This is a genomic window from Caulobacter sp. SSI4214, from assembly GCF_012184455.1.
Lineage (GTDB): Bacteria > Pseudomonadota > Alphaproteobacteria > Caulobacterales > Caulobacteraceae > Caulobacter > Caulobacter vibrioides_E.
This window is the reverse complement of sequence record NZ_SZWJ01000024.1, coordinates 1-55,692: the sequence shown is the minus strand read 5'-3', so window position 1 is coordinate 55,692 and position 55,692 is coordinate 1. Positions and strand designations below refer to the sequence as shown.

Annotated in this window: 54 protein-coding genes and 1 other RNA gene (1 of these 55 only partly in view); 31 read left to right on the top strand and 24 right to left on the bottom strand. The window is 67.7% G+C overall.

Annotated elements, in window-relative coordinates; all coding sequences use genetic code 11:
* Positions 1–20, top strand: the end of a protein-coding gene (locus FCU40_RS23290; protein WP_035017693.1) for a cold-shock protein. The gene continues 175 nt to the left of window position 1, outside the view; only the last 20 of its 195 coding nucleotides appear in the window; its start codon lies beyond the left edge, outside the window; its stop codon occupies positions 18–20.
* 112 nt (positions 21–132) lie between these two features.
* Here FCU40_RS23290 and FCU40_RS09605 read toward each other — a convergent pair whose 3' ends face one another.
* On the bottom strand, positions 133–2,415 hold the full coding sequence (locus tag FCU40_RS09605) for an NADP-dependent malic enzyme (protein WP_168074596.1): 2,283 nt from the start codon (positions 2,413–2,415) through the stop codon (positions 133–135).
* A gap of 346 nt (positions 2,416–2,761) precedes the next feature.
* On the opposite strand from FCU40_RS09605, the gene uraH reads away from it, so the two are divergent.
* From uraH to guaD, 5 genes are all read left to right on the top strand, one after another.
* Positions 2,762–3,109 carry a hydroxyisourate hydrolase gene (gene uraH, locus FCU40_RS09600; RefSeq protein WP_168074594.1) on the top strand — a complete coding sequence of 116 codons (348 nt, stop codon included), beginning with the start codon at positions 2,762–2,764 and terminating at the stop codon, positions 3,107–3,109.
* Positions 3,109–4,551 (top strand): xanthine dehydrogenase small subunit, encoded by a 1,443-nt coding sequence (gene xdhA, locus FCU40_RS09595; protein ID WP_168074593.1) that lies wholly within the window; start codon positions 3,109–3,111, stop codon positions 4,549–4,551. Before uraH ends, xdhA begins: the two co-directional genes overlap by 1 nt.
* A gap of 19 nt (positions 4,552–4,570) precedes the next feature.
* On the top strand, positions 4,571–6,889 hold the full coding sequence (gene xdhB, locus FCU40_RS09590) for a xanthine dehydrogenase molybdopterin binding subunit (protein ID WP_168074602.1): 2,319 nt from the start codon (positions 4,571–4,573) through the stop codon (positions 6,887–6,889).
* A 161-nt stretch (positions 6,890–7,050) separates the two neighbouring features.
* Positions 7,051–8,064 carry a xanthine dehydrogenase accessory protein XdhC gene (gene xdhC / locus FCU40_RS09585; RefSeq protein WP_168074592.1) on the top strand — a complete coding sequence of 338 codons (1,014 nt, stop codon included), beginning with the start codon at positions 7,051–7,053 and terminating at the stop codon, positions 8,062–8,064.
* Positions 8,051–9,355: a guanine deaminase gene (gene guaD / locus FCU40_RS09580; RefSeq protein ID WP_168074591.1), complete on the top strand. Its 1,305-nt coding sequence runs from the start codon at positions 8,051–8,053 to the stop codon at positions 9,353–9,355. The genes xdhC and guaD overlap by 14 nt, the downstream gene beginning before the upstream one ends.
* A 97-nt stretch (positions 9,356–9,452) precedes the next feature.
* On the opposite strand, the gene FCU40_RS09575 is transcribed toward guaD, so the two are convergent.
* The 4 genes from FCU40_RS09575 to FCU40_RS09560 are packed head-to-tail and all read right to left on the bottom strand — an operon-like array spanning position 9,453 to position 12,456.
* Positions 9,453–10,424 (bottom strand): nucleoside hydrolase, encoded by a 972-nt coding sequence (locus FCU40_RS09575; RefSeq protein WP_168074590.1) that lies wholly within the window; start codon positions 10,422–10,424, stop codon positions 9,453–9,455.
* 21 nt (positions 10,425–10,445) lie between these two features.
* A complete protein-coding gene (gene hpxZ / locus FCU40_RS09570; protein ID WP_168074589.1) occupies positions 10,446–10,850 on the bottom strand; it encodes an oxalurate catabolism protein HpxZ in 405 nt (134 codons plus the stop codon).
* On the bottom strand, positions 10,847–12,241 hold the full coding sequence (locus FCU40_RS09565) for an AtzE family amidohydrolase (RefSeq protein ID WP_168074588.1): 1,395 nt from the start codon (positions 12,239–12,241) through the stop codon (positions 10,847–10,849). Before FCU40_RS09565 ends, hpxZ begins: the two co-directional genes overlap by 4 nt.
* Positions 12,238–12,456, bottom strand: a complete 219-nt coding sequence (locus tag FCU40_RS09560) for a hypothetical protein (protein ID WP_168074587.1) — start codon at positions 12,454–12,456, stop codon at positions 12,238–12,240. The genes FCU40_RS09565 and FCU40_RS09560 overlap by 4 nt, the downstream gene beginning before the upstream one ends.
* 220 nt (positions 12,457–12,676) lie before the next feature.
* Here FCU40_RS09560 and FCU40_RS09555 point away from each other — a divergent pair, with 220 nt between their 5' ends.
* Positions 12,677–13,621 (top strand): acetamidase/formamidase family protein, encoded by a 945-nt coding sequence (locus FCU40_RS09555; protein WP_168074586.1) that lies wholly within the window; start codon positions 12,677–12,679, stop codon positions 13,619–13,621.
* 266 nt (positions 13,622–13,887) lie between these two features.
* A complete protein-coding gene (locus FCU40_RS23530; protein WP_168074585.1) occupies positions 13,888–17,148 on the top strand; it encodes a cytochrome D1 domain-containing protein in 3,261 nt (1,086 codons plus the stop codon).
* A 176-nt stretch (positions 17,149–17,324) separates the two neighbouring features.
* Here the strand turns inward: FCU40_RS23530 and FCU40_RS09545 are convergent, their stop codons facing one another.
* From FCU40_RS09545 to FCU40_RS09500, 10 genes are all read right to left on the bottom strand, one after another.
* Positions 17,325–18,002 (bottom strand): TetR family transcriptional regulator, encoded by a 678-nt coding sequence (locus FCU40_RS09545; protein ID WP_004623178.1) that lies wholly within the window; start codon positions 18,000–18,002, stop codon positions 17,325–17,327.
* A complete protein-coding gene (locus FCU40_RS09540) occupies positions 17,999–19,186 on the bottom strand; it encodes a urate hydroxylase PuuD (RefSeq protein WP_168074584.1) in 1,188 nt (395 codons plus the stop codon). Before FCU40_RS09540 ends, FCU40_RS09545 begins: the two co-directional genes overlap by 4 nt.
* Before the next feature lies 1 nt (position 19,187).
* Positions 19,188–19,712 carry a 2-oxo-4-hydroxy-4-carboxy-5-ureidoimidazoline decarboxylase gene (gene uraD / locus FCU40_RS09535; RefSeq protein WP_168074583.1) on the bottom strand — a complete coding sequence of 175 codons (525 nt, stop codon included), beginning with the start codon at positions 19,710–19,712 and terminating at the stop codon, positions 19,188–19,190.
* A 151-nt stretch (positions 19,713–19,863) separates the two neighbouring features.
* On the bottom strand, positions 19,864–20,784 hold the full coding sequence (gene puuE / locus FCU40_RS09530; RefSeq protein WP_168074581.1) for an allantoinase PuuE: 921 nt from the start codon (positions 20,782–20,784) through the stop codon (positions 19,864–19,866).
* Complete coding sequence (locus FCU40_RS09525; protein ID WP_168074579.1) at positions 20,781–22,004, bottom strand: alanine--glyoxylate aminotransferase family protein; 1,224 nt, start codon at positions 22,002–22,004, stop codon at positions 20,781–20,783. The genes puuE and FCU40_RS09525 overlap by 4 nt, the downstream gene beginning before the upstream one ends.
* The gene (locus tag FCU40_RS09520) at positions 22,001–23,269 is read right to left on the bottom strand and encodes an allantoate amidohydrolase (protein WP_168074577.1); all 1,269 of its coding nucleotides are present in this window, start codon (positions 23,267–23,269) and stop codon (positions 22,001–22,003) included. Before FCU40_RS09520 ends, FCU40_RS09525 begins: the two co-directional genes overlap by 4 nt.
* 162 nt (positions 23,270–23,431) lie before the next feature.
* Entirely contained in the window at positions 23,432–24,517 is a 1,086-nt protein-coding gene (locus tag FCU40_RS09515) for a mechanosensitive ion channel family protein (RefSeq protein WP_168074575.1), read from the bottom strand.
* 34 nt (positions 24,518–24,551) lie between these two features.
* A complete protein-coding gene (locus FCU40_RS09510) occupies positions 24,552–25,274 on the bottom strand; it encodes an anti-sigma factor (RefSeq protein WP_168074573.1) in 723 nt (240 codons plus the stop codon).
* The gene (locus FCU40_RS09505) at positions 25,271–25,825 is read right to left on the bottom strand and encodes a sigma-70 family RNA polymerase sigma factor (RefSeq protein ID WP_168074571.1); all 555 of its coding nucleotides are present in this window, start codon (positions 25,823–25,825) and stop codon (positions 25,271–25,273) included. The genes FCU40_RS09510 and FCU40_RS09505 overlap by 4 nt, the downstream gene beginning before the upstream one ends.
* Before the next feature lie 35 nt (positions 25,826–25,860).
* The gene (locus FCU40_RS09500; protein WP_168074569.1) at positions 25,861–26,268 is read right to left on the bottom strand and encodes a DUF2177 family protein; all 408 of its coding nucleotides are present in this window, start codon (positions 26,266–26,268) and stop codon (positions 25,861–25,863) included.
* 112 nt (positions 26,269–26,380) lie between these two features.
* Here FCU40_RS09500 and FCU40_RS09495 point away from each other — a divergent pair, with 112 nt between their 5' ends.
* From FCU40_RS09495 to FCU40_RS09485, 3 genes are all read left to right on the top strand, one after another.
* Complete coding sequence (locus tag FCU40_RS09495) at positions 26,381–27,703, top strand: NAD(P)/FAD-dependent oxidoreductase (RefSeq protein WP_168074567.1); 1,323 nt, start codon at positions 26,381–26,383, stop codon at positions 27,701–27,703.
* The gene (locus FCU40_RS09490) at positions 27,700–28,488 is read left to right on the top strand and encodes a DUF1365 domain-containing protein (RefSeq protein WP_168074565.1); all 789 of its coding nucleotides are present in this window, start codon (positions 27,700–27,702) and stop codon (positions 28,486–28,488) included. Before FCU40_RS09495 ends, FCU40_RS09490 begins: the two co-directional genes overlap by 4 nt.
* 68 nt (positions 28,489–28,556) lie before the next feature.
* Positions 28,557–29,335 (top strand): IS5 family transposase gene (locus FCU40_RS09485; protein ID WP_206677323.1). Its coding sequence is split into 2 segments (ribosomal slippage): positions 28,557–28,902 and positions 28,902–29,335, totalling 780 coding nucleotides; the frame shifts between segments, so codons are not numbered across the junction.
* On the opposite strand, the gene trmFO is transcribed toward FCU40_RS09485, so the two are convergent.
* Positions 29,332–30,732 carry a methylenetetrahydrofolate--tRNA-(uracil(54)-C(5))-methyltransferase (FADH(2)-oxidizing) TrmFO gene (trmFO, locus tag FCU40_RS09480; protein WP_168074561.1) on the bottom strand — a complete coding sequence of 467 codons (1,401 nt, stop codon included), beginning with the start codon at positions 30,730–30,732 and terminating at the stop codon, positions 29,332–29,334. The two genes, FCU40_RS09485 and trmFO, sit on opposite strands and share 4 nt — an antisense overlap.
* 97 nt (positions 30,733–30,829) lie before the next feature.
* Between trmFO and FCU40_RS09475 the strand changes: the two genes are divergently transcribed.
* The 3 genes from FCU40_RS09475 (at position 30,830) to FCU40_RS09465 (ending at position 33,547) form a co-directional block, all read left to right on the top strand.
* A complete protein-coding gene (locus FCU40_RS09475) occupies positions 30,830–31,783 on the top strand; it encodes a hypothetical protein (protein WP_168074559.1) in 954 nt (317 codons plus the stop codon).
* Between the two features lie 123 nt (positions 31,784–31,906).
* Complete coding sequence (locus FCU40_RS09470) at positions 31,907–32,671, top strand: hypothetical protein (protein ID WP_168074558.1); 765 nt, start codon at positions 31,907–31,909, stop codon at positions 32,669–32,671.
* Positions 32,672–33,547: a hypothetical protein gene (locus FCU40_RS09465; RefSeq protein ID WP_168074557.1), complete on the top strand. Its 876-nt coding sequence runs from the start codon at positions 32,672–32,674 to the stop codon at positions 33,545–33,547.
* A gap of 8 nt (positions 33,548–33,555) precedes the next feature.
* Here FCU40_RS09465 and FCU40_RS09460 read toward each other — a convergent pair whose 3' ends face one another.
* Positions 33,556–34,170 carry a glutathione S-transferase gene (locus tag FCU40_RS09460; RefSeq protein WP_168074556.1) on the bottom strand — a complete coding sequence of 205 codons (615 nt, stop codon included), beginning with the start codon at positions 34,168–34,170 and terminating at the stop codon, positions 33,556–33,558.
* A gap of 142 nt (positions 34,171–34,312) precedes the next feature.
* On the opposite strand from FCU40_RS09460, the gene FCU40_RS09455 reads away from it, so the two are divergent.
* The gene (locus tag FCU40_RS09455) at positions 34,313–35,221 is read left to right on the top strand and encodes a hypothetical protein (protein ID WP_168074555.1); all 909 of its coding nucleotides are present in this window, start codon (positions 34,313–34,315) and stop codon (positions 35,219–35,221) included.
* A 73-nt stretch (positions 35,222–35,294) separates the two neighbouring features.
* Here FCU40_RS09455 and uvrA read toward each other — a convergent pair whose 3' ends face one another.
* Complete coding sequence (uvrA, locus tag FCU40_RS09450) at positions 35,295–38,204, bottom strand: excinuclease ABC subunit UvrA (protein ID WP_168074554.1); 2,910 nt, start codon at positions 38,202–38,204, stop codon at positions 35,295–35,297.
* A gap of 280 nt (positions 38,205–38,484) precedes the next feature.
* Between uvrA and FCU40_RS09445 the strand changes: the two genes are divergently transcribed.
* The 4 genes from FCU40_RS09445 to FCU40_RS09430 all read left to right on the top strand — a co-directional run bounded on the left by FCU40_RS09445 (position 38,485) and on the right by FCU40_RS09430 (position 41,025).
* The gene (locus FCU40_RS09445) at positions 38,485–38,646 is read left to right on the top strand and encodes a hypothetical protein (protein WP_168074553.1); all 162 of its coding nucleotides are present in this window, start codon (positions 38,485–38,487) and stop codon (positions 38,644–38,646) included.
* A 62-nt stretch (positions 38,647–38,708) separates the two neighbouring features.
* Positions 38,709–38,822: a hypothetical protein gene (locus tag FCU40_RS09440; protein WP_106404409.1), complete on the top strand. Its 114-nt coding sequence runs from the start codon at positions 38,709–38,711 to the stop codon at positions 38,820–38,822.
* Complete coding sequence (locus tag FCU40_RS09435; RefSeq protein WP_168074552.1) at positions 38,779–40,359, top strand: ABC-F family ATP-binding cassette domain-containing protein; 1,581 nt, start codon at positions 38,779–38,781, stop codon at positions 40,357–40,359. The genes FCU40_RS09440 and FCU40_RS09435 overlap by 44 nt, the downstream gene beginning before the upstream one ends.
* A gap of 99 nt (positions 40,360–40,458) precedes the next feature.
* Positions 40,459–41,025, top strand: a complete 567-nt coding sequence (locus FCU40_RS09430) for a 50S ribosomal protein L11 methyltransferase (RefSeq protein ID WP_241693582.1) — start codon at positions 40,459–40,461, stop codon at positions 41,023–41,025.
* Between the two features lie 3 nt (positions 41,026–41,028).
* On the opposite strand, the gene FCU40_RS09425 is transcribed toward FCU40_RS09430, so the two are convergent.
* From FCU40_RS09425 to FCU40_RS09415, 3 genes are read right to left on the bottom strand one after another with little or no spacing between them, the layout of a single operon-like run.
* Positions 41,029–41,478 (bottom strand): hypothetical protein, encoded by a 450-nt coding sequence (locus FCU40_RS09425; RefSeq protein WP_004623215.1) that lies wholly within the window; start codon positions 41,476–41,478, stop codon positions 41,029–41,031.
* Positions 41,479–41,481: 3 nt separating this feature from the next.
* Positions 41,482–41,844, bottom strand: coding sequence for a rod-binding protein (locus FCU40_RS09420; RefSeq protein WP_168074551.1), 363 nt, complete (start codon positions 41,842–41,844; stop codon positions 41,482–41,484).
* The gene (locus tag FCU40_RS09415; protein ID WP_035017698.1) at positions 41,844–42,956 is read right to left on the bottom strand and encodes a flagellar basal body P-ring protein FlgI; all 1,113 of its coding nucleotides are present in this window, start codon (positions 42,954–42,956) and stop codon (positions 41,844–41,846) included. The genes FCU40_RS09420 and FCU40_RS09415 overlap by 1 nt, the downstream gene beginning before the upstream one ends.
* 246 nt (positions 42,957–43,202) lie before the next feature.
* Here FCU40_RS09415 and FCU40_RS09410 point away from each other — a divergent pair, with 246 nt between their 5' ends.
* Positions 43,203–43,637 (top strand): flagellar assembly protein FliX, encoded by a 435-nt coding sequence (locus FCU40_RS09410; RefSeq protein WP_004623220.1) that lies wholly within the window; start codon positions 43,203–43,205, stop codon positions 43,635–43,637.
* Between the two features lie 212 nt (positions 43,638–43,849).
* Positions 43,850–44,278 (top strand): RNA polymerase-binding protein DksA, encoded by a 429-nt coding sequence (dksA, locus tag FCU40_RS09405; protein WP_004623221.1) that lies wholly within the window; start codon positions 43,850–43,852, stop codon positions 44,276–44,278.
* A gap of 744 nt (positions 44,279–45,022) precedes the next feature.
* On the opposite strand, the gene FCU40_RS09400 is transcribed toward dksA, so the two are convergent.
* Positions 45,023–45,637: a pyridoxamine 5'-phosphate oxidase family protein gene (locus FCU40_RS09400; protein ID WP_168074550.1), complete on the bottom strand. Its 615-nt coding sequence runs from the start codon at positions 45,635–45,637 to the stop codon at positions 45,023–45,025.
* Between the two features lie 50 nt (positions 45,638–45,687).
* Entirely contained in the window at positions 45,688–46,050 is a 363-nt protein-coding gene (locus FCU40_RS09395; protein WP_004623225.1) for a response regulator, read from the bottom strand.
* 177 nt (positions 46,051–46,227) lie between these two features.
* Between FCU40_RS09395 and FCU40_RS09390 the strand changes: the two genes are divergently transcribed.
* From FCU40_RS09390 to FCU40_RS09380, 3 genes are all read left to right on the top strand, one after another.
* Complete coding sequence (locus FCU40_RS09390; protein ID WP_004623228.1) at positions 46,228–47,025, top strand: crotonase/enoyl-CoA hydratase family protein; 798 nt, start codon at positions 46,228–46,230, stop codon at positions 47,023–47,025.
* Between the two features lie 4 nt (positions 47,026–47,029).
* Entirely contained in the window at positions 47,030–47,626 is a 597-nt protein-coding gene (locus tag FCU40_RS09385) for a DUF3052 family protein (RefSeq protein ID WP_168074548.1), read from the top strand.
* 202 nt (positions 47,627–47,828) lie between these two features.
* Positions 47,829–49,136, top strand: coding sequence for a cytochrome P450 (locus FCU40_RS09380; protein WP_168074546.1), 1,308 nt, complete (start codon positions 47,829–47,831; stop codon positions 49,134–49,136).
* 96 nt (positions 49,137–49,232) lie between these two features.
* Here the strand turns inward: FCU40_RS09380 and FCU40_RS09375 are convergent, their stop codons facing one another.
* Positions 49,233–50,714, bottom strand: a complete 1,482-nt coding sequence (locus FCU40_RS09375; protein ID WP_168074544.1) for an NAD(P)/FAD-dependent oxidoreductase — start codon at positions 50,712–50,714, stop codon at positions 49,233–49,235.
* A 175-nt stretch (positions 50,715–50,889) separates the two neighbouring features.
* Here FCU40_RS09375 and FCU40_RS09370 point away from each other — a divergent pair, with 175 nt between their 5' ends.
* The 7 genes from FCU40_RS09370 to FCU40_RS09340 all read left to right on the top strand — a co-directional run.
* Positions 50,890–51,783, top strand: a complete 894-nt coding sequence (locus FCU40_RS09370; protein WP_004623236.1) for a DMT family transporter — start codon at positions 50,890–50,892, stop codon at positions 51,781–51,783.
* Positions 51,780–52,508: an N-acetylmuramoyl-L-alanine amidase gene (locus FCU40_RS09365; RefSeq protein ID WP_004623238.1), complete on the top strand. Its 729-nt coding sequence runs from the start codon at positions 51,780–51,782 to the stop codon at positions 52,506–52,508. The genes FCU40_RS09370 and FCU40_RS09365 overlap by 4 nt, the downstream gene beginning before the upstream one ends.
* Positions 52,508–53,110, top strand: coding sequence for an FMN-binding negative transcriptional regulator (locus FCU40_RS09360; RefSeq protein ID WP_168074542.1), 603 nt, complete (start codon positions 52,508–52,510; stop codon positions 53,108–53,110). The genes FCU40_RS09365 and FCU40_RS09360 overlap by 1 nt, the downstream gene beginning before the upstream one ends.
* 199 nt (positions 53,111–53,309) lie before the next feature.
* An RNA gene (rnpB, locus tag FCU40_RS09355) (RNase P RNA component class A) lies at positions 53,310–53,692 on the top strand.
* A 274-nt stretch (positions 53,693–53,966) separates the two neighbouring features.
* Positions 53,967–54,434: a division/cell wall cluster transcriptional repressor MraZ gene (locus tag FCU40_RS09350; protein WP_168074541.1), complete on the top strand. Its 468-nt coding sequence runs from the start codon at positions 53,967–53,969 to the stop codon at positions 54,432–54,434.
* Positions 54,431–55,366, top strand: a complete 936-nt coding sequence (gene rsmH / locus FCU40_RS09345) for a 16S rRNA (cytosine(1402)-N(4))-methyltransferase RsmH (protein ID WP_168074540.1) — start codon at positions 54,431–54,433, stop codon at positions 55,364–55,366. Before FCU40_RS09350 ends, rsmH begins: the two co-directional genes overlap by 4 nt.
* Positions 55,363–55,692: cell division protein (locus FCU40_RS09340; RefSeq protein WP_168074539.1), on the top strand; the 330-nt coding region annotated here is incomplete at its 3' end. The genes rsmH and FCU40_RS09340, both read left to right, overlap by 4 nt.

Below are 55,692 nucleotides of genomic sequence, written 5' to 3'. Positions count from 1 at the left end.
GCAACCTGCGCATCCTCTAAGATCGCGTCCCAAGGAAAAGGCCGCCCGAACGGACGGCCTTTTCAGAGGTTTTTGGAAGGCCCCGCCGATGCTGACGCGTCGGACGGGGCCTTTCTGCGTTTTCCGGAGGGCTTACGCCCCGGCGCGCTCGGACGCCGCCTGGTTCACCGCCAGGGCCGTCAGGTTGACGATGCCGCGCGCCGTGACATTGGGCGTCAGGACATGCAGCGGCTTGGCCATGCCCAAGAGGATCGGGCCCACCAGCAACGACTCCGTGGCGGCGCTGAGCAGGGTCAGGCCGATATTGGCGGCGTCCAGGGTCGGCATGACCAGCAGATTAGCCGAGCCCTTCAGCGGGCTGTCGGCGACCAGGCGGTCGCGCAGGTGCTGGGTCAGCGCGGCGTCGGCGTGCATTTCGCCGTCGACCTCCAGATCCGGCGCCTGACGCCGCAGCAGGGCCAGGGCCTCGCGCATCTTGCGCGCGGTCGGCGAGTTGCTGGCCCCGAACGACGAGTGCGAAAGCAGCGCGGCCTTGGGTGTCAAGCCAAAGCGCCTGACAGCCTCGGCGGCCAGCTGCGTGCATTCGGCGATCTGCTCGGCGGTCGGATCCACATTGACGTGGGTGTCGCAGAAGAACAGCGTGCCGTTGTCCAGGATCAGGGTCGACAGGGCGTAGACGCGGCTGACGTTCTCGCGACGCGGGATGATCGGCAGGGCGTAGGTCATGTGCTGCCACCAATCGCCGCTGCCGCCGACCAGCGCGGCCTCGACATAGCCCGAGAGCAGCAGCATCGAGGCGGCCACGGTCCGGCGTCCCTGGACGCGCCGCGCGGCGGCGATCGGCGGCACGCCCCGCCGGCCGACCAGACGTTGGTAGTCGAGCGCCAGCGGGTCGAACAGATCCTTGTCGTCATACGGATCGACGATCTCGACCGTCTCTCCGACGCGCAGGCGCAGACCCAGCTCCTCGATCTTGGCCTTGATCACCTCGCGCCGGCCGACCAGGACCGGCTTGGCTAGGCCCTCGTCGACGACGGTCTGGACGGCGCGCAGGATGCGTTCGTCCTCGGCCTCGGCATAGGCGACCTTGACCGGCGCCTTGCGGGCCCGTTCGAACACCGGCCGCATCAGCTGGCCCGAGCGGTAGACGAACAGCTCCAGTTCGCGGCGGTAGACATCGAAGTCGGCGATCGGGCGGGTGGCCACGCCGCTGTCCATCGCCGCCTTGGCCACCGCCGGCGCGATCTGCAGGATCAGGCGCGGGTCGAAGGGCTTGGGGATGATGTATTGCGCGCCGAACACCGGCGCGGCGCCGCCATAGGCCGATGCGACCACCTCGGAAGCCTCGGCGCGGGCCAACTCGGCGATCGCCTCGACCGCGGCGACCTTCATGGCCTCGTTGATCTCGGAGGCGCCGACGTCCAGCGCGCCGCGGAAGATAAACGGGAAGCAGAGGACGTTGTTGACCTGGTTGGGGTAGTCGCTGCGTCCGGTGGCCATGATGGCGTCGGGGCGCTGGGCCTGGACCAGCTCCGGCAGGATCTCCGGTTCCGGATTGGCCATGGCCAGGATCAGCGGGTTCGGCGCCAGCAAGGGCAGCCACTCGGCCTTGAAGACACGCGGGGCCGAGAGGCCCAGGAAGATGTCGGCGCCGGGAAGCACTTCGGGCAGGGTCCGGGCGTCGGTCTGGCGCGCGTAGCGGGCCATGTTTTCGGGCATGTCCGGTTCGCGACCGGCGTGCACCACGCCCTTGATGTCGGTCAGGGTGACGTTCTCGACCGGCAGGCCCATCGAGACCAGGAGGTCGACGCAGGCCAGGGCCGCCGCGCCGGCGCCCGAGGTGACAAGCTTGACGTCCTTCAGCGCCTTGCCCTGCACGAGCAGCGCGTTGCGGACGGCGGCCGCGCAGACGATGGCGGTGCCGTGCTGGTCGTCGTGGAAGACCGGAATGTTCATCCGCTCGCGCAGGGCGCGCTCGATGATGAAGCACTCGGGGGCCTTGATGTCCTCGAGATTGACGCCGCCGAAGGTGGGCTCCAGGGCCGCGACGGTCTCAATGAAGCGGTCGGGATCCTTGGCGTCGACCTCGATGTCGAACACGTCGATGCCGGCGAATTTCTTGAAGAGGACGGCCTTGCCTTCCATCACCGGCTTGGACGCCAGGGGGCCGATGTCGCCCAGGCCCAGCACGGCGGTGCCGTTCGAGATCACGGCCACCAGGTTGCCGCGCGCGGTGTAGTCGCGGGCGAGGTCCGGGTTCTCGGCGATCGCCACGCAAGGCGCCGCGACGCCGGGCGAATAGGCGAGGGCGAGATCGCGTTGGGTGGCCATCCGCTTGGTGGCCTCGATCGTCAGTTTCCCGGGGCGCGGCAGGCGGTGATAGTCCAACGCCGCCTTGCGGAAATCCTCGTCCATTCGGTGTTCCTCTTAGACCATTCTGCGCGCGCGTCGCGCGCCCGTCTCGTTCGCGGACCGTCAAAGGGTCTAGCTACCGGGGATGAGCCGTTTTTCCAACCCTGAGCGCCCGAAGCGTCGATCAAATTATGGTAGCGGTAACATTTCTTGAGGGCGCCCCGATGTCCGAGATGTGCCGCGAAGGGGCGCGCAAGTAATAAATCTATTATATAGTGCCCGCGCTTCGGGCGCCTGCCGCCGCCTTCCTTGGCGCTTCTCCTTCCAGCGCGACCAAGCGGGGCAAGGCGCTGGACAGGGCGCCCGGAGCGACCGAGCATCGCGGGACGAGACGATCAGAGGGCTGAGCATGACGGGACTGACCACGCATATCCTTGACCAGGCCGTCGGCAAACCGGCGGCGGGGGTCCGGGTGAGCGTGTCCCGACGCGACGGGGACGTCGTCACGCGGCTGGCGGAATTCCGCACCGACTCGGACGGCCGTGCGCGGCTTATCGCCCCCGAAGACTTTCAGGTCGGGGCCTACCGCCTGGAATTCGCCATCGGCGACCACTTCAAGGCGTCGGGCCTGCCGGTGGCCGATCCGCCGTTCCTGGATGTGGTGGTCATCGACTTCGCCGCGTCGAGCGTCGACCGGCATTGGCATGTGCCGCTGCTGGTCTCGCCGTATGGCTATTCCACCTACCGGGGCAGCTGATGGGCGAGACGATCCGGTTCCTGCTGGATGGAGAGGCGCGGGAGGTCCATGGGGCCAACCCGACGACGACCTTGCTGGAACACCTGCGCGGACCGATGCGGCGCACCGGAACCAAGGAAGGCTGCGCCGAGGGCGACTGCGGGTCGTGCACGGTGCTGGTCGGCGAACCGGAGGGAGAGGGCGTCGCCTGGCGGGCCGTCAATGCCTGCATCCAGTTATTGCCCATGGTCCACGGCAAGGCCTTGATGACGGTCGAAAGCCTGGCCAAGAACGGCCAGCCGCATCCGGTGCAGCAGGCCATGGTTGACCGGCACGGATCGCAGTGCGGCTTCTGCACGCCGGGGATCGTGATGTCGCTGTATGCGCGGGCGATCGGCGCCAAGGGGGCGCGCGCGCCGGTCGGCGAGGTTTTGGCCGGAAACCTGTGCCGCTGCACCGGCTATGGTCCGATCATCGAGGTCGCCAACGGCTTGAGCGCCGAGGCCGCGCCGGAGGTTGATCTCTCCGCCGTGCGGGACGAGACGATGCTGACGCTGAGCTTCCAGGACGAGGTTCACGGCGTGACCCGGACCTGGCTGGCGCCGCGCACCGCGGACGAGCTGGCCCAGGCCTATCTGGAGTATCCGGACGCCACGATCGTGGCCGGCGCCACCGATGTCGGCCTCTGGGTGACCAAGCTGCGCAAGCCGTTACCGACGCTGATCAGCCTCTCCGAGGTCGCCGAGCTGAAGGCGCTGCGCGAGACCGAGGGGGGGCTGTGGATCGGCGCGGGCGTTCGCTATGTCGATGCGATCGCGGCCGTGGCCAAGCTCTACCCGGATCTCGGGGCCATGATGCGCCGGCTCGGCTCGACCCAGGTGCGCAACAGCGGCACCATCGGCGGCAATATCGCCAACGGCTCGCCGATCGGCGACATGCCGCCGGCCCTGATCGCGGCGGGGGCGCGACTGGTTCTGCGTCGGGGCGGCGAGCGCCGCGAGATGGCGCTGGAAGCGTTTTTCCTCGATTACGGCAAGCAGGATCGCCGGCCCGGCGAATTCGTCGAGGCGGTGATCGCGCCTCGTCTGGACGTGGGACGGATTTTCAAGGTCTTCAAGCTGTCCAAGCGTTTCGACCAGGATATCTCGGCGGTGTGCGGCGCCTTCTCGCTGTTGGTCGAGGACGGCGTGGTCCGCGACGCCCGGGTCGCGTTCGGGGGCATGGCCGGCACGCCCAAGCGCGCCCAGGCCTGCGAGGCCGCGCTTATCGGCAAGCCTTGGACCGAGGCGACGGTCGAGGCGGCGATGGGCGCGCTGGACGCCGACTATACGCCGATGAGCGACATGCGCGCCTCGGCGGCCTACCGGTCGCTGGCGGCGCGGAACATGCTGCGCAAGGTGCTCCTGGAGAGCCAGGACCCCGGCGCCGAAACCCGCATTGTCCCGGAGAGCGCGCATGGCTGACTCCGCGGCGACGACATCGATGATCGAGACCGCGCCGGTTCGCGGCGTGCACGCGGCTTTGCCGCATGACAGCGCCGCGCGTCATGTGTCGGGCTCGGCGATCTATATCGACGACCTGCCCGAGCCGGCCGGCTTGCTGCATGTGGCGTTTGGTCTGAGCGCCAAGGCCCGCGCCAGGATCGCGCGGATGGACCTGTCCGCCGTCCGCGCCGCGCCAGGGGTGGTTCTGGTGCTGAGCGCCGAGGACGTGCCTGGCGAGAACGACGTCAGCCCCGTCATCCACGACGATCGCCTATTCGCCGACGGCGAGGTCTATTGCGTGGGGCAAAGCCTGTTCGCGGTCGCCGCGACGTCGCTGTCCGCCGCTCGCGCCGCCGCGACCAAGGCCGTGGTCGAGTATGAGGATCTGCCCGCCGCCATCGACATCGCCGCCGCCCGCGCGATGGACCTAAAGATCGAAGCCAGCCAGCGGATGGCGCGCGGCGACGCCCAGGGCGCCCTGGCCAGCGCGCCGCGCCGGGCGCGGGGCCGGTTCGTGATCGGCGGCCAAGACCACTTCTATCTCGAGGGCCAGATCGCCCTGGCGACGCCGCGCGAGGACGGCGACGTCCATGTGTGGTCCTCGACCCAGCACCCCACCGAGGTGCAGCACCTGATCGCCCGCGTGCTGGGCAAGCCCGACCATTGCGTGACGGTCGAGGTGCGCCGCATGGGCGGAGGCTTTGGGGGCAAGGAGACGCAGGCGTCGCTGTTCGCCGCCGCCGCCGCCCTGGTCGCCGTCAAAACCGGGCGGCCCGCCAAGTGTCGTCCCGATCGCGACGAGGACATGATCATGACCGGCAAGCGGCATGACTTCGAGGTCGTCTATAACGTCGGCTTCGAGGACGACGGCCGGCTGACGGGCCTGTCACTGGAGCTGGCGTCGCGTTGCGGCGCGACGACCGACCTGTCGCCGGCGATCAACGACAGGGCGATGTTCCACGCCGACAACGCCTACTTCCTGCCGGCGGTCGAGATCCTATCGCATCGCTATCGAACCCATACGGTGTCGAATACGGCCTTCCGGGGCTTTGGCGGGCCGCAGGGCATGATCGCCATCGAGCGGGTGATGGACGCCGTGGCCGCCGCTGTCGGCATCGACCCGCTGGAGGTGCGCCGCCGCAATCTCTATGGCGGCGAGGGACGCGACCTGACGCCCTATGGTCAGGTGGTGGAGGACAATGTCGCGCCGCAACTGATCGACGAGCTGGCCGCGTCCTGCGCCTACGAGACGCGCCGCCGCGAGATCGAGGCTTTCAACGCCGCCAGCCCCGTGCTGAAGAAGGGCATCGCCCTGACGCCGGTGAAGTTCGGCATCTCGTTCACGACCACTCACCTGAACCAGGCGGGCGCGCTGCTGCACCTCTACGCCGACGGCTCGATCATGCTGAACCACGGCGGGACCGAGATGGGGCAGGGGCTGAACGTCAAGATCGCCCAGATCGTCGCCCAGGCCTTCCAGGTCGACGTGGCGCGGGTGAAGATCACCTCGACCGTCACCGACAAGGTGCCCAACACCTCGGCCACCGCCGCCTCGTCGGGCGCGGACCTGAACGGCATGGCGGCCTTGAACGCGGCCGAGACCATCAAGGCGCGGCTGGTCGCCTTCGCCGCCGAAAAATGGGGCGTCGCGCCCGACGCGGTGGCCTTCACGCCGGACGGCGTCCGCGTGGGGGCAGAGACTTTCGAGTTCGGCGGGTTCATTCGTCAGGCCTACCTGGCGCGGATTTCGCTGTCGGCGACTGGCTTCTACGCAACGCCCAAGATCCATTACGACCGCGCGACCCACACCGGTCGGCCCTTCTACTATTTCGCCTATGGGGCGGCTTGCAGCGAGGTGCTGATCGACACCCTGACCGGCGAGATGAAGGTCACGCGCGCCGACATCCTGCACGACGTCGGCAAGTCGCTGAATCCGGCCATCGACCTTGGCCAGATCGAGGGCGGCTTCGTTCAGGGCATGGGCTGGCTGACGACCGAGGAGCTGGTCTACGACGCCCAAGGCCGCCTGCGGACCCACGCGCCCTCGACCTACAAGATTCCCACCTGCGGCGACCGGCCGGCGCATCTGGACGTGCGGCTCTGGAGGGCCGGGCGCAATGTCGAGGCGACCGTGCACCGCTCCAAGGCCGTCGGCGAGCCCCCCTTGATGCTGGCGATCTCGGTGCACAGCGCGATCAACCACGCGGTGGCGAGCCTGGGCGATTATCGGGTGTTCCCCGACCTGAACGCGCCGGCGACTCCCGAGGCGATCCTGATGGCCTGCGAGGATGTTCGGAGGCGGGCGCATGACGCGTAAGCTTCTTTTCTCCGACCTCCCCGGCGAACGCCGGAGCCCAGATTCATTCGGAGAGTTTGGGATGCTCTCGCCCATAGCCATTGCGACACGCGCAATCACCTGCGGGTTCGATCTGGGCCCCGGCATTCGCCGGGGAAGTCGGTCTCTAAGGAGACGCGCCGATGCGTAACTGGGCCCGCGCCGCGCTCGCTCGCCTCGACGCTCACGACGAGGCCGCGCTGGTCACCGTCCTCGCCACCGAGGGCTCGGCGCCGCGCGAAGCCGGGACCAAGATGGTTGTCTGGCGAGGGGGCCAGGACGGCACGATCGGCGGCGGCAATCTGGAGTACCGCGTGGCCGACCAGGCGCGGCGGATGCTGGACGTCCCTCAGACCCAGTTCGCGATCCAGGACTATCCGCTGGGGCCGCTGCTGGCGCAGTGCTGTGGGGGGCGGGTGCGTCTGTTCCTCGAGCGCCTGAACGACAACAGCCGCGACTGGCTGACCGAGGCCGCCCAGCGCATGGACGCGGCCCAGCCGTTCGAGGTCCGCACGCGCTTCGAGCCTGGCGCCCTGAGCAAGAGCATCGCGCCGATTCTGAGCGCTCGCGACGCCGCCCCCGTCACCCTGGCGGGAGGACCGGCCAGCGCGCGCGGGCCTCGCCCCGCGCCAGGCGACGAACTGGTCGAGCGCGCCGACGCGCCGCGTCCGCCGCTGCTGCTGTTCGGCGCCGGCCATGTCGGCCATGCGATCGCCCGGGCCTTCGAGCCGCTGCCGTTCCAGCTCTTCTGGTACGACACCCGCCCCGAGACCGACGACCTTCCCGGCGTCAGCGTGCTGTCGCCGGCCGAGATGGCCGCCAAAGCCATGGGCGCGGATCCCGACGCCTTCGGCCTGGTGCTGACGCACGATCACGCCCTCGACTACGCCCTGGTCTCGGCCGGCTTGGCGGGCGGGGGCTTTTCGTATTTCGGGGTCATCGGCTCGAAGACCAAGCGCGCCCGTTTCATGCGGCGGTTACGCGATGATGGTTTCTCGGAGGCCGCGCTGACCCGCCTGACCTGTCCCATCGGTCTGCCTCACCTGAAGAGCAAGGCGCCGGAAGTGATCGCGGTCTCGGTGGCGGCCGATCTCTTGATGCGCCAGGAGGCGGCGCGCGTTCGAAACGACGAAGGCCTGATCCGTGCAAGCTTATAGAGGGTCCATTCTCCACCTGCTGGAGGATCCGACCAAGACGACGAACGCGGAGGCGGTGGCCTTCCACGAGGACGGCCTGCTGCTGGTCGAGGGCGGCCGCGTGGCCGGCTGCGGCCCCTACGCCGACCTGGCACCCTGGCTGGGCGGCGCTGAACTGACGGACCTGACCGGCCATCTGATCACGCCGGGCTTTATCGACACGCACATCCATTTCCCGCAGATCGACGTCATCGCCGCGCACGGCAAGCAGCTGCTGGACTGGCTGGAGCAACACACCTTCCCGGCCGAGGCGGCCTTCGCCGATCCTAAGCACGCGGCGGACGCGGCGGCGTTCTTCCTCGACGAGCTGCTGCGCAACGGCACGACCACGGCGCTGGTGTTCGGTTCGGTGCACAAGGTCTCGGTCGACGCCCTGTTCGCCGAGGCCTATGCGCGCGACATGCGCCTGATCGCCGGCAAGGCGCTGATGGACCGCAACGCGCCGGAAGGACTTACCGATACGGTCGAGACCAGCCGCGCCGACATGGAGGCGCTGATCGCCGACTGGCACGGCAAGGGGCGGCTCGGCTACGCCGTGACGCCGCGCTTCGCCATCAGTTGCAGCGACGCGCAACTGGCCATGGCCGGCGAGGTCCTGGCCCAGCGTCCCGACGTCTGGATGCAGACCCACCTCGCCGAGAACCTGCACGAGATCAAAGAGACCGCGCGGCTGTTTCCCAAGGCCCGGGACTATCTGGACGTCTATGACGGCTTCGGGCTTCTGCGGAAACGCTCGGTCTTCGCCCACTGCGTCCACCTGAAGGGCGACGCCTTCCGGCGGCTGGCGGCCAAGGACGGGGCGGTGGCCTTCTGCCCGACCTCGAACCTGTTCCTCGGCTCGGGTCTCTTTCCCCTGGAGGAGGCGTGCTCGCACGGGGTCAAGGTCGGCGTCGGCACCGACGTCGGGGCCGGTACGACCTTCTCGATCCTCCACACCCTGGGGGAGGCCTACAAGGTCGGCCAACTGCGGGACGACGCGCTGGATCCGTTCCACGCCCTTTACCTGGCGACGCTGGGCGGCGCGCGGGCGCTGGATCTGGACGACAAGATCGGCAACCTGTCGCCGGGCAAGGAAGCCGACTTCGTGGTGCTGGACCTGGCCGCGACGCCGCTGATGGCGCGGCGGCTGGCGGGCGCCAAGACCCTGGAGGACAAGCTGTTCGCCCTGACCGTGCTGGCCGACGATCGCGTCGTGGCGCGGACCTATCTGGCGGGCGTGGAGCGGTATCGGGCCGTGCGAGCCCCCACCTGACCTCGTTACGCGAGGTCTGTCCGCCCCCAGACGGGGGCGGAGGACAACTCCTCCCCCGTCTGGGGGAGGGGGACCGCCGAACGGCGGTGGAGGGGGCTTACCCCTGCGCCACCGTCATCGTCTCGGCGTACAGCTTCAGCAACCGCGTCCCGTCCACGGCGACCGTGACCGCCTGGATCGGCTGGTCGTCCCACGCGCTGGGGCCGAACAGTTCGCCCTCGACCTTCTGGCAGGTCTGACCCAGGGCGACGCCCTCGGTCACCACGCGCACCGAGCCGCGCCGCACCGTGAACAGCGTCGGGTCGATCACGAAGGCCGCCGCCGCCGCGTCGTGGACGCAGCAGCCGACGATGCCGTCGCGGCCGCCGTAGAACGCCGCGTAGGGCTTGGAGATCGCGTTCAGGAACACGCCGACATCGCCGCCGCTGGCCGCCAGGGCGTCCATATAGTCCGGCGACATCACCACCTGGGTCGTCACGTCCAGGCTGACGGCGGTCAGGTTCCAGGGCGCGGTGAAGACCTGATCGGCGGCCTCGGGGTCGTTCCAGATATTGGCCTCGGCCACGGGCGTGACATTGCCCGGCTTGCCGGCCACGCCGAACGCGCCGCCCATGATCACCACGGACTTCAGCAGGGTGGCGACCTCCGGATCGGCCCGCAGCGCCAGGGCGAGATTGGTCAGGGGGCCGACGGCGCACAGCACCACCTCACCGGGATACTGGCGGGCCAGGTCGATGATCGCCTGGTGGGCGGGCTTGGCCTCGGGCTCGGCGGCGACGAGGCCGGTCAGCTCGACATCGCCCAGGCCGTTCTCGCCATGCACGAAGGTCGGGGAGGGGTTGCGCGGCCGGGTCAGCGGCTTGTCCGTCCCCTTGTAGACCGGCGCCTTGATGCCGAAGCGCTGCTTCAGATAGAGCGCGTTGCGGGTCGTGGTTTCGATGTCGGAATTGCCGAAGATGGTCGTCACGGCGATCAGGTCGAGGGCGGGGCTCGCCTCGATGAACAGCAGCGCCATCGCGTCGTCGATGCCGGGATCGGTGTCGAAGATGATCTTGGTGGGGTTCGTCATTCCGGGGCTGTAGCGCTTTTCTCAGGTCGAGGCGAGGCGCTGATCCGCGCCGGCCTGCATCAGGGAGACGTGGGCCGAGGCGACCTTCCAGCCGTCGCGGGTGCGGATCCAAGTCTGGCTCTGGCGGCCGATCATGCCGGTGTCGTCGCGGCGAAACGCGACGTTGGCGACGGCGAAGTCCGAGCCGAAGGTGGTGATCTCGGTGCGCAGGCGCGTGCGCGGGGGCGAGCCGCCGGTCCGGCCGACGCGAAAGGCGGCGATCTCGGCGAAGCCCCAGAGGTTCTCGGCCACGCCCAGACGCACCGTGTGCGGCGAATTCCAGAAGGCGTCGTCCAGCGCCGCGACGTCGTTGGCCATCAGCGCGGCCTCGTAGGCGTCGACGGCGTCGGTGACTTCGGAGAGGACGTTGGGATCATTGACGATCACGGGGCGCCTTTCGGGGGATGGGCGGCGACCACGCCGTCGCGTTGCAGGCGCAAGGCCGCGGCGAAGGCCAGGTCCTCGCGCCAGGGTGGGGCGATGATCTGCACGCCGACCGGCAACTGGCCCGGCCGGTTCACGGGCGCGGCGACCACCGGCAGGCCGATGAAGCTGATCGGCTGGGTGAAGGCGCCGAGGTTCTTGCGCACCGAGACGGGGACCCCGCCCATCTCCATGGTCGCCTGACCGATCGGCGGGGCGGGGCAGACCGATGACGGGGCCAGCAGGATGTCGAAGCGCTGGAAGGCCTCGCGGACCTCATCGCGGAAGATCGTGCGGAACCGCCGCGCCGCCTCATGGACGCCCTTCGGCAACAGAGCGCCGGCCAGCAGGCGGTCGCGGACGGCGGGGTCGTAGTCCAGCGCGCGGGAGGCCAGATCATCGCGATGCAGTTCGGCGCCTTCGAAGGCGGTCAGGCAGAAGGCGGCGGCGCGGGCCGCCTGGGCGCCGGCAAGCTCCACTGGAGCGGCTTCGGCGAAGGCGTCGGCGACCCGGTTCAGGGCGCCCAGCACCTCGGGAAACGCGCCTTGCTGGAACCAGCCGCCCAGCACGCCGACGCGCAAGGGGCGCTCGGCCAGGTCTTCGAGGCGGCCGCTCAAGGGCTCGGCGGCCCGAACGCACAGCGCGTCGCCCTCGGGATCGGGACCCTGCAGGACGTCGTAGGCGAGCGCCAAATCCTCGACCGAGCGCGCGAACGGCCCGACATGATCCAGGCTCTCGACGAACGGAAAGACGCCCTGGCGCGACAGTCGACCATAGGTGGGCTTGAGGCCGAAGACGCCGCACAGGCTGGCCGGAATGCGGATCGAGCCATTGGTGTCCGAGCCCAGGGTCAGCGGAACCAGCCCCGCCGCCACGGCCGCCGCTGAACCGCCCGACGAGCCTCCCGCGATCCGGTTGGGGTCATGCGGGTTGCGGGCAGGGCCGTCATGGGCGTTCTCGGTGACGAAGCCGTAGGCGAACTCGTCCATATTCAGCGCGCCGATCAGGATCGCCCCCGCGGCGGTCAGGCGTCGCACCAGGGTCGCGTCGCGCGACGGCGGCGCGGCGGCGCGGCGGATCTTCGAGCCCGCCAGGGTGGGCAGGCCTTCGATATCGAACAGGTTCTTCACGGCCACCGGGACGCCGGCCAGCGGTCCGACGGGACGGCCAGCGGCGAGGTCGGCGTCGACCGCGTCGGCGGCGACCAGGGCGCGGGCGTGCGTGACGGCTGTGAACGCGTTGATCCCGCCGTCCAGCCGTTGGATGCGCGACAGGGTGGCCTCGGTCACCGATCGGGCGGTGACGCGGCCCGCGCGGACCTCGCCGGCGATCTCGACGACGCTGGGGAAGCTCACGGCTGGAACGTCTCAGGCGGCTCGCCGGCTCGGTCGCCCAAGGCGGCGACGAACAGGGCCGTCTGGCTCTTCAGCAGGGCGATGTTGTCAATCACGCCGGGCAGGGCCTCGGCGGGGATCGAAAGCTCCAGCGCGGCGGCGCGGGCCGCGGTCCAGGGACCCGCCTCGGCGTCTCCGAGATTGAGGAAGGCTTCCGTCTCCATATCGAGCGCCATGCGGCTAGGCTCCGTAAGTAAGAAAAAACTTCATACACCCAGGTTCGCCGGATGCGCCAGCCCAGCTTGGCCTCGGCGGCTCCAGCGCCCAAGCGGGCGTCATTCGCGGCGCGGATCGCCCGCTTGGCGGGCAGTGGCGGCGCGAGCGCGGCGTCCGCGCCGGCGCGAGCTTGGCTCGTCGGGGAAGTCACGCGAGAGCATCAGGTAAGAGAAGGCTTACTTGATGACGCATCACCGACTGGCTTCCACGCCCGACACCATCCGCTTTGGCATGTTCGACGCGGCCTTCGATCCCGTGCTGACCATCGCTTCGGGCGATAGCGTCACCTTCGAGTGCGTGTCCGGCGGCGTCGAGGTGATGCCGCCGCCCGGCTCGCCCCACGCCGTTCCGCCCGCGCTCCAGGCGATCCACGCCAGCGACCCGCCGCGCATCGGTCCGCACATCCTGACCGGCCCGGTCGCCATCGTCGGCGCCGAGCCCGGCGACACGCTGGAGGTGCGGATCGAGGCGATCGAGCCCAACAACGACTGGGGCTACTGCGCCGTGCGCCCGCTGGCCGGCACGATTCCGGAGGATTTCCCCGACCGTTATGTCAGCCACATCGCCGTCGATCGGGCGCGGAGCGTCTGCAAGCCCGACTGGGGGCCGGAACTGCCGCTGGCGCCGTTCTTCGGCACCATGGGCGTCGCCCCGCCCGCCCGGTATGGCCGTCTCTCCAGCCGCGAGCCGCGCGAGCATGGCGGCAACATGGACAACAAGGAACTGGTCGCCGGCTCGACCCTCTTCCTGCCGGTCTGGGTTCCGGGCGCGAACTTCTCGGTCGGCGACGGCCACGGGCGACAGGGCGACGGCGAGGTCTGCGTCAACGCTCTGGAAATGGGCCTGACGGGGACCTTCACCTTCATGCTGCACAAAGGCGCGTCGCTGGCCTGGCCCCGCGCCGAGACGCCGACCCACTATATCCTGATGGGCTTCAACGAGGATCTGGACCTGGCCATGAAACAGGCCTTGCGCCAGACGATCGACTTCATCGTCGCCCGCTCGGCCCTGACCCGCGTCCAGGCCTATCAGTTCTGTTCGCTGGCCGTGGACTTCCGCGTGACCCAGACCGTCAATGGCGAGAAGGGCGTCCACGCCCTGCTGAAGAAGGGCCTGCTGTTCTGACATTCTCCACCTGGGCGCGCGCCAGGCCCTCTCGCGAAGGCCGTCGCGAAGGTTGAACGTCGCGGCGCCGTCTCGGTCGAGACCTGTGCCAACCCGAGCCGACTTCCCTTGCCGCGTAAGGAATTTCGATCTCGATGCGGGACAACCTCCGCGTCGGGACCTGTCCTTCGTGGTTAATTCTCCCGTAAAAGCTGAATGCCTTTCGGCGCCGCCCTTGCAGGCGATAGATCACGCTTTAGTTGAAGGCTTGGGTTGGGGAACTCGAAATGGAACTGCACGGCACGAACGGCGCGGACACCCTGACGGGCGGCCCGGGCGACGACACGCTCTACGGCTTCGCCGGCAACGATACGCTGTACGGCGGCAAGGGCGACGACGTGCTGGCGGGCAACGAGGGCAACGACAAGCTCTACGGCGGCGAGGGCGACGACTACCTGCTGGGCGGGCCCGGCGACGATCTGCTGGACGGCGGTCCCGGCAACGACTGGGCGTCCTACGAGGACGCGACCTCGGGCGTGACGGTCAATCTGAACCTGACCGGTCCGCAGAACACCGGCGGCGGCGGCAAGGACACCCTGGTCTCCATCGAGAACCTGTACGGCTCGCCCTATAACGACGTCCTGACCGGCGACGCCCACGACAACATGATCGTCGGCGGCGCGGGCAATGACACCCTCTATGGCGGCGGCGGCAACGACACCCTGTGGGGCGGCGCGGGCAACGACACGCTGGATGGCGGCGACGGCGACGACTACCTGGTCGGCGGCGCGGGCGACGACGTTCTCAAGGGCGGGAAGGGCAGCGACTGGGCGTCCTACGAGGACGCGACCTCGGGCGTCACCGTCGACCTGACCAAGACCGGGCCGCAGGACACCGGCGGCGCGGGCAAGGACACGCTGATCAGCATCGAGAACCTTTACGGCAGCAAGTACGACGATGTCCTGACCGGCGACGGTGGCGACAACTACCTGTGGGGCGGCGAGGGCAACGACAAGCTTTATGGCGGCGCGGGCGACGACCACCTGTCGGGCGGTCCGGGCGTCAATGTCATCGACGGCGGCCAGGGCTTCGACACGGTGGACTATGCGTTCGCCGACAAGGGCATGGTCGTCGACCTGTCGAAGGGCACGGCGACCGGCGGGGCCACCGACACCCTGGTGTCGATCGAGGCCGTGATGGGCTCGACCCACGACGACGTCATCACCGGCAACGACGCCGAGAACTATCTGTTCGGCGACGCGGGCAATGACGTGCTCTACGCCGTCGGCGGCAACGATACCCTGGACGGCGGCGACGGCAACGACATCCTGCGGGGCAGCTTCCATAAGCCGGGCGACATCCTGCTCGGCGGCGCGGGCGACGACCTGGTCATCGTGTTCACGGGGCCGGGCAGCGAGGGCGTCACGACCGTCGATGGCGGCTCGGGCAACGACACCCTGCTATTCTCGTCGGGGCAGGACATCACCTTCGACCTGCGGGTCACGACCGATCAGGTGGTCTCGCCCGGCGTCCACATGGTCGTGCAGAACATCGAGAACGTCACCGGCGGCGCGGGCAATGACCACCTGACCGGCGACGCGGGCAATAACGTGATCAACGGCGGCGCGGGGAACGACGTCCTCGACGGCGGCGCCGGCTTCGATATCGCCTCCTACGAAGGCGGTCCGGCCGTGCGGGTGGACCTGTCGAAGACCGGCCCGCAGGACACCCACGGCGCCGGGATCGACACCCTGATCAATTTCGAGGGCCTGAAGGGCTCCAGCCTGGGCGACATCCTGATCGGCGACGCCAAGGACAACACCCTGGAAGGCGGCGCGGGCGACGACATCCTCGATGGCGGCGCCGGCGTCGACACCGCGATCTTCACGGGCGCTTCCACGGACTACACCTGGACCAAGAACGCCAACGGCACGTGGACCGTGAAGGGTCTCGACGGCGTCGACACCCTGCTGAACATCGAGAAGCTACAGTTCAACGACAAGACCGTGACCCTGCCGTCCTCGGATGCGACGGTGACGGTGGATGATGTCGTGAAACCCGTCGTCATTGCCTCGTCCGACCATGCCTTCGTCGACGCGGTTTTCTCGCCGAACGGACGCACAGCCTATGTTTCAGACAAGGACGGCTACATCTCGGCGATTGATACGACGACTGGCGAGGTGCGCGCGCACGTGAAGGTGGGGACGAACCTGGGCGGCATGGACGTCTCGGCCGACGGGCGCTACTTGGTCGCGACCGAAGGCAAGATCGAGACCGTCTCCGTGTCGCCCGGCGATGCGTCGCAGGCGACCATCACGGTTCACGTACTCGATCTGCAGACCGGCCTGGTCAAGGACTACGCCACCAGCGCAACGGGTACGGATCGGGAATTCACCGACGCCGCGTTCCTGGCCAATGGCCAGATCGTCTTGGCCCAGGCCTCAAGCATCACCCAGCTCACGCCCAAGTCCTTGAGCACCTTGGACCCGGCCACGGGCGTTTTTACTCATAGCGCGCAGACCTATCAGAGCGCAGTGCTGAGTGTGAGTAATGACCACCAGAAGGTATTGGTGGGGCCGACGAATCTTTTCGAAGCCCCGCTCGCCGTCCAGGCTTCCAGTATCGGTCAGACCGCCCAGGTCGGTGGTGTGACGGGCACCAATATGGGGGTCCAAGCGATTTCCAGCGCTAACGGACTGATCGCCCAATGGACGACCTTGCACAAGTTTACTGCCTACGACTCGTCGCTGAATGTGGTCGCCGACTTGGGTAAACTGCATCCCGAGATCGCAAGCGTCTATGGCATGGACTTCAGCGGCGACGGCCAGCATCTTTTCGTCGTTGATCAGGTGACCGACCGAGTTTTCGAGCTTTCGACCTCGACCTGGGATGTCGAGCATGTGTTCCGGATCGGACTCGATATCGATCCGGTGCTGAACAATAACGGCGCCATCAGTTACAGCTTCACAGGAAGCGCATATGGCGATCGCGTTTCTGTTAGCAACGATAGCGCGCGCTTAACGATCTTCACCGATTCCCAATTGGTGTCCGTGCCCGTTACCGCGATCGAGCTTGGCCAGGATATCGGAAAGCTCTATCGAGGCGGCGCTGGCAACGACATCCTGACCGGCGGTAGCGGTGATGATGTCATCATCGGCGGCAAGGGGGCTGATACCCTGACCGGCGGCGCAGGGGCGGACACCTTCCTGTTCAGCGTCGGTGACTCCTTGCCCACGGATTCCCTGGGTGCGGGTGTGACCGTCATTACGGATTTCGAAAGTAAGGACGCCATCCGTTTCCTGGGTAAGGACCTGCCAATGAGTTTTGGAGCTTATTCGGCGGGGAGCTTTCAAGACGCCCAGTCCCTCGCGGACTATTTCCTCCACGTTCCCGGTTACCACCAGCTCTACGTGGCGATCCAGGTGCGAGGCGACACCTACCTCTTCGCGGGGCAGAGCGTCGACTCGTCGGCGCCGGCGCTGGAGAACGTGATCAAGTTGGCCGGCGTGTCGGCGCAAACGCTCAGCATCGACAACTTCTTCCACTAGCGCGCCTTCGCAGCCGAATGTTAGCCCCCGTTGACCTCATGTTGGCGGGGGGCCTTTTGTGTTCGCATCGCATCCGGCGCGAAACCGCTGCGGCGGGAATGCTCCTCGACGCCGGTGATACGTCGCAGCGGCGACTGAGGCCGATTTCTCCGCCAACCACCGACCGCCGCCAAGCCCTAACGCGCGCCGCGCGTCAGGTAGCCTTCCAGCAGCGCCAGGGCGTGGTCCAAGCGCGCCTTGCGCCACTCGGGCGCGCTCATGTCGGTGTTCAGCGTGGCCGACAGAGAATAGCCGTTGGCCAGGTGGAAGCGGCTCATGGCCGCGATGGTCACATAGATCTGCACCGGGTCGAGCTCGGGGCCGAACACGCCCTGACGCTGGCCGCTCTCGATCAGCCGCTCCATCGTGTGGCGCAGGGGGAAGGCGGTTTCGGTCACGACCCGCGACTGGGCGGCGAACTTGCCGTGCTGCAGGTTCTCGTTGCGCAGCAGGCCCTCGAACTTGGGGTTCTTCTCGAAGTAGTCGAAGGTGAAGCGCTGCAGCTCCAGAAAGCCTTCCAGGGGCTTGTCGAAGTCGATCTTCAGCTCGGCCTCACGGGCCCGCAGGTCCATGTAGGCGCTTTCGAGGACGGCCATGTACAGGCCCTTCTTGTCCCCGAAGTAGTGGTAGAGCATCCGGATGTTGCACCGGGCCGACTTGACGATCTTCTCGATCCGCGCCCCGGCGAAGCCGGCCTGGGAGAACTCCTTGAGCGCCGCCGCCAGGATCGCCTTGCGGGTCCGCTCGGCGTTGCGCTTGCGCGGCGCGGGCTCGTTCTCGACCTTGGTCGGCGCGTCCAGGACGGCGTCGGTCACGGGCTCTTGGCTCCCTGCTTAATCCAGGCGCCCAGTTGGGCGCGCTCCTCATCGGTCATGCCGGTCTCGTTGCCAAGGGGCATACTGGTCGAGAGGACCGCCCTTTCGTTGATTTTCGGGGCATAGGCCTGGATATGCGCGGGGGTGTCGAAGGTGGCGCCCAGCGGAGGGGCGGAAAATCCAGGATGTGTCGGGCTGTGGCTGTGACACATGACGCAATGCTTTTGGATGATTCCCTGAACCGTGCTGAAGGGCACCGTGTCGGATACCTCGATCTTCTTGGCCGGCTTGGCGCTGGCCACCACGGTCGCGCCGAACACCAGCATCGCGCCGTAGAACAGGAAATCGTGCCGGATCTTGCCGACGTGCTTCAGGTTGAAGAAGTGGCGGATCGACACCCCGCCGGCCGCGATCATCGCCAGCAGCAGCCAGGCCAGGCGGTGGCCGGTGACCAGCGGATAGTGGTTGCTGATCATGATGAAGATGATCGGCAGGGTCATGTAGTTGTTGTGCACCGACCGCTGCTTGCCCATCAGGCCCAGGCGCGGATCGACCTCGCGGCCGGCCAGCATGTCGGCGACGATCTTGCGCTGGTTGGGGATGATGACCAGGAAGACGTTGGCCGCCATGCAGGTGCCGATGATCGCCCCCACGTGGATGAAGGCGCCGCGATCGCTGAACAGCTTGGTCAGCGCCCAGGCCGCCGCCGTCAGCGCGCCGAACCAGACGATCCCGAACAGCTTGCCGTTCCGGACCAGCGGCGAGCGGCACAGCGCCTCGTAGACCGCCAGCCCGCCGAAGATGAAGGCCAGACCGACGCCGATCGCCGCCGGCTGGCTGAAGGGGTGCTTGGCCGCGTCGATCAGATAGACGTTCGCCTGCCAGTAATAGAGCACGATCAGCAGGGCGAAGCCCGACAGCCAGGTGGTGTAGGCCTCCCATTTGAACCAGTGCAGGTGGTCGGGCATGTGAGCCGGCGCCACCATGTACTTCTGAGAATGGTAGAAGCCGCCGCCGTGCACGGCCCACAGCTCGCCCTTGACCCCGTCCTTTTCGGGAACGGGCGCGCGCAGATTGTTGTCCAGCCAGACGAAGTAGAAGGACGCGCCGATCCAGGCGACGCCGGCGATCACGTGCAGCCAGCGGAGCGCCAGGTTCAGCCAGCCGGGAAGGTCGTAGTCCATCTTAGTCGGTCACCGCGTCGAGCAGTCGGAGTTTCGAGATCAGGCCGATCTGGGCGATCGCCTCGGCGATTTCCTCGGCTTCATCGTGGGCGAGGCGCGCCTGCATGGCGGCCAGGATCGAGGCCTTGTCGTTCAGGCGAACACAGATGATGAACGGGAAGCCGAACCGCTCGGAATAGGCGGCGTTCAGGTCGTGGAAGCGCGCGAACTCCTCGGGCGTCAGGCGGTCGAGGCCGGCGCTGGCCTGCTCGGCGTTGCTCTCGGCGGTCAGCTGCTTGGCGATCGCGGCCTTGCTGGCCAGTTCCGGGTGCGCCCGGATCAGGGCCAGCTTGTCCTCGAGGCTCGCGGCGCCCAGAACATCCATCATCGCCGCGTGCAGGGCTTCGACGCTGGCGAACGGCCGCTCGCTCCAGGCGCGTTCCACGACCCACGGGGAAAGCTCGAAGGCGAAGCCCAGAGCGGTCGCAAAGCCCGTCCGGTTCATGCTGTTGAGCAGTTTCAGGGACAGAGGAGGGGCCGAGCTCATGCGTCTCCCTCCGCGAACCCCGTCATCCCGCGCTTCATGCGCGGGACCCATCGATCCGTCGCAGGTGCGGGAGAGATTTCGTTCTCACGTGAAAGGTGAACCATGGGTCCCGCGCATGAAGCGCGGGATGACGGAGAAAAGTAGAGAGCGCTCATTGGTCGCCCCCCGCATAAGGATGCTCGGCGATCCAGTGCCGGGCGATGTCGATGCGCTTGGCGACCCAGACGCGGTCGTGGCTGGTGATGTGCGCGAGGAACCGCCGCAGGGCGCCGATGCGCCCGGGCTTGCCGACGACGCGGCAGTGCAGGCCGACGCTCATCATCTTCGGCGCGGTCTCGCCCTCCAGATAGAGGGCGTCGAAGGCGTCGCGCAGATAGGTGAAGAACTGCTCGCCGGTATTGAAGCCCTGGGCGGCCGTGAAGCGCATGTCGTTGGCTTCCAGCGTGTAGGGTACGATCAGCTGCGGCCGGCCGTGCTGATCGTCCCAATAAGGCAGGTCGTCCGCGTAGCTGTCGGCGTCGTAGACGAAGCCGCCCTCCTGGGCGACTAGGCGGGCGGTGTTGGGACTGGTGCGGCCCTGGTACCAGCCCAGCGGACGCTCACCCGTCAGCCGCGTCTGGAGCTCGATGGCGCGCTGGATGTGCTCCAGCTCCTGGTCGGGCGTGAAGTGCTGGTAGTCGATCCAGCGATAGCCGTGGCTGGCGATCTCCCAGCCGGATTTCATCATGGCCTCGACGGCGTCGGGATGGCGCTCCATGGCCTGGGCGACGCCGAACACGGTCAGCGGTAGGCCAAATTCGTCGAACAGCCGCCGAATGCGCCAGAAGCCCGCGCGGGAGCCGTATTCGTAGAGGCTCTCCATCGACATGTGACGCATGTCCGGGATGGGCTGGGCGCCGACCATCTCCGACAGGAAGAACTCGGACACGGGGTCGCCGTGCAGGATCGAGCGTTCGGCGCCTTCCTCATAGTTCAGCACGAACTGGACAGCGACGCGGGCGCCGTTCGGCCACCGGGCGTGCGGCGGATGCTCGCCATAACCGATGAGGTCGCGGGGATAGGCGGTGGTCATGCGAAGACCTTCGCCGCCGCGTCAACGCCCGCGCCGGCCGGCGCCTGGAAGCCTTCCCAGCGCAGGACCGCCTCCAGCGCCGCCAGCGTCTGCAGCACCGCGTGCTTGCGGGCGTTCACGCCCATCGTCCCGATGCGCCAGATCTTGCCGGTCAGCGGACCGAAGGCCGACCCGATCTCGATCTCGAAGTCGGTGCGCATCCGGACCTTCACCCGGTCGTAGTCGACGCCTTCGGGCGCCCAGATCCCGGTGACGTTGGTCATCTTGTGGACCTTGTCGCCGTAGATGGAGAGGCCCATCGCTTCCAATCCGGCCGTCATCGCCGCGCCGGCCTTGGCGTGGCGTTCGAAGCGCGCGGACAGCCCTTCCTCCAGAACCAGCCGCGCGCATTCGCGGGCGGCGAACAGCATCGGCGCGCATTCGGTGTGGTGGTTCAGCCGCTTCTCGGACCAGTAGTCCGTGATCATCGCCAGATCGAAATAGTTGGAGGCGATGCGGCGGCCGTTCCCCGCCGCGCCGCCGGTTCCGAGGAGGCCCTTCTCGACATGGCGGCGCGAGAAGATGTGTTCGGCGGCCTGGTCGCTGATCGTGATCGGCGCCGAGCCCGACGGGCCGCCCAGGCACTTTTGGAGGCCGGCGGTGACGATGTCGGCGCCCCAGGCGTCGACCGGGACGTCCATGCCCGACAGGGTGGCGGTGGCGTCGACATACATTAGCGCCCTGTGCGCGCGGCAGATCGCGCCGATCTCCGCCAGGGGCTGGGCCATGGTGGTGGAGGTGTCGCCATGCACGCAGGCCACCAGGCGCGGCTTCACGCGCTTGACGGCGTCCTCGACCGCCTGCGGGTCGACCACGGTCCCCCAGGGCGCCTCGACGAAGGTGACCTTGGCGTCGCAGCGCTCGGCGATCTCGGCCAGCAGCAGGCCAAAGCGTCCGGCGTTGACCACCACCACGTCGTCGCCGGGGCAGAGTGTCGAGACCAACGCCGCCTCGATACCCGCGCGCGAGGTGCCGTCGATGACAAAGGTCCAGCGGTTCGCGGTCTGGAAGACCCCGCGATAGAGGGCCATGGCCTCGTTCATGTAGCCGGTGAACTCGGGGTCGAACTGGCCCAGCAGCTGCACGGACATGGCCCGCAGCACGCGCGGGTGCACGTTGATCGGGCCGGGGCCCATCAGCAGGCGGGCGGGGTGGTCTAGCTCGTGAAACGTCTCGGTCATGCGCGTTCGCGTCGTTCTAGCTTGTCGATGAAATGGAGCATGGCCTGGGCCGCCAGGGCGCAGTCGGCCTCGCTGACGGCTTCGGCCGGGTTGTGGCTGATCCCGCCCTCGCAGCGGATGAACAGCATGGCGACGGGGCAGAGGTCGGCCATCACCATGGCGTCGTGGCCGGCGCCGCTGGGCAGGCGGCGCGCGGGCAGGGAAAGATCGCTCAGCGCGCCTTCCAGCATTTCGATCAGCGACGGATCGCAGGGGCTCTCGGCCAGGGCCTGCATCAGGGTGATCTCGGCGCGAAGGCCGCGGCGATCGGCGATGGCCTGGATTTCGGCCGTCACGGCCTCGACGGCCGCGTCGCGCATCGCCGAGGTCTCGGCGCGGATATCGATCGAGAAATCGACCGCGCCGGGGATCACGTTGAACGCGCCGGGCAGGGCGGTCATCCGGCCCACCGTGCCCACCAGGCCGTCGGCGCCCGCGCGGCAGATCCACTCCAGGGCCAGCATCGCCTCGGCGGCGGCGGGAGCGGGATCCTTGCGCAGGGCCATGGGCGTCGTGCCGGCGTGGCCCGCGACGCCCTCGATCCGAACCATCAGCCGCTTCTGCGCCGCGATGGCGGTGACGACGCCCAAGGCCAGGCCCTCGGCCTCCAGCACCGGGCCCTGTTCGATATGGGCCTCCAGGAAGGCCAGGACGTCTTCGGGCCGACGCGCGGCGGCGGCGATGGCGTCCGGATCGCCGCCGAACGCCGCCAGGGCTTCGGCGACCGACACGCCGTCGGCGTCCTTCATCGCCAGGGCTGAGGGATCCAGGGTCCCGGCGATGGCCCGGCTGCAGCTCATCGAGGCAGGGAAGCGCGAGCCTTCCTCGTCCCCGAAGGCCACGACCTCGATCGCGAAGGGCAAGCGTCGCCCGGCGCGATGGAGCGCCTCGACCACGTCGACGCCCAGCATGATCCCCAGCGGTCCGTCATAGCACCCGCCATTGCGGACGCTGTCGATGTGCGAGCCGATGATCAGGGTCTTGGCGCCGGGCGTCTCGCCTTCGTAGCGCCCGATCAGATTGGCGGCGGCGTCGCGGCGCACGCTCATGCCGGCGTCGGCCATCCATTCCGACAGCGTGGTCAGAGCGGCCGCGTGGGCGGGCGTCAGGAAGCGACGCGTCAGCTGGCCCTCGACCTCGCTGTAGGGCGGCAGGCCCAGCGCGTCGCAGCGCGCCTTGGCCCTGGCCCCCCACGCCAGGACGTCGATGTCGAGACCCTCGGTCACGTCCGCTTCCATCCCCAGACCCTAGCAGTTCGCGCCCGCCGTCCCTCCGCGACAAGCGCCGAATGGCGAAGTTCTCGCCCAGGCGCCCGCCCACGCGCCATGCGCGGACGGCGGCGCCTCCTGTTAAGTCATAATTCTCTTACTTGTGGAAGGCCGGATGGCTCACGCTTCGCCGCCCGCCAAGGCCAGCCGGCGGCGCGGAAAGGCTTCCGGCAGCTCGTCGCGCAAGAAGGCCATCATTTTCTCGCGCACCTCGCAGCGCAGATCGAAGGTCGTCGGCGCGTTGCGCGCGCTGACCAGGCAGCGGATCTCCATGACCTCGGCGGTGATATCGGTGACGGCCAGATTGACGACCTTTCCGTCCCAGCGCGGCGAGGCGCGGGCGATTTCCTCCAGCTTGGCGCGTAGCCTGTCGACCGGCGCGGCGGGATCTACATAGAGCATGGCCGTGCCGATCAGGGCGGCGCTCTCGCGTGTCCAGTTCTGGAACGGCGTCTGGATGAAGTAGCTGAGCGGCAGCACCATCCGTCGCCAGTCCCACAGGCGCACGACGACGTAGGTGGCGTTGATCTCCTCGATATTCCCCCATTCCTTCTCGACGATCACGGCGTCGTCGATGCGGATCGGCTGGGTCACGGCGATCTGGATGCCGGCGATCAGGTTGGTCAGCAGCGGCTGCAGCGCCAGACCGACGATTACGCTCGCCGCGCCGCCGGCCGCCAACAGGCTCACGCCCCACTGCTTGACGCCTGGAATGGTCATCAGGGCTAAGGCCAGGGTGAAAATCCCGACCAGAATGGCCACCGCGCGCCGTAGGATTCGCACCTGGGTCACGTGCTTGCGGGCCAGGAGGTTATCCTCGACGTCAACCTTGAAGCCGCGCAGATAGAGCGCCGCCCCGATATCCAACGCGGTCATGGCCATCCAGCCGATCAGCAAGATGAACAGCACCAGCAGCCCGTGGCGCGCCGCGTCCGCCTGACCGGGCGTCAGCGGCGATGCCGTCACCGCAGGACCCAGGGCCGCGACGATGATCGCCAGTCGCGTCGGTCGCCGGGTCCGCGCGATTAGCGCCTGCCAGAAGGCGTCGTGCTGCTTGATCCCATGGCGAACCACCCTGACCGCCACGCCATGCGCCAAAAGCGCCAAGGCTACGGCCAAGGCGATGAGGATCAGGCTGACCAGCCACGGCGGCGCCCAGCCGAGCAGCCAGGCGGAGTCGGAAAGCCAGGTCAGGACATGCGTCATCCCGCCCGAACGCATCTCCGCCCGGAAGGCTCCGCTAACCGGCCATTCGCTGGAACTTGCCCGCCGCGCGGATCTGTCCCGTCGGCGCGCCCGTCGGGGAGCCGCCCAGCGGTTCGTCGCTGACGGCGAGCGTGGCGGTGTAGGCCGACGGGCCGCGCAGGCCGGCGGGCAGGGCGACGCGGGTCTGGGCGTCGCGCGGGATCACGCCCAGCGAGATCGGCTTGCGGCCCTCGGGGATGATCCACAACTCCGCGTCGCGCTTGTTGGGCAGAGCGATCGACACGGGCGTCAGGATCAGCTTGTCGGCCGCGCGGTCGAGGGTCGCCACCAGGGCGGGGCGCTGGGTGGCGGGGTTGTTGATCACCGCCACCTCGGTCGCGGCCGGCGCGGGCGTGGGCGTCGGCGCCGGGCGCGGCGTGACGATCAAAGCCACGACGCTAGCCGCCGCCAGGGCGAAGGCGCCCAGGGACGCGCCGCGCCAAAGTCCCAGGCTGTTCCAGGCCGAGCGCTTCGGCGTCTCGGTCGCGCCGATCAGATTGGCGATGCGCGGCCATACGGTCGCCGGCGGCTCGACCGGCGCGACGCGGGCGGCGAGATGGGCAAGGCGGTTCTCCCACCAGGCCACGGCCCGGGCGAAGGCCGGTTCGGCGGCGATACGCGCCTGAGCCTGGGCGCGTTCATCGGCGTCCAGCACGCCCAGCACGTATTCACCGGCCAGGGGGCGTTCATCGCCGTCGTAGGAGGCAATGTCGGTCATGCTTCGAGACATCCGCGCAGGCTGATCAGGCTGCGCCGGATCCAGCTTTTCATGGTGCCCAGCGGCACTTTCAGCGCCTGGGCCAGGGCGTCATAGGTCACGCCCTCGAAGAAGGCGGTGCGCAGGGCGCCGGCGTGCCGAGGATCCAGCTGGTCGATACAGCCCTCCAGGCGGCGACGGTCGTCCTCGTCCTCGAGCAGGGTCGAGGCCAGCGGCGCGCCATCGGCCAGGGCCTCGGCCTCCTCGACGTCGGCGATCACCCGGCCGCCCCGCTTGCGGAGCCGATCGATGGAACGATTGCGGGCGATGCTGACCAGCCAGGTGATCGGGCTGGCCCTCTCCTGGTCGAAGCGATCGGCCCTGTTCCAAACGGTGAGATACACGTCCTGAAGCACGTCTTCCGCCTCCTCGCGGTCGTTCAAGATACGGAGGCAGACGCCGAACAGTTTCGCGGAGGTATGCCGATAGACGTATTTCAGCGCATCATGATCGCGTTGGGCCACGCGATGGATGGCGCGCGACAGCAAGGCGCGGCTCGTGTCAGCGTCCATGCTGGGCTCCCCACAAGCGGCTCATGTCCGCCGACCTAGGCGCCGAGGCGCAGCAGCGCCACATAGCCGGCGCAGGCCGCCGCGGTGGTCGCCGCGACGCCCCAGGCCATGTCGGCGAGCGTGACGGACAGGGGCCAGCCCTTCAGCGTCGCCTGATTGGTCAGGTCATAGGTCCCGTAGGCGGTCAGGCCGAGCAGGGCGGCGTTGCCCAGCAGGCGACTCCAGCCGCCGTCCATCGCCGGCAGCACCGCCAGGGCGACGATCGCCACCACATACAGCAGGTAGAAGGCCACGGCCGGCGCCAGCGAGGGCGTCTCCGCCATCAGCCCGCCCAGGCGCGGCTTGTAGAAGCGCGGCGTCATGCTCATCAGCCACGCGGCGTCCAGCGCCAGCATGGTTCCGGCGGTCGCGAGGGTCCCGCCGGCGAGGCGTATGAGGGTCATGCCGAGGCTCGTCCTTGGTTTCGGATCAAGGTACGGCGAAGCCGTGTTTCCGGATGCGTCCATCAGCCCACTCGCGCCGTAACTTCCTGCGAAACCTATCCGGAGCGCTTCCTTGGTCACCGCCGTTGCTCGCCAGTCCATCGCCGTCGTCGGTTCCGGGATCTCGGGCCTGTCGGCCGCCTGGCTCTTGTCTCGCCGTCACGACGTGACCCTTTACGAGGCCGACGCCCGGCTGGGCGGCCATGCCCACACGGTGACCGTCGAAGGCGATGCGGTCGACACCGGCTTCATCGTCTACAACGAGCCGAACTATCCGAACCTCACCGCGCTGTTCCGGCATCTGGACGTCGAGACCGCGCCCACGGACATGTCGTTCGGCGTCTCTCTGGACGACGGCGCGCTGGAATATTCGAGCACCAACCTGCTGGCCCAGAAGCGCAACGCGGTGAACCCGCGCTTCCTCAAGATGCTGATGGACGTCATGCGCTTCTACCGCGACGGCCGGCGCATCCCGCCCGAGCTGGAGAGCGGCGGTCTGTGCCGGCTGGACGACTATCTGCGCCAGCAGGGTTTCGGACGCGCCTTTCAGGAGGACCACCTGCTGCCCCAGGCGGCGGCGATCTGGTCGGCCTCGCTGCGCGACATTCGCGAGTTTCCCGCCGCCGCCCTGCTGCGTTTCTTCGACAATCACGGCCTGATGCTGCCGATCGACAAGCGGCCGATCTGGCGGACGGTGGTTGGCGGCAGCGCTCGCTATGTCGAGAAGCTGGCCGCCGGCGTTTCGGGCGAAATCCTGACCGGACGGCCGGTGACGTCGATCCGGCGCGAGCGGGACGGCGTCGCGATCGAGGACGCGACCGGCGAGTCGCGGACTTTCGATCAGGTCGTCATCGCCGCGCACGCCGACCAGGCGCTGAGGATGCTGGCCTCGCCCTCCGCCGAGGAAACCGAGCTGCTGGGCAGCTTCCGCTACAGCCGCAATCGCGCGGTGCTGCACCGCGACGCGCGCGCCATGCCGCGTCGCCGCTCGGCCTGGGCCAGCTGGAACCATGTCGGCCATCGCGGCGGCGATGGCGGCGTGACCTACTGGATGAATCTGCTGCAGCCGCTTCCGAAGGACAAGGCGTTCTTCCTGACCCTGAATCCCGAGCAGGCCCCTAGCGAGGTCCTGTACGACCAGGTCTACGAGCATCCGTTGTTCGACGGTCCGGCCATGCTGGCGCAACGGCGTCTGTGGTCCCTGCAGGGCCGGCGGCGGACCTGGTACTGCGGCGCCTATTTCGGATCGGGCTTCCACGAGGACGGCCTGCAGGCGGGACTCGCGGTCGCCGAGCGGCTGGGCGGCGTGCACCGTCCGTGGGTGCTGCCCGATCCATCGGGGCGCATCTTCCTCGACGACCGGGCGATCGAGCCGCAAGAGGAACTGGTGGCGTGACCTTTCGCTCGGCGCTCTATGCCGGCCTGGTGACCCATGACCGCGCGCGGCCCCGGCGGCATAGCCTGCGCTATCGCGTGTTCATGCTGCTGCTGGACCTGGACGAGATCGACGCCCTGGACGCCAGGCTCAAGCGGTTCTCGCGCGGGCGGTTCAACCTGCTCGGCTTTCATGACCGCGACCACCTCGACGATCCGTCGGCGTCGCTGAAGGACGTGGTGCTGGCCAAGCTCGACGCCAGCGGCCTTGCGCCGGAGGGCGCGCGGATCAGCGTGCTGGCCATGCCGCGCATCCTCGGCAAGGGCTTCAATCCCTTGAGCGTCTTCTTCTGCCACGACGCCGAAGGGCGGCTGGTCGCGACCGTCCACGCGGTGCGCAACACGTTCGGCCAACGTCACGACTACGTCCTGCCCGCCGGCGAGGCGCGGGGAGACCGGCTTGATCAGGGCGCGCGGACGAAGGTCTTCTATGTCTCACCGTTCCTGCCGATGGACCTGCGCTACGGCTTCGAGATCGCGCCGCCGGGCGAGACCGTGCACGTCGGCGTCGACGTTTTGGACTCCGAGGGCGTCGTGCTGGCCGCGACCTTTTCGGGAACGCGGCGCGACCTGACCGACGGCGCGATCTGGCGGGCCCTGGCCACCCATCCCTGGCAGGTGATCGGCGTGATGGTCGCCATCCATTGGGAAGCGATCAAGCTCGTCCTAAAGGGCTTTCGCTTCTTTCCGCAGGACCCGGCCACGCGCGGCGTGCGTCGCCCGGCCGGGGCTCGGGAAGCGCTTTAGGGTCCGTACTCAATCAGGTTGCGCGTTGCGTCGGGTTCTGATTCCAAGATTCCGGGAGGTTGCCCCGGATGTCGAAGCGCAAGCAGATCTATTGGTTATCGGACGCGGAGTGGGCGGCTATCGAGCCGCATTTGCCGAGAGGTCGTAGCGGGGCTCACCGTGTTGACGATCGAAGGGTCGTCAGCGGGATCGTGCACATGCTGCGTTCGGGCGCGCCCTGGCGCTGCTGTCCAGCCGAGTATGGGCCGTACACGACCATCTACAACCGCTTCAACCGCTGGAGCCGACAGGGCGTCTGGAGCGAGATCTTCTATGCTCTGACGAGCAAGAGCGACGTGGTGACGGGCGCGGTGGATGCGACCTACGTCAAGGCGCACCGCTCGGCGGGCGGCGCAAAAGGGGGGCCTTCAACAACGCTATCGGAGCCTCCCGCGGCGGCCGGACGACGAAAATCCACGCACTGACCGATGATCTGGGCCGACCCCGGGCGCTGGCCCTGACGGCGGGCAACACGCACGACCTGGTGGGAGCCGCCGCTCTGTTCAAGCTGGCTCCCACGCCGCGCCAACTTCTGGCTGACCGCGCTTATGACGCCCGCAAGCTGCGGGACTGGCTCGTCCAGCGCGGCTGTGAACCGGTCATTCCGCCAAACCCGACCCGCAAGCATCCTCACGCCTACGACGCGGTCGCCTATCGTCGCCGCAACACCGTCGAGCGAATGTTCTGTCGCTTGAAAGACTTCCGCCGCATCGCCACCCGATACGACAAGCGAGCCGACAACTTCTTATCCGCCGTACAGCTCGCTGCCGCCGTCATTTGGTGGACGCCGATTGAGTCCAGACCCTAGGCCCCCATCCAGGTCTCGAGGTCCTTCAGCGCCCGAAGGCTCATCAACCGCTTCTTGGCGCGCCCGCGTTCCTTCAGCGGAATCTTCTTGCCATCCTCGTCGACCTTCGGCGCCTCCAGCGGCGGCAGCAGGCCGTAGTTGATGTTCATCGGCTGGAAGCTGCCCCCTTCGAGGTGGCCGCCGGTGATGTGCTCGACCAGAGCGCCCAGGGCGGTGGTCGGGGGCGGCGCGTCGATCGGCGCGCCCTTGCGGTCGGCGGCGGCGAAGCGGCCTGTCAGAAGGCCCATGGCGGCGCTCTCGACATAGCCCTCGACGCCCGTGACCTGGCCGGCGAACCGAAGGCGCGGCTGGACCTTCATCCGCAGCGACTTGTCCAGAAGCTTCGGCGAATTGATGAAGGTGTTGCGGTGAAGGCCGCCCAGACGCGCGAATTGGGCGTTCTCCAGGCCCGGGATCATTCGGAAGGTCTCGGCCTGGACGCCGTGCTTCAGCTTGGTCTGGAAGCCGACCATGTTCCACAGCGTGCCCAGCGCGTTGTCCTGGCGCAGCTGGACGATGGCGTAGGACTTGACGGTCGGATCGCGCGGATTGGTCAGGCCCACCGGCTTCATCGGGCCGTGGCGCAGGGTCTCGCGACCGCGCTCGGCCATCACCTCGATCGGCAGGCAGCCGTCGAAATAGGGAACGTTCTCCCACTCCTTGAACTCGGACTTGGGACCGGCCAGCAGGGCGTCGATGAAGGCCTCGTACTGCGCCTTGTTCATCGGGCAGTTGATGTAGGCGGCCGCGTCGCCGCCGGGGCCTTCCTTGTCGTAGCGCGACTGGCGCCACGCGACGTCCATGTTGATGGACTCGAAGTGGATGATCGGCGCGATGGCGTCGAAGAAGCTGAGCTGGCCTTCGCCAGTCATCTCCAGGATCGCCTGGGCGAGAGCCGGCGAGGTGAGGGGGCCGGTGGCGACGACGACATTGTCCCATTCGGCGGGCGGAAGGCCGGCGATCTCCTCGCGGACGATCGTGACCAGCGGGTGCTGTGACAGGCGCTTGGTGACCTCGGCCGAGAAGCCGTCGCGGTCCACGGCCAGGGCGCCGCCGGCCGGCACCTGGTGCTGGTCGGCGCAGCTCATGATCAGGCTGCCCAGCTTGCGCATTTCCGCGTGCAGCAGGCCCACGGCGTTGAACTGCCAGTCGTCGGAGCGGAACGAATTCGAGCAGACCATCTCGGCCAGGCCGTCGGTCTGGTGGGCGTCCGTCGTGACTTTGCCCGTGGCGTCGTCCTTGCGCATCTCGTGCAGGATCACCGGCACGCCGCTCTGGGCGATCTGCCAGGCGGCTTCGGAGCCGGCCAGGCCCCCGCCGACGACGTGGACGGGCTGATAGGTCGAGTTCGTGGTCATGGCCGCGCCCTATACCCCCCGCTGTCGTTTCGCGAAACCTGCGTGTAGGCTCGCGAGCGGAGCCGGGCGCTTCGCGCTGGACGGCGTGGGAGGGAACATGGCTAGGTTTTCCGTGACCGAGGCGGCGACGGCCGGCTTCGGGATCGTCGGTCGCAGGCCGCTGGTCGTGGCGGGCTGGGCGATCGCGCTGGTCGCGGCGCTGGTGCTGCCCGCCCTGCTGTGCATCGCGATGCTGGGACCGAGGTTCGTCGAGATCATGCAGTTGGCGGCCCAACAGAAAGGGCAGGCCGGCGATCCCGAAGCCCTGGATCGGATGATGCGGCTGAATTCCGGCCTGACCGGCTTCAACATGCTCTACTGGCTGTGGTCGACCTTCGTGAAGGCGGTGTTCTGCGGCGCGGCGTTCCGCGCCGTGCTGACGCCGGAGAAGGCCGCCTGGGCCTATCTGCGCATCGGGTCGCGGGAGATGTGGCTGGCGCTGGTGATGCTGGTCGAGCAGGTGCTGTTGTTTATCGCGGTCTTCGTCATGGCCCTGGTCATCGCCGTGGTGGCGGCGATCGCGGCGGTGGGCGCGGGGGATCATCAAACGGGCGGCGCGATCGCCGTCGCCGGCGTCGGCGGCGCGATCGCCGTGGTCCTTGTGATCTGGGTGGCGCTGCGTCTGTCCATGGCCGGTCCGATGAGCTTCGCCGACAACCAGTTTCGCCTGTTCGAGTCTTGGGATCTGACCAAGGGGCAGACGTGGAGGCTGCTAGGCGTGGCCTTGCTGGTCATCCTGTTCCTGGTGGTGATGGAAATGTTGCTGGCCGGGCTGATCGGCGGCGTCGTCATGGCGGGCGGCGGGTCGCTGGCGGCGCTGCAAGGCTCGGCCAATTTGGACGCGTTGTTCCGCCGGCCGCCGATCGAGATCCTGCGCGCGCTGTGGCCGTGGCTGACGTCGCTGGGCGTTGTCGTGGCGCTGTTCGGCGCGGTGGCGCAGGCGGTTTTCTACGCGCCCTGGGCGTTCATTCACCGCGCCCTGGCCCGCCCGCGCGAGACGGCGTGGCTCTGACGTAACGCCGGATCGAAATGCGCGCGCGGGGCCGCGCCGCCATCGCCAGACGGTCCGCGAGGCCCTAGATTGCCGGGTGGGGCGGTGACTCGCAGCGCTGTGGCGGGAAGGGGATTTGATCGGATGACGGAGGGATCGGCGAACGTCGGCGCGGCGCTCCGCGCGGGCTATTCCGACCTCGGGGCTTCGATCAACGCCTGCTGGGCGGCGCTGCTGGCCGCCATCGTCCTGACCGTTCTGGCCACGGCCCTGCCGCCCGCGATCAAGACCTTGGCGCTGGTCGTCGCGACGGTGATCGCGCAGGGCGCGCTTTATCGCCGGGCCTTCGGACGGGCCCCGGGCCTCAAGGGTCTGCGATGGGGGCGCGACGAGTGGCGGCTTCTGGGCGCGCACGTCATGACGTTGGGCCTGATCCTGCTGATCGGCTCGATCCTGCTGGTGGTGGTCGGGGCGATCGCCCTGGGCGTCGCCCGCGCCAGCGCGCCTGATCTGGACGTCGGCTCGGCCAGCGCGTGGCGTCAGGCGCTGGCCTCCGCCGGTCCCGCCGGCCTCATCGCGGGTCTGGCGCCCGTGGCGTCTCTGGCGTTGCTGGTCTGGCTGGCCCTGCGCCTGGCGCTGGCGGCGCCGGCCACGGTCGATCAGTCGGGCGTGCGGGTGTTGAGCGCCTTTCCCCTGACAAAAGGCCGTGTTGCGACGCTTCTAGTCGCCGTCTTGGCGCTGGCCTTGCCGCCGCTCGCGGTCAGAGGCTTGGTTGGCGCGAGCCTCCCGCGTGCCGACGGGCTTCTGGCGGCGATCGTCGCCATGATGACCTATTTGTATCTGGCGCCCGTCCTGGCGGGCGCCCTGACCCATATCTACCGCCAGAGCGCGGTCATACAGGACGCCTAGATGTCTGTTCGTCCCGTCGAAGCGGCCACCGAAGGCCTTCGGATCATGCGGCGCAAGCCGACCGTCGTGCTGGCCTGGGCGGTGTTCTCGCTCGTCATGCTGCCGGTCCTGGGCCTCGTGGCCAAGATCGTTCTGGGCAAGGAGGGGCTTGAGGTGCTGGCCGGACGCGCCGGCTCGGCGGACCCCCGCGAAATCCTGGACCTCGTGACCCATCTGGGCGGCGCCATGGTGCTGCTCATCGCGCTGGCCCTGCTGTTGGGTTCGGTGCTCTCGGCGGCGATCATCCGCTCTGTGATCGAACCGGCCAATGACCGCTTCGCCTATCTTCGCGTCGGCAAGGAAGAGGTGCAGCTCTTGGTGGTCTCGCTGATCACCTGGGCGGCCGCCCTGATCGTCACCGTCATCCCGTCCGGCGCGGTGGTGATGGGGACCTCGCTGCTGTCCGGTCCGGCGGCCAACTGGTTCGGAACGGTGGGCACGCTGGCGGTTATCGGCCTGTCGCTCTGGGTGGGCGTACGGCTGTCGCTGTTGGGTCCGCACGCCTTTTCGCACCATCACATCGACATCCGCGCCGCCTGGATCCAGACCCACGGTCAGTTCTTCCGGCTGCTGGGGATGTTCGTCATGACGATCGTGATGAGCGCGATCGTCTCGATCATCGGCGCGACGGTGTCGAGCATCGTCGCCGGTCTGTTGGGCGGCGGCGTCAATGTGCGAGCAGCGGGCGTCAACGCCGGCCTGATCCTGACCTTGCTGGCCAATCTGTTGCTGGCGCCGGTGTTCCTGACCCTTCAAGCCGTGATCCTCGCCGCCGCCCCCGCCAAGGCCTTCGCCCACTTGAACCAGGACGAGATCGACGCCGGCCTGCACCCCTGAAGGGGCGCTCAGGCCGACGCGCTGGGCCTTGCCGCCATCCGCTCGCGCCAGGCGATGACGTTCCTGGCCTCGCCCGGCGTCGGCAGACCCACGAAGTCGGCGAAGTCCAAGGTGGTCTGGCCGGCGATGTCGGCGATGGTGTAGGTCTCGCCCGTCAGATAGGGGCGGCCGTCGGCCAGTTCGCGATCGAGCCACAGCTGGATCTTTTCGACGACCTCGCGGTTCGACTCTCCAAATTCCTTGTTCTGCTTCAGAAGATGCGCCGTGAACGGATGGGCGTGGCGCCAGAACATGCCGACCGGCACGGTCAGGCGCAGCTCGATCCGGCGCGTCCACATCTCGATCGTCGCCTGCTCCAGCGCCGAAACGCCAAACAGCGGCGGCTCGGGGTGCAGCACCTCGAAATAGCGGCAGATGGCGACGGTCTCGCTGATCGTGGTCCCGTCGTCCAGTTCCAGCACCGGCACCTGGCCCAGGCTGTTGCGCGCCAGATGCTCCGGCGACTTGTGGCCGCCTTGGCGCAGCCCGATCGGGATCTCGGGTACGGACAAGCCCTTCTCGGCCAGGAAGATCCGCACGCGCCGAGGATTGGGCGCTGGCATGGCCTCGCCATAGAGCTTCATGGTGTCCTCCCAATTTTAAAACGGATGTTAGAGGCGCGCCGACCCACGCCGCAAGCCCGTGCGAAAAAGGCTTCGCCCACCCTGTCGAAGCGGCGCGAACCTGTTTAGCCTCAAGGCCTATTCGCCATTCTGTGAGTTCGTCATGTCCAAGTTCTCAGCCTCCGACGCGGCCTTCTCCGGCTTCCGGCTGGTGCGGGAGAACCTGAAGACGATCGGTGTCTGGGCGGTGGCCATGACGGTGCTGTCGATCGCGTCGAACGTGCTGGCCATCCAGTTCTTCGGTCCCAAGCTCGAAGCCCTGCTGAGCTACATGACCGATACGAACAATCCGGACCCGGATGAATTCTTCAATCGCGCCTCGGGTCTGACGCCGTTGATGCTGTGGATGCTGCCCTACAGCCTGATCGTCAACGGCGTGGTCTTCGCGGCCCTGAACCGCCTAATCCTGCGTCACGACGAGAGCCGTTTCGCCTATCTGCGGCTTGGCGCGGCCGAGTTGCGGCAGGCGGTCCTGTGGGTGCTGACCAGCTGCGTCCTGATGGGCGTGCTTTTCTTGGGCTCGGCCGTCTCGGGGTTCCTGGGCGCTCTCGGCGGCGCCACCGGCGCCTTCCTGGCCCTGCTGGGCCTGATTGGGGCGTTGTGCGGCGTCGTTTATCTGGCCGTGCGCCTGTCGTTCGCTTCGGCGGTCACCTTCGACACCGGCAAGATCACCCTGTTCAAGTCGATGCCGCGAACCGAAGGGCTCTTCTGGCCGCTGCTGGGGGCCTATCTGCTGGCGGCGGTGATGAGCATCATCGTCGTGCTGCTGATCTGGACCATCGTCTCGGCCATCGGCCTGGTCGCGTCGGGCGACTTCGCGGCCACCGGCAAGATGCTGCGCGCCGACACGACCTCGCTGCGCGCCTATTTCACGCCGGCCGGCGTGGTCCAGGCGCTGTTCTCCGGCCTGATCAATGTGCTGACCACCTTGATCGTCTTTGGCCCCGCGCCGTCCATCTATCGTGAGCTGAAAGAGCGCGAGGCGGGCGTTTCCGGCGAGGGCGGCTGGTAGGCGACGCCGCTCGCGCCCCAGGCCAAGTCCCCCGTCCCGAGGTGTCGATGAACGGGGGGCTGTTCCGCGGCGCTTAGGCCCGCTTGGCCTTCTTCAGCTCAGCCACCCGCGCCTTGCGGCGTTCCTCGTGGCGGTCCAGCAGCTCCTTCAGGTAGCGGCCGGTCCAGCTGGCCTCGACCTTGGCCACGTCCTGCGGCGAGCCGACAGCGACGATCTGGCCGCCGCCGTCGCCGCCCTCGGGACCGAAGTCGATCAGCCAGTCGGCGGTCTTCACGACGTCCAGGTTATGCTCGATGACCACCACGGTGTTGCCCTGGTCGGCCAGCTCGTGCAGCACCTCGAGCAGCTTCTTGGTGTCCTCGAAGTGCAGGCCGGTGGTCGGTTCGTCGAGGATGTAGAGCGTCCGGCCGGTGGCCCGGCGCGACAGCTCCTTGGACAGCTTGACCCGCTGGGCCTCGCCGCCGGACAGGGTCGTCGCCTGCTGGCCGACCTTGATGTAGCTGAGGCCGACGCGCTTGAGGGTCTCCATCTTGTCGCGGATCGGGGGCACGGCCTTGAAGAAGTCGGCGGCTTCCTCGACGGTCATGTCCAGGACGTCGGCGATCGTCTTGCCCTTGAACACCACGTCCAAGGTCTCGCGGTTGTAGCGCTTGCCCTTGCAGACGTCGCAGGTGACGTAGACGTCGGGCAGGAAGTGCATCTCGATCTTGATGACGCCGTCGCCCTGGCAGGCCTCGCAGCGGCCGCCCTTGACGTTGAAGCTGAAGCGGCCGGGGCCATAGCCGCGCGCCTTGCTTTCCGGCAGGCCCGCGAACCAGTCGCGGATAGGGCCGAAGGCGCCGGTATAGGTCGCCGGGTTCGAGCGCGGGGTCCGGCCGATCGGCGACTGGTCGATGTCGATGACCTTGTCGAAGTGCTCCAGCCCCTCGATCCGCTCGTGCGGGGCGGGAGCGTCGCTGGCGTTGTTTAGACGGCGCGCGGCGGCCTTGTAGAGGGTCTCGATCGTGAAGGTCGACTTGCCGCCGCCCGACACGCCGGTGATGCAGGTGAAGGTCCCGACCGGGATCTCGGCGGTGACGTCTTTCAGGTTGTTGCCCGAGGCCCCGACGACCTTCAGCACCTTCTTCTTGCTGATCGGCCGGCGCTGCTCCGGCACCTCGATTTCGCGCGCGCCGGTCAGGTACTGACCGGTGACGCTCTTCGGATTGGCCATGATCTCTTGCGGCGTGCCCTCGGCGACGATCTCGCCGCCGTGGACGCCGGCGGCCGGGCCCATGTCGATCACGTAGTCGGCGGTGAGGATCGCCTCCTCGTCATGCTCGACGACCAGCACCGAGTTGCCCAGGTCCCGCAGGCCCTGCAGCGAGGTCAGCAGGCGCGTGTTGTCGCGCTGGTGCAGGCCGATCGACGGCTCGTCCAGCACGTAGAGCACGCCGGTCAGGCCCGAGCCGATCTGGCTGGCCAGGCGGATGCGCTGGCTCTCGCCGCCCGACAGGGTGCCCGAGCCGCGCGACAGGTTCAGATAGTCGAGACCGACATCGACCAGGAACCGCAGGCGGTCGTTGATCTCCTTCAGGATTCGCCGGGCGATCTCCATCTGCTTGTCGGTCAGCTTGCTTTCCAGCGTGCTGAACCAGTCGCGGGCCGGGCGGATGGCCAGCATCGACACCTCGGCGATGTCCATGCCGTCGACCTTCACGGCCAGCGCTTCCGGCTTCAAGCGCTTGCCGTGGCAGGTCTCGCAGGGGGTGTCGGACTGGTAGCGGCCCAGTTCCTCGCGCACCCAAGAGCTATCCGTTTCGCGCCAGCGGCGCTCCAGGTTCGGCAGCACGCCCTCGAAGGGTTTCTCGACCTCGTACTTCCGAGCGTTGTCGTCGTAGGTGAACTTGATCTTGGTCCCCTTGGACCCGTTCAGCACCACGTCGCGCGCGTCGGGCGATAGCTTGTGCCACGGCTCGTCCATCGAGAAGCCGTAGTGGCGCGCCAGCGCCTGCAGGGTCTGGGTGTAGAGCGGCGAGGGGCCTTTCGCCCACGGCGCGACGGCGCCCTTGTGCAGGCTCTTGTCCTTGTCGGGGATGACGAGGTCGGCGTCGAAGGCCAGCTTCGCGCCCAGGCCGTCGCAGACCGGGCAGGCGCCCGCCGGATTGTTGAACGAGAACAGCCGCGGCTCGATCTCGGCGATCGTGAAGCCGCTGACCGGACAGGCGAAGCGTTCCGAAAACAGGATGCGCCTCGGCTCGTTCTCGCCTTCCTCGATGGTGGCGAATTCGGCGACCGCCAGGCCATCGGCCAGGCGCAGGGCCTGCTCGATGGAGTCGGCCAGGCGCTGCTCCATGTCGGGCTTGGTCACCACGCGGTCCACGACCACGTCGATGTCGTGCTTGAACTTCTTATCGAGGGCCGGGGCGTCCTCGATCGGATAGAACTCGCCGTCGATCTTCAGCCGCTGGAAGCCGGCCTTCTGCCACTCGGCGATCTCCTTCTTGTACTCGCCCTTGCGATCGCGAACGACGGGGGCCAGCAGATAGAGGCGCGTGCCTTCGGGCAGGGCGGTGATCTTGTCGACCATCTGGCTGATGGTCTGGCTCTCGATCGGCAGGCCGGTGGCGGGCGAGTAGGGGACCCCGACCCGCGCCCACAGCAGGCGCATATAGTCGTGGATCTCGGTCACCGTGCCGACGGTCGAGCGCGGGTTGCGGCTGGTGGTCTTCTGCTCGATCGAGATCGCCGGCGACAGGCCCTCGATCAGGTCGACGTCGGGCTTGCTCATCAGCTCCAGGAACTGGCGGGCGTAGGCCGACAGACTCTCCACATAGCGGCGCTGGCCCTCGGCGTAGATCGTGTCGAAGGCCAGGGACGACTTGCCCGAGCCCGACAGGCCGGTCAGCACGACGAGCTCGCCGCGCGGGATGTCGACGCTGACGTCCTTGAGATTGTGCTCGCGGGCGCCGCGCACGCGGATGAAGTTCAGTTGTTCAGCCATGTTTCCCGGAACGTTCGGGCCATGAGAAGGCTCACGGCGCAACGGCTATATGTAGGGCTCGGCGCGGGGATTAACACAAGAACAAGGTGTGAACAAATGTCGCGCGCCCGCGAGGATGCGCCTGCTGACAGCGGGTGTCAGCAATGTGCGGAGAGCGCGCCCGAAAAGGACGCAACGGCGTTCGCATTCCCTAAACCCTGTTTGGAAGCGGGTTCTTCAGCTCACGCATGATGTAAAGGCCAAGTTCGGGCTGAAGCTCGACCTCGATAAGGAGCGAGCGATGGCCAAGCCCGAGGCCCAAAGCGCTAAACAGGAAGCCAAGCAGGATGCGTTTGACGCGCTCAAGCCGGGCAAACCGCGCTCGATCGTCATCGACGGATTGGTGTTCATCGGCGGCGTCGGGTCGCTGATCTACGTTCTGCACACCATGGCGCCCAGCTAGGGCGCCGTCCGGCGCCGCTTGCCGCGCGACGCGCCAACGCCTAGATTCGCCGTCCCTATTCGATGGAGGCTCCCATGATCAGCAAGACGGAAGACCGCTTCGTCCTCTCCGTTTCCCTGACCTTGGGTTCGCATGTCCTTCATCACCTTGGATTCCGTTTCCGCCGCCACGCCTGACGGCCGCCTTCTCTTCGAAAACCTGAACCTGTCGATCGGGGCCGAGCGCATCGGTCTGGTCGGGCGCAATGGCGCGGGCAAGTCGACCTTGCTGGCGCTGATCGCGGGCGTGCGCCCGCCGTTGGCGGGAAGCGTCGCCCGGACCGGGACCGTCGGGGTCCTGGATCAGTCGCCCGACGTCTCGGCCGACGCGCGGCTGGCCGACCTGCTGGGCGTCGGGCCGGACTGGGATCGCCTGGCGCGCATCCAGCAAGGCGAGGGCGACGAGGCCGACCTCGCCCACGCCGACTGGGACCTGCCCGCGCGGCTTGAGCAGGCCTTGGCCGATGTCGGCTTGCCTGGCCTAGATCCCGAGCGACCGGCCGCGTCGCTGTCGGGCGGACAAGCGACGCGGGCGGGGCTGGCGCGGCTGCTGATCGCCCGACCCGACGTGCTGCTGCTGGACGAGCCGACCAACAATCTCGACGCGGCGGCGCGAGAGATGGCGTCGCGCGTGCTGGCCCGATGGCGTGGCGGGGCGGTGGTGGTCAGTCATGACCGGGCGCTGCTGCGCGGCATGGACCGTATCGTCGAGCTGTCGTCGCTCGGCGCGCGGTCCTACGGCGGCGGCTGGGACCTTTATGCCGAGCGCCGGGCCGAAGAGGCCCAGGCGGCTCGCCGGGATCTCGACCACGCGGAGAAGGAGGTGCGCCGTGTCGCCCGCGAGGCCCAGGTCGCCCGCGAGCGTAAGGATCGCCGCGACGCGGGCGGCCGCCGGTTCGCCGACCGGGGCGGAACGCCGAAAATTCTGCTCGGCGCGCTGGCCGAGCGGGCCGAGAACAGCGGCGGGCGCGAGGGCAAGCTCGCCGATAAGCTGGCGGCCGAGGCGGCCCGGGCCAAGGCGTCGGCCGAGGCGCGCGTCGAGCGCGCCCGCACGCTGGGGTTCGATCTGCCCCCCTCGGGACTGCCGGAAGGGCGCGAGGTCCTGGTCTTCGACTCGGTCGCCTTGGCCTGGCCGGACGGACCGCCGATCATCGAGGATCTGTCCTTCCGCATCGCCGGCCCCGAGCGGGTGGCGGTGTCGGGCGCCAATGGGACCGGCAAGACCACCTTGATCCGCCTGGCGACCGGGGCGCTGTCGCCCACGGCGGGCGCGGTGAAACGGTCGGTCCCCGCGGCGCTGCTCGACCAGCGGGCGGCGTTGCTGGCCGACGACCAGACCATCATCGAGAACTTCCGCCGCCTGAACCCCGCCGCCAGCCAAAACGACGCTTATGCGGCCCTGGCCCGATTCCTGTTCCGCAACACCGCCGCGCACCAGATCGCCGGCACGCTGAGCGGCGGCGAGCGCCTGCGGGCGGCCCTGGCCTGCGTATTGAGCGGCGTCTCGCCGCCGCAGCTGCTGATCCTGGACGAGCCGACCAACCATCTGGACATCGCCTCGATCGAGGCGGTCGAGGCGGCGCTGTCGGGCTATGACGGGGCGCTGCTCGTGGTCAGCCACGACGAGGATTTTCTCGACGCCATCGGCATTGAACGCGGGATCGCGCTCGGTTAGCGGCTCAAGGGAACATCGTTTTAAGGATCGCGACGTCTGGACATTCCCGCCTTCATTCGAGCCAATCTGCCGCTGGAACCCGCGCCCGGCGCGCCCGAGGTGCGACTGCACACCGCCGGTCCCCGGAGCGGGCTGATGCGCCTGGCCAAGGCCGACCCCGCGTTTGGTTCGCCCTACTGGGCCCGGCCGTGGGGCGGCGGCCTGGCCCTGGCGCGGCATCTGCTGGACTGTCCCGAAAGCGTGGCGGGCCGGCGCGTGCTGGATCTTGGGGCGGGTTCGGGCCTGGTCGCCATCGCCGCCATGTTGGCCGGCGCCCGGGCGGCCTGGGCGGTGGATGTCGATCCCTACGCGGTGGCGGCTATCGGCCTCAACGCCGCCGCCAACGGCGTGAGCGTGGAGGCGACGCTAGCGGATCTGACGACTGGCGATCCGCCCGCCGTCGCCTTCGTCCTGGTCGGCGACCTCTTCTACGACGCCGTCCTGGCGGAGCGGGTCCTGGCCTTTCTGGACCGCTGCCGCGCGGCCGGGGTGGCGGTGCTGATCGGCGACCCCTGGCGCGAGTTCCTGCCGACCGAACGTCTCCGCGTCGTGGCCGAATATCCGGTGGCCGACTTTGGCGACCCGGCCGGCATGACCCGGCCGGCCGCGGTGTTCGCGTTGATCTAAGAGTCAGGCCTTGCGGTTGAGGGTGATCGCCGCGCCCATCTGTGGGCGGTCATTCATCATCGCGCCGGCGCCGTAGGTGGCGGCCGGGGCGGCGCGCTGGTTGGCGATCTCCTCGGCCACGGCGCGGACCAGACCCTCGGTGACCACGCGGGCGGCGTTCACGGCGCGAGCCTGCCGGGCCAGCACGGCGTCGAAAGCCTCGGTGGCGCGGATCAAGCGTTGGCGCAGCTCAAGACGAGCGGCCTCCACGAGGGCGATATTGGCCTTCACGCGCATCGACTCATGTCGATAGAGGTTCGCCAGCTTGGCGGTTTCCTCGACATACTGCGCGGCCTCGTGGGGCCGGCGGCTCTCGAAGGCCTGGGCCTCCTTAGCGATCAGGTCGGTCAGGCGTTCGGTCAGCAGGATCAGCTGGGTGACGCGATCATCGGCGTCGACGGCGGCGAGAGCCATGGACTATTGCTCCTTCAAACCCTGCATCTTCAGCATCTCGCGCTGGATGCTGGCGGCCAGGCCGATCCCGCCGGCCTTGGTGATCTGCTTGGACATCGCGTCGGTGAGGACCGACTTGAACATCTCCTCGCCCTGACCCCCGCCGAACGTCTCGTCGGTCTTCACGCCGGCGGACATCTGCTGGAACATCACCGACAGGAACGAGCTTTCGAAGTTCTGGGCGGTTTCCTTGATCTTGGCGCGCTTGGCGGCCTCGTCGGCCGCGCCGAGGGCGGTCTTGGCCACGTTCCGCGCCGTCTTGGCCGTGGCCTCGGCCGCGGTGGCGATGGTGTTGACCTGGGGAGCGAGGGCGGAGAGCAGGCTCATTACATCACCTCGATATCGGCTTGCAGGGCCCCGGCGGCCTTCACGGCCTGCAGGATCGAGATCATGTCGCGAGGCGTGACGCCCAGGGCGTTCAGCCCGCCCACCAGGCTCTTCAGCGACGGCGAGCCGCCCAGCGTGATCAGCTTCTTGCCCTTTTCCTCGTCTACCTTGACCGTCGACTGCGGCACCACCGCCGTCTGGCCCTGGCTGAACGGAGCCGGCTGGCTGACGGCCGGGGTCTCCTGGACCGAGATGGTCAGGTTGCCCTGGGCGATCGCGACCTTGCTGATGCGGACGTCGTCGCCCATCACGATCACGCCGGCCACTTCGTCGATCACCACCTTGGCCGGGCCGTCCGGCTCGACTTCCAGGTTCTCGATGGCGGTGACGAAGCTGATCATGTCGACGCCGGCCGGGGCGCGGATGGCGACGATGGTCGGGTTCTGCGCCTGGGCGCAGCCGGGATAGCGGTTGTTGATCGCGTCGGCGATGCGGCGCGAGGTCGTGAAGTCCGGATTGCGCAGGGTCAGACGGAGAATATCCATATTGACCATCTGGAAGCCGGTCTCGCGCTCGATGATGCCGCCGCCGGCGATGCGGCCCGCGGTCGGAACGCCCTTGGTGACCGAGCTGCCCGACGCGCCGCCCGCCGAGACAGAGCCCGTCTGCACGGTGCCTTGCGCCACGGCGTAGGTCTGGCCGTCCGCGCCCTGCAGGCTGGTGACGATCAGGGTGCCGCCCAGCAGGCTCTTGGCGTCGCCCAGGGCCGAGACCGTGACGTCCAGCTTGGCGCCGGCCGCGGCGAAGGGCGGCAGGTTGGCCGTGACCATGACGGTGGCCGTGTTCTTGGTGTTCAGATTGGCGTCTCGGACATTGACGCCCTGGCGCTCAAGCATCGCCTCCAGGCTCTGCTTGGTCATCGGCGCGTTGCGCAGGCTGTCGCCGGTGCCGTTCAGGCCCACGACCATGCCGTAGCCGACCAGCTGGTTTTCCCGGACGCCCTCGAAGGACACGATGTCCTTGATGCGCGACTTGGCGAAGGCGGGCGCCGCGACGAGCGACGAAACCGCGACCAGGGCGATCAGGAGGGTGCGAAAGAATGAACGCGGCATGGTGGTCTCGAAGGCGATACCGGGGTCGGGACACATCCCCGCGCCGTCCCATGCCAGAAGCGGGCCAGTTCTTCCCGGTGGGCTAGGGCCTTGTGACTCAAGGGATTCCCGATTGGCCGCCGGGCCGCCCGGCGCCGAACGGCAGATTCTGCCCGGCATTAACCATACTTCAAGCGGATGGCGGACTAATGTGATCCAAGGCGCGGGAAGCGTGACTCGCGCGCGTAGGCTTATTGGAGCTGTCGGATGAAGGTTTCCAGCACGGGAGGCGTGGGGGCGACCGGCGCGTCGCGGGCCAGGCCCGCCGGCGGGGCGTCGGGCTTTTCGCTTCCGTCCGTGAATGCCGCCAGCGGCGCGGCCAGCACGGCGGCCGTCGGCGGTCTGACGGGCGTCGGCTCGGTGGACGCGCTGCTGGCGCTGCAACAGATGGAAACCGTCGGCGGCCCGCTGGAGCGCCGCAAGCGGGCGGTGCGCCGCGCCGACAATATTCTCGACATCCTGGGCGAGGTGCGGATCGCGCTGATCGACGGCGAGATCTCGCCGAGCGCCCTGGATCGCTTGACCCGCGCCGTCCGCGAGCAGCGCGACGCGACCGACGACCCCCGACTCGAAGGGGTGCTCAACGAGATCGAGACTCGGGCCGCCGTCGAGCTGGCCAAGCTTCAGGCGCGGAACAGCTGACATGGGCGGGGCGGCGAACAAGATCGTCGTTCGCCTCCGCCACGCTTGGCGCGTTCGCGCGTTTTATATCCGTCGCCGCCGCGGTCTTCGAGCCGCCGCGCGGGTCGCGCGACCTGAACGCGCCGCTCACGCGAGGTTCATTGAATGCGGCTCACCTTTTGCTATAAGCACGCAGCCCTCGAAGGCTGAGTTCATTGGGGCGTGAGGCGTTGATGCAAACGGCCACTGTTCTAGTCGATAAGTCTGAGTACCGTCCTTCCGAGGACGAGCCTTTTATGAACGACCGGCAGCTTGAGTACTTCAAGAACAAGCTGCTGGCCTGGAAAGAAGAGATCCTTCGCGAATCGCGCGAAACGGTCTCCCACCTCCAGAAGGAAACCGAGAATCACGCCGATCTCGCCGATCGCGCGTCCTCGGAAACCGATCGGGCTCTTGAGCTCCGCACCCGCGATCGTCAACGGAAGCTGATCTCCAAGATCGACCAGGCCCTGCGCCGAGTCGAGGACGGCTCCTATGGCTACTGCGAGGAGACGGGCGAGCCGATCGGCCTGGCCCGGCTGGACGCTCGCCCGACGGCGACGCTCAGCCTGGAAGCCCAGGAACGCCACGAACGCCGCGAACGCGTCCACCGCGACGACTGACGGCGGCTTCGGCGACTGATGTGTTTCAAGCGGCCTTGGGTGGGGAGCCCAGGGCCGCTTTTGTTTGCGGGGGAAGGGTCGGTTTTCGAGCCGTTGGAAGCGTTGGGCAGGTCTGCTGTCGGAGTTCTGATTCTAAGGCAACGTCAGCGCGATAGCTGACGAGCTACACCGGCGGGACTATATGCCTCAAAATTTGCGATTAGCGCTTTGGCTGGCTGAGAAATGGTTCGTCATCTTGGCTGGGTTCTGTGTCCTGATCGGCTTGGCTAGAGTGGGTGTATTTCTTGCCCATCGCGAGTTCGCCTCACTCGTCACAGTTCCCATTTCATGGGCAACGTCGGCTGGGCTCTACGGCCTGAGCCGTTTGTTACACGGCACGCGGCCGAAATTCGAGAATGGCCGAACAATGCCTATTGGCGAGACGCTTTGGCGGCGTCGGTAAAGTTCTTGTGTCCACCCGTTGCCGACCTTAACCCCGTCGTGTTGCCTTCACCTCCTCGGCCATCCTCAGCTGGTTCTGATATGACCTTCGAAGCGTAGCCTTTGTCATCATGGCGATGCGAGTTCTCGTGTCGGCAATGTACGCGTTCAGAGCTCCATCCGATAAGCTTTCCAAACCCTCTCGGGTGACTGGTCGAACTCCTCTGCCCACCATCTATCTTCCGGCTGTCGCTAAATTGCGGTCACGCTAGGGTAGTGAGGCGCAGGTTTCCACCCTCAGCGGACGCCTGCCTAGCTGCCCCTTCACCACATCGTCTTGGCCGCGCGTCCGGGCCATTCGCGGTCGTAGGTGTCGCCGCCGACCTCGCCGGCCGTGACCGCCGCCAGCATGGCGCCGGGCGTGGGCAGGGACTTGGGATCGATGTGGGTCTCGGGGTTCCAGAGGCCCGAGCGCGCGATGGCGCGGGCGCATTGGAAATAGGCTTCCTCGACCGTGACGATCATCGCGGTGCGCGGCGCCTTGCCATCCACGGCGAAGCTTTCCAACAACGCCGGATCGGCGCTGATGACCGCGCGGCCGTTGACGCGGAAGGTCGTGCCCGAGCCTGGGATCAGGAACAGCAGGGCCACGCGCGGATCGCGGATGACGTTGCGCAGCGAGTCGATGCGGTTGTTGCCGCGCCGGTCGGGCAGGATCAACGTCCGGGCATCCTCGATGCGGACGAAACCCGGCAGGTCGCCGCGCGGGCTGCAATCCAGGCCCTCGGGACCCGCCGTGGCCAGCGCCACGAAGGGAGAAGCCTTTATCAGCGCGGCGTAGTGCGGGGTGATATGGTCGGTGACCTTGACGGTCGAGGCCGGGGCGGGAAGCGGCTGGTAGAGCGCTTCCAAGGCGTCGACCGTGGTGATCTCGTGCATCGCGTACTCCCGTCCCTCGAGTCTAGCGGAGGGAGCCGCGCCGGTACAACTCAAGCCATCAGCGCCTGGGCGCAGGCCTCGGCCAGGATGCGTGGCGAGATTGGCTTGCCGACGATCGGCCGCAGGCGGTCCTGCACAAGGTCGGAATTTCCCGTCACATACACGACGGGAATGGAGCCCAGTTGACGCTGGATGGCCTCGACGGCCTCGACCCCCGTGCCCCCCACGATGCGGTAGTCGGCGGTGATCAGGTCCGGAGGATTGGCCAAGGCCAAGGCCAAGGCGTCGCCGGGGCTGTCGGCGATATCGAAACTGGTGAAGCCCTGTTCCGCCAAAAGGGCCTCGACTTCAAACGCGATGAGGATTTCGTCCTCGATAATCAACACATGGCGGGCCTTAGCGTGCTCGGTCATCCGCCGCAGCCTTCTCTCTCGTCCCGAACTCATTTCAATGTCGCCAGGGAGCGGCGCGCCAGTCGCGTTTTCGTGATCCCTACTATCGCGTGGGTTGATCTGATTTCGACTGGCTGCGCGGGAAGCCGAAGCGGAGTATGGATCCATAACAGTAATAAGCATCAGCAGGAGCGCCCATTGTCTTTGATTCTCGTCGAAAAGCGCGGCCACGTCGCCATTCTCACCTTGAATCGGCCGGAAGCGATGAACGCCCTGGGCGCGCCCGGCGATGGCGACCAGGTGGCCGCGGCCTGCGAGGCGATCAATGACGACCAGGACATCCGCTGCGTGGTCCTGACCGGGGCGGGCCGGGCCTTCTCGGCCGGCGGCGACGTCAAGGCGATGAAGGCCCGCGAGGGGGCTTTCGGCGGCAACGGGGTGGCGGTGCGCGACGGCTATCGCAAGAACATCCACCGCATCGTCCGCGCCATCTACGGCCTGGAGGTCCCGTCGATCGCGGCGGTCAATGGCGCGGCGATCGGCCTGGGTTGCGACGTGGCCTGCATGACGGACATCCGAATCGCCGCCGACACCGCCAAGTTCGGCGTGACGTTCCTGAAGCTGGGCTTGATTCCCGGCGACGGCGGCGCCTGGCTGATGCCGCGCACGATCGGCATGAGCCGGGCGGCCGAGCTGTTGTTCACCGGCGACGTCATCGACGCGGCCAAGGCGGCCGAGTGGGGCCTGATCAGCAAGGCCGTGCCGCACGCCGACCTGATGGGCGAGGCCCTGGCCCTGGCCGAGCGGATCGCCCAGCAGCCGCCGCACGCCCTACGCATGGCCAAGAGCCTGCTCAAGCACGGCCAAAACGCCAGCTACGACACCCTGATGGAGATGAGCGCCGCCGCCCAGGCCATCGCCCACCACACCGAGGACCATATGGAAGGCGTCGACGCGATCCTCGAAAAGCGCGCTCCGGTGTTCAAGGGCGCCTGAGGTCATGGGCAAGGAAGCCAGCGGCGTCTGGGGCCAGCTGTCCGACGGCGAAAGCGAGGGCAAGCTCCTCTGGGAGCCGCCGAAGCTGATCTTTCGCGGCGCCTATCGCGGCATCTATCAGGGCCACGCCTTGAAGAACGCGCGGGCCGAGGGCGACGACCTAGTGCTCAGCGACGGCACGCGCTTCACGCTGGAGGCGGGCCAGGCCGAGAAGTGGGTCCACGCCATCCTCAACCCGCCCTCGCGCCTCGACAAGCTGGGCGTGAAGCCCGGCATGACGGTGGTGGTCGACGGCGTCGAGGACGAGGCGTTCATCGCCGAACTGGAAACCCGAGTCGCTCTGGACGAGGCGGAGGAGGGGGTCGACCTTCTCTTCCTCGGCGCCGAGGACCTGGCGGATTTCGACCGGCTGGAGGACTGGGCGGGCGCCCTGGCGGCCAAGGGCGCGGTCTGGGTCGTGGCGCGGAAGGGCAAGGGCGCGCCGCTGAAGGACGTCGAAATCCTGGAGGCGGTGCGGGGCCTTGGGTTTACGGACACCAAGGTGTGCGCGTTCTCGTCCACGCACACGGCGCTGCGGTTTGTGAAGCGCAAGCGCGGGTAGGTCGTCGCGCGAACGATTACGGACATCGACGGGCCATGCGCTGGGCCGGGTGGTTCCCCGCGATCGTAGCGCCGTGAGGCCGGACGTTCTCAAGAAAGCGCGAAACGCTATTGAGATAGTTATTACTATCGTTATGCTCGGCGCGAAGGGGCGTCGGCGCCGTTGCCGGACGACGAAGGACCTCGGATCCCGGGAGTATCTCATGACTAGCGAGGTTGCAGGGCGTCAGCCGACGGTTTTGGAGGTCGAGGCGCTGCCGACCCTGGCGGACTACGGCTATGACGGAGGACGGATCGCGTTCCGCAGGTTCTGCGCCCAGGTGTTCGAGCCCGGCGCGCCTCGCTTTCTGAAAAGCGACACCGGGGCCTTGGTCGTGTTCCGCCACGCTGACCTGCGCGCCATGGCCGCTAAGCCGGAGCTGGCGGCCATGGCCCCCAATCAGGTTTTTCCGGGCGTGCTCACAGCCGAGCTGCCAGAGGAGAAGCCCGTGGGCTTCGCCATCGCCGATCTGATCAAGAACCAGCTCTTCGGCGCCAATGGCGAGCTCAACGCGAGCTTGCGCAAGGTGCTCCTCAACCAGATCGGGCCCAAGCCGACGGCCGCGCGCACCGACGTCGCGCGCGCGCTCGCCACACGAATCCTGGAAGGCTTGCCCTTGAACCAGGCCGTTGATCTGGTCGAACAAATCGCGGAGCCCCTGATCGGTCTTTACTGGGGCGGTCTGATCGGCATGAGCGACCAGGACGCGCTCGCCGCGGCCGTCCAGGCTCGCAGGATGACGCCGATGCTGTTCCTGCGGATGGATTGGGAGGGCATTCGCGAGGCCGACGCCGCGGCCAAGGCCTACCGCGCGCTTGTGGAAGGGAGTGGGCAGCGAGCCCTTGAGGCGGGGCGTTGCCCGTTCGTCACGGCGATAGCGCACGATCTCGCGGCCATCGATATCGCTGACGATCTCGACTATGGCGGCTATGTCCCCAAGACCGTCGGAGCGTTCCTCGCCGGCAATCTTTTTGACGGCTTCCACACGGCCGCGTTGGCTATCGCGAATACGGTCCGCACGCTGCTGGATCATCCTGAAGTGATGACCCAATTGCGCGCCGAGCCGGAAAAGGTCGCGGCCGCCGTTGTGGAGTGCCTGCGGCTGGAGCCGCCGGTCATCCATCTCAATCGGATCCTCAGCGCCGATCTGGTTTACGATGGCTTGATCATTCCGGCCGGCACGCGGGTCCTGATGATGTGGGCGGCCGCCAACCGCGATCCTGAAGCTTTCGTGAATCCCGATCGATTTGATCTGAACCGGCCGCAGCAGGGTTCGACAACGTTTGGCGGGGGCGCCCACATCTGCCCCGGGCGTTTCGTGGCGAGCCTGGCGGCCAGGAGCCTTATCGACGCCATGATCACCGAGAGGATCGAGGTGCGCGCGGCTGGCGACATCGACGACTGGATCGATAATCACGCCATGTGCCAACTACGGCGGCTACCCGTGACGCTTGAAAAGCTCGACGCCTGACTCAGCGTCTCCATCGCGCCTCGCCGCGAGCGGCGAGGCGCGATCTCCTTACGAAACAAGGTTGGTCTGGCGATACCCGCCGCGAGCTTAAGGGTTTTAGGCGGCTGCTTTCAGGGACGTCGCATTAGCCCCCGTCTTGCGCCCAAATTCCATCACGCCGTCGTCGACCTTGCCGTAGCGCAGGGTCACAAGGTCCAGGGCGTAGTTCTGGTGGGCCTTCCAAGGCTTGCGCGCGCCCTGCTTGGGGAACTGGCCGATCGAGCGGGTGATGTAGCCGGACGAGAAGTCCAGCCACGGCTCGACCTCCATGTCGGGATCGTCCACGCGCGGGACGCAGTAGTCGGCCCCGACGCGGTCCATGTGGTTCAGCAGACGGCAGACATATTCGCTGGTCAGGTCCGCCTTGAGCGTCCAGCTGGCGTTGGTGTAGCCGAAGACCGAGGCCATGTTCGGCGCGTCGCTGAACATCATGCCCTTGTAGCTCATCGCGCGGGACAGATCGGCCGGCTTGCCGTCGATGACGATCTCCATGCCGCCGACCAGTTGCAGTTGCAGGCCCGTGGCGGTGACGATCACGTCGGCGTCCAGGGCCTTGCCCGACTTCAGCTGGATGCCGGTCTCGGTGAAGGCTTCGATGTGGTCGGTGACCACCGAGCTCCTTCCGGTCTTCAGCGAATCGAACAGGTCCGCGTCGGGCACCAGGCACAGGCGCTGGTCCCATGGATTGTACCGAGGCGTGAAGTGAGTGGCGATGTCGTAGTCGGGACCCAGATGCTCGCGCAGCATGTCCAGCAGGCGCTGCTTGACCTTCTCGGGCTTCTTTCGCGCCATGTTGAAGAACAGCATCTGCATCAGCACGTTCTTCCAGCGCGTGATGCCGTAGGCGGTCATGGCGGGAAGCTTGGACCGCAGCCAGTTGGCGATCCCGTCCTCGGCCGGGCGCGAGACCACATAGGTCGGCGAGCGCTGCAGCATGACCACGTGGGCGGCGGTCTTGGCCATTTCCGGCACCAGGGTGACCGCCGTGGCGCCGCTGCCGATCACCACGACCTGCTTGCCGGTGTAGTCTAGGTCTTGCGGCCAATGTTGCGGATGGACGATCCGGCCCTTGAAGCGCTCGGTCCCGGCGAAGTCGGGCGTGTAGCCCGCCGAATAGCGGTAATAGCCCGCGCACATGTAGAGGAAGCCGCAGCTGAACTTGACGATACGGCCGTCGTGCTCGGCCTCGACGGTCCAGGTCGCCGTTTCGCTGGACCAGCTGGCGCGCTTGACCATGTGCCTGAAGCGGATGTGGCGATCGACGTCATGCTCGCGCGCGGTCTCGCGGACATAGCTCAGAATGGACGGGCCGTCGGCGATGGCCTTGGCGGCCTTCCAGGGCTTGAAGCTGTAGCCCAGGGTGTACATGTCGCTGTCGGAGCGGATGCCGGGATAACGGAAAAGATCCCAGGTCCCGCCAATCGCCTCCCGTCCCTCCAGGATGGCGTACGTCTTGGCAGGGCAGTGCTTTTTCAGATGATAGGCCGCGCCGATCCCCGAAAGCCCGGCGCCGACAATCAGCACGTCCACGTGTTCCATATGATTTCCGCCCGGTTCGACGCCCGCGGTTGATCCGTCGTGGCGATAGGTGAACATTGTTTAGGAACAAAACGACCGTTTTGACCGAACGTCAACCGCGATCGCGCCCCGGGTTGGGTGACGGCGCGCGGGTTTTGATTGCATACGGAGGGGGCGGCGGCTTAAGCGGTGGTTTATGTCTCTGCGCGACTTCGGCCTTCTGATCCTGATCTGCCTGGCCTGGGCCGGCAGCAACATCGTCTCCAAGTTGGTGGTCGCCCAGTGGGGCGTGCCGCCGCTGTACTACGCCGCCGTTCGCTTCGCCCTGGTCGCGGCGATCACCCTGCCTTGGCTGTTGCCCGCGCCCCGGCCGACCTGGCGGATGGTTCTGGTGGGCCTGTTGATGGGCGGCGGCAATTTCGCGCTGCTGTTCATGGGATTCCAGACCGCGTCGCCCTCGGCGGCGGCGGTGGTGATCCAGCTGGGCGTGCCGTTCACCACCGTGCTGTCGGTGCTGATGCTGGGCGAAAAGATCCGCTGGCGACGCGGCGTCGGCATCGCCCTGACCCTGCTGGGCGCGGTGGTGGTGATGTGGAGCCCGCACGGCTTCGAGCTGTCGCCCGGCCTCTGGCTGATCGTCGCCGCAGCCTTCACGGGCTCGCTGGGCGCGGTGATGATGAAGCAGATCGAGGGCGTCAAACCGCTGCAGTTCCAGGCCTGGGTCGGCTTTTCATCCTTGTGGCCGCTGGGGCTGATGAGCGCGCTGATGGAGCCGGGGCAGGTGGCGGCCGGCCTGCACGCCGGATGGCTTTTCGTCGGGGCGGTGGTGTTCTCGGCCCTGGTGGTTTCGGTCCTGGCCCACACGGCCTATTACGGGCTGATCCAGCGCTACGAGGCCAACCTGATCGCGCCGCTGACCCTGATGACGCCGCTCCTTACGATCGGCATGGGCGTGGTGGTCACCCACGACCACTTCGATCTGCGCATGGGGATCGGCGCTTCGCTGGCGCTGATCGGCGTTCTGATCATCGCGCTGCGGCGGAATCAGGTCATGCCACTGCTGATGTCGATCCGGAATCGCGCCCTATGAGCCTGTCCTTCATCGAGGCCCCGTCGCCGAACTTCGACGCGCGGAAGGCTGTCCCCGACACCGTGGTGCTGCACTACACCGGCATGGAGACCGGCGAGGCGGCCATAGAGCGGCTGCGCGACCCCGAGGCCAAGGTCAGCGCCCACTACTGTGTCGAGGAGGACGGCCGCGTCTTCCGTCTCGTGCCCGAGGAGCGCCGCGCCTGGCACGCCGGCGCCGCCTTCTGGAAGGGCGTCAAGGACATCAACTCGGCCTCCATCGGCATCGAGATCGTCAATCCCGGCCACGAGTTCGGCTATCGCCCGTTCCCGGACGCCCAGATCGCCGCGGTGATCAACCTGCTGGCCGACGTGCGCTCGCGCTGGATGATCCCCGACAGCCGCATCCTCGGCCACTCCGATATCGCCCCGGCGCGCAAGATCGATCCGGGCGAGCTCTTTCCCTGGAAGCGCCTGGCCGAAAGCGGCCATGGCCTGTGGATCGAGCCGGCGCCGTCGCCCGGCGCGCCGCTGGGCCAGGGCGAGGAGGGGACCGGCGTCTTCGCGCTGCAAGCGGGCCTGACGCGTCTGGGCTTCGATTGCGCCCCGACAGGCAAGTACGACGAATGGACCACGACCATCGTCGCCGCCTTCCAGCGCCACTGGCTGCAGAGCCGCTTCGACGGCGTCGCCGACGGCGAGACGCGGGCGCGGCTGGTCGGTCTGCTGCGCGCGGCGGCCGACTGATGCATCCCGGCAAGGCCTTCCATGTCGAGGACCGCGCGGTCCTGCTGGGCTTCCTGCGGGCCCATCCGTTCGTGACGATCGCCGCCAGCGTCGGCGGCCGGCCGATGGTCGCCCAGTCGCCGGTCGTGATCCGCGAGCTGGACAGTGAGATCGCGCTCGACTTCCACCTGTCGCGCGGCAACGTCCTGACGCCGCATCTGACGCAAGGCTTCCGCGCGGTGGTCCTGGCGACCGGCCTCGACGCCTATGTCAGCCCCGACTGGTACGAGAGCGCCGATCAGGTCCCGACCTGGAACTACCAGTCGGTCGAGGCCGAGGGCTCGGTGGCCCCGCTGAACGAGGCCGAACTGATCGCGCTGCTCGACGACCTGTCGGCCCAGGAGGAGGCGCGTCTCTCGCCGAAGACGCCCTGGACCCGCGACAAGATGAAGGCCGGCAAGTTCGAGGCCCTATTGAACGGGGTCATGGGCGGGCGGCTGTTCGTCGAGCGGCTGGAAGGGACCTTCAAGCTCTCGCAGAACAAGAACCACGCCGACCGCCTGGGCGCGGCGAAGGGGCTGGGCGAGCATCCGATCGCGGGGTTGATGCGGGATCTTTCTTAACCCGATTTCCCCGGCGACACGTCAGTGCGGCGAAGCCAATGCCGGGGCCCAGGTCGAGCCAGCGATCCTCGATGGGTTTGGCGCTGTCTACTAGCGCAAGAACCCCAGACGCCCGGGATGAATCTGGGCCCCGGCATTCGCCGGGGAAGTTGGATGTTTGTTGACGTTTGGAAAACACCCCGTCAAACACCGTCCCGGACCAGATGGTCGGGCGGTCGCGTCGTCTTCGGACGCCGAGGAAAGTCCGGGCTCCACGGTGACAAGGCGGTGGGTAACGCCCACCGGGAGCGATCCCAGGGATAGCGCCACAGAAAGCAAACCGCCTCCCGTTCGCGGGCGGTAAGGGTGAAAGGGTGGGGTAAGAGCCCACCGCGGACCTGGCGACAGGGACGGCATGGCAAGCCCCGCCTGGAGCAAGACCGAATAGGGATCCCGCGTCGGCCTCGCGTCGACTAGGCCGTCACTGGCCGAGAGGATCCGGGTAGGTCGCGAGAGCCGTCCAGCAATGGCCGGCCTAGAGGAATGATCGTCGCCGCCTCTCCGGAGGCGGAACAGAACCCGGCTTACAGATCATCTGGTCCCTCGTGCGCGGAGGATGATCCTCGCCGCGCGGCCGCGCGGAAAGACCCGGAATGGGACTAACTGACACCGAAGATCCATCAAGCTTAATGTGTTCCATGTATGTTCTGTGGATGGACTGTCACGGTCGTTAAAGAATGCCGGCATAACTTTGGAATTCTGAGGGAATTCCCCGAAGTGTCATTGTATCCCAATTCATCCCATGTTAACCCAATTCGCGTCGGGGCGGGGTGTGGTGGCTCGTCGACCGGCTTGGGTCTGGCGGGGTTCGGCTTTCGTGTTTCTCTCGACGTTCGAGAAACAGCTCGACAGCAAGCGGCGCATCGTTGTGCCGCAGGAATTCCGCGCGGCCGTGTCTGGCATGTTCGATGGGATCTTCTGCTTCCCCTCTATCGAGGCCGATTGTCTGGAAGCTGGCGGAAAAGCCTTGTTCGATCGTTACCTGGCGGTGATCGAGGAGATCCCCTTCGGCGACCCGACGCGCTCGGCGCTGGAGACCAGCGTGCTGGGCGGCATGTCCAAGCTGTCGTTTGATACAGCTGGTCGCATTACGCTCCCCGACCACCTGTGCGAAATGTGCGGCCTCACGGATTGGGTGGCCGTCGTCGGCATGGGCGAGCGTTTTCAGATCTGGTCGCGCGAGGCCTTCCAGGCCCATCGCGCGGCGCAGCGCGACCTGGCGCGGGAAGGGCTTGCCGCGCTGCGGGCGCAGCAACGCGTAGCCAAGTTCGGAAGCGCGTCGTGAGCGCCGCGCCGCACGTCTCGGTGCTGCTCGACGAAGTCGTCGAGGCTCTGGACGCCAAGCCTGGCGATCTGGTGGTCGACGGCACGTTCGGGGCGGGCGGCTATACGCGCGCCGTGCTCGCGACCGGCGCCCGGGTTGTCGCCTTCGATCGCGATCCGACCGTCCGGCGGTTCGCGGAAGACCTGCCGGCCGATCGGTTCCGTCTGGTCCAGGCCCGCTTTTCAGAAATGTTGGACGAACTGGGTCCGGCTAGCGTCGACGGGGTGATGCTGGATCTCGGCGTTTCGTCGATGCAGCTGGACCAGGCCGAGCGCGGCTTTTCCTTCATGCGCGACGGGCCGCTGGACATGCGGATGGGCGATACGGGGCCGACCGCCGCCGATCTGGTCAACACGCTGGACCAGGCCGAGCTGGCGCGGATCCTCTATGTCTATGGCGAGGAGCACGCCTCGCGCCGCATCGCCAGCTTCATCGTCCGTCGCCGCGAGGAGCGGCCGTTTTCCCATACGCTGGACCTGGCCGAGGTGATCGAACGCGCGGTCGGCGGCCGCAAGGGCGCCAAGGTCCATCCGGCCACCCGTTCGTTCCAGGGGCTGCGGATCGCGGTCAATGACGAGCTGGCCGAGCTGGAGGCGGGGCTCGCCGCCGCCGAGCGGGTGCTGAAGCCGGGCGGCCGCCTGGTGGTCGTGACGTTCCATTCCCTCGAAGACCGCATCGTCAAGGCGTTCCTGGCCGAACGCGCGGGCAAGACGCCCGGGGGGTCGCGTCACGCCCCGCCGGTGGCCGCCGGCGCCGCGCCCAGCTTCCAGCTGATCTCCAACAAGGCCATCGCGCCGGGCGAGGCCGAGCTGGCCGCCAATCCGCGCGCGCGCTCGTCCAAGCTGCGCGCCGCGGTGCGGACGCCGGCGTCCGTCTGGGAGGGCGCCGCGTGAGCCTCTCGGGCGTCTTCAATCGTCGTATTCGCGGGTTTCGCGTCGTCGAGGTGGCGGGCCTCGGAATCCTGCTGACCCTCGTGACCAGCGTCTATCTGGCCAAGACCTTCGCCTGGCGCGAGCGTCAGGAAATCGGCCATATCCAGCAGGAAATCGACGACGAGGGCGTGCGCAAACGCCTGCTCGAGGCCGAGGTCGCGCACCTGGAGCAGCCGCGCCGCATCGAGCAACTGGCGGTGATGATGCATCTCCAGCCGATCGCGCCCACGCACGAGATCACCGAGGACGCCCTGATCGACGTGGCGCGTCGCCATGAGCTGCCGCGC

What these genes read in the sequence shown, in the direction of transcription:
- FCU40_RS09415 (WP_035017698.1), bottom strand. Translation starts at nt 42,956, where the DNA reads ATGCCGCGTTCATTCTTTCGCACCCTCCTGATCGCCCTGGTCGCGGTT.
- FCU40_RS09360 (WP_168074542.1), top strand. Translation starts at nt 52,508, where the DNA reads ATGCATCCCGGCAAGGCCTTCCATGTCGAGGACCGCGCGGTCCTGCTG.
- uraD (WP_168074583.1), bottom strand. Translation starts at nt 19,712, where the DNA reads ATGAGCTCGGCCCCTCCTCTGTCCCTGAAACTGCTCAACAGCATGAAC.
- xdhC (WP_168074592.1), top strand. Translation starts at nt 7,051, where the DNA reads ATGCGTAACTGGGCCCGCGCCGCGCTCGCTCGCCTCGACGCTCACGAC.
- trmFO (WP_168074561.1), bottom strand. Translation starts at nt 30,732, where the DNA reads ATGACCACGAACTCGACCTATCAGCCCGTCCACGTCGTCGGCGGGGGC.
- FCU40_RS09435 (WP_168074552.1), top strand. Translation starts at nt 38,779, where the DNA reads ATGTCCTTCATCACCTTGGATTCCGTTTCCGCCGCCACGCCTGACGGC.
- FCU40_RS09465 (WP_168074557.1), top strand. Translation starts at nt 32,672, where the DNA reads ATGTCTGTTCGTCCCGTCGAAGCGGCCACCGAAGGCCTTCGGATCATG.
- FCU40_RS09440 (WP_106404409.1), top strand. Translation starts at nt 38,709, where the DNA reads ATGGAGGCTCCCATGATCAGCAAGACGGAAGACCGCTTCGTCCTCTCC.
- FCU40_RS09370 (WP_004623236.1), top strand. Translation starts at nt 50,890, where the DNA reads ATGTCTCTGCGCGACTTCGGCCTTCTGATCCTGATCTGCCTGGCCTGG.
- FCU40_RS09540 (WP_168074584.1), bottom strand. Translation starts at nt 19,186, where the DNA reads ATGGACTACGACCTTCCCGGCTGGCTGAACCTGGCGCTCCGCTGGCTG.
- FCU40_RS09400 (WP_168074550.1), bottom strand. Translation starts at nt 45,637, where the DNA reads ATGCACGAGATCACCACGGTCGACGCCTTGGAAGCGCTCTACCAGCCG.
- FCU40_RS09420 (WP_168074551.1), bottom strand. Translation starts at nt 41,844, where the DNA reads ATGAGCCTGCTCTCCGCCCTCGCTCCCCAGGTCAACACCATCGCCACC.
- FCU40_RS23530 (WP_168074585.1), top strand. Translation starts at nt 13,888, where the DNA reads ATGGAACTGCACGGCACGAACGGCGCGGACACCCTGACGGGCGGCCCG.
- FCU40_RS09410 (WP_004623220.1), top strand. Translation starts at nt 43,203, where the DNA reads ATGAAGGTTTCCAGCACGGGAGGCGTGGGGGCGACCGGCGCGTCGCGG.
- xdhA (WP_168074593.1), top strand. Translation starts at nt 3,109, where the DNA reads ATGGGCGAGACGATCCGGTTCCTGCTGGATGGAGAGGCGCGGGAGGTC.
- FCU40_RS09470 (WP_168074558.1), top strand. Translation starts at nt 31,907, where the DNA reads ATGACGGAGGGATCGGCGAACGTCGGCGCGGCGCTCCGCGCGGGCTAT.
- FCU40_RS09500 (WP_168074569.1), bottom strand. Translation starts at nt 26,268, where the DNA reads ATGACCCTCATACGCCTCGCCGGCGGGACCCTCGCGACCGCCGGAACC.
- FCU40_RS09375 (WP_168074544.1), bottom strand. Translation starts at nt 50,714, where the DNA reads ATGGAACACGTGGACGTGCTGATTGTCGGCGCCGGGCTTTCGGGGATC.
- FCU40_RS09365 (WP_004623238.1), top strand. Translation starts at nt 51,780, where the DNA reads ATGAGCCTGTCCTTCATCGAGGCCCCGTCGCCGAACTTCGACGCGCGG.
- FCU40_RS09525 (WP_168074579.1), bottom strand. Translation starts at nt 22,004, where the DNA reads ATGACCGAGACGTTTCACGAGCTAGACCACCCCGCCCGCCTGCTGATG.
- FCU40_RS09575 (WP_168074590.1), bottom strand. Translation starts at nt 10,424, where the DNA reads ATGACGAACCCCACCAAGATCATCTTCGACACCGATCCCGGCATCGAC.
- xdhB (WP_168074602.1), top strand. Translation starts at nt 4,571, where the DNA reads ATGATCGAGACCGCGCCGGTTCGCGGCGTGCACGCGGCTTTGCCGCAT.
- FCU40_RS09510 (WP_168074573.1), bottom strand. Translation starts at nt 25,274, where the DNA reads ATGACCGACATTGCCTCCTACGACGGCGATGAACGCCCCCTGGCCGGT.
- FCU40_RS09455 (WP_168074555.1), top strand. Translation starts at nt 34,313, where the DNA reads ATGTCCAAGTTCTCAGCCTCCGACGCGGCCTTCTCCGGCTTCCGGCTG.
- puuE (WP_168074581.1), bottom strand. Translation starts at nt 20,784, where the DNA reads ATGACCACCGCCTATCCCCGCGACCTCATCGGTTATGGCGAGCATCCG.
- uvrA (WP_168074554.1), bottom strand. Translation starts at nt 38,204, where the DNA reads ATGGCTGAACAACTGAACTTCATCCGCGTGCGCGGCGCCCGCGAGCAC.
- FCU40_RS09475 (WP_168074559.1), top strand. Translation starts at nt 30,830, where the DNA reads ATGGCTAGGTTTTCCGTGACCGAGGCGGCGACGGCCGGCTTCGGGATC.
- dksA (WP_004623221.1), top strand. Translation starts at nt 43,850, where the DNA reads ATGCAAACGGCCACTGTTCTAGTCGATAAGTCTGAGTACCGTCCTTCC.
- FCU40_RS09380 (WP_168074546.1), top strand. Translation starts at nt 47,829, where the DNA reads ATGACTAGCGAGGTTGCAGGGCGTCAGCCGACGGTTTTGGAGGTCGAG.
- FCU40_RS09445 (WP_168074553.1), top strand. Translation starts at nt 38,485, where the DNA reads ATGGCCAAGCCCGAGGCCCAAAGCGCTAAACAGGAAGCCAAGCAGGAT.
- FCU40_RS09395 (WP_004623225.1), bottom strand. Translation starts at nt 46,050, where the DNA reads ATGACCGAGCACGCTAAGGCCCGCCATGTGTTGATTATCGAGGACGAA.
- FCU40_RS09460 (WP_168074556.1), bottom strand. Translation starts at nt 34,170, where the DNA reads ATGAAGCTCTATGGCGAGGCCATGCCAGCGCCCAATCCTCGGCGCGTG.
- FCU40_RS09385 (WP_168074548.1), top strand. Translation starts at nt 47,030, where the DNA reads ATGGGCAAGGAAGCCAGCGGCGTCTGGGGCCAGCTGTCCGACGGCGAA.
- FCU40_RS09560 (WP_168074587.1), bottom strand. Translation starts at nt 12,456, where the DNA reads ATGGCGCTCGATATGGAGACGGAAGCCTTCCTCAATCTCGGAGACGCC.
- FCU40_RS09515 (WP_168074575.1), bottom strand. Translation starts at nt 24,517, where the DNA reads ATGACGCATGTCCTGACCTGGCTTTCCGACTCCGCCTGGCTGCTCGGC.
- FCU40_RS09505 (WP_168074571.1), bottom strand. Translation starts at nt 25,825, where the DNA reads ATGGACGCTGACACGAGCCGCGCCTTGCTGTCGCGCGCCATCCATCGC.
- FCU40_RS09425 (WP_004623215.1), bottom strand. Translation starts at nt 41,478, where the DNA reads ATGGCTCTCGCCGCCGTCGACGCCGATGATCGCGTCACCCAGCTGATC.
- FCU40_RS09605 (WP_168074596.1), bottom strand. Translation starts at nt 2,415, where the DNA reads ATGGACGAGGATTTCCGCAAGGCGGCGTTGGACTATCACCGCCTGCCG.
- uraH (WP_168074594.1), top strand. Translation starts at nt 2,762, where the DNA reads ATGACGGGACTGACCACGCATATCCTTGACCAGGCCGTCGGCAAACCG.